General features: G+C 62.9%; 42 protein-coding genes and 2 pseudogenes. 33 read left to right on the top strand and 11 right to left on the bottom strand.

Features of this window, described 5'->3' with window-relative positions:
- Positions 1–153: 153 nt before the first annotated feature.
- Both ABH924_RS20320 and ABH924_RS20315 read right to left on the bottom strand, forming a co-directional pair.
- Positions 154–1,245, bottom strand: coding sequence for a polyprenyl synthetase family protein (locus ABH924_RS20320; RefSeq protein ID WP_404501735.1), 1,092 nt, complete (start codon positions 1,243–1,245; stop codon positions 154–156).
- A complete protein-coding gene (locus tag ABH924_RS20315) occupies positions 1,242–1,514 on the bottom strand; it encodes a hypothetical protein (RefSeq protein WP_332603343.1) in 273 nt (90 codons plus the stop codon). Before ABH924_RS20315 ends, ABH924_RS20320 begins: the two co-directional genes overlap by 4 nt.
- Between ABH924_RS20315 and ABH924_RS20310 the strand changes: the two genes are divergently transcribed.
- From ABH924_RS20310 to dnaE, 24 genes and pseudogenes are all read left to right on the top strand, one after another.
- The gene (locus tag ABH924_RS20310; protein ID WP_404501733.1) at positions 1,492–1,755 is read left to right on the top strand and encodes a hypothetical protein; all 264 of its coding nucleotides are present in this window, start codon (positions 1,492–1,494) and stop codon (positions 1,753–1,755) included. The genes ABH924_RS20315 and ABH924_RS20310 overlap by 23 nt on opposite strands.
- A gap of 182 nt (positions 1,756–1,937) precedes the next feature.
- A complete protein-coding gene (gene dinB / locus ABH924_RS20305) occupies positions 1,938–3,140 on the top strand; it encodes a DNA polymerase IV (RefSeq protein ID WP_404501737.1) in 1,203 nt (400 codons plus the stop codon).
- 235 nt (positions 3,141–3,375) lie between these two features.
- Positions 3,376–3,741: a DUF3040 domain-containing protein gene (locus tag ABH924_RS20300; RefSeq protein ID WP_234753815.1), complete on the top strand. Its 366-nt coding sequence runs from the start codon at positions 3,376–3,378 to the stop codon at positions 3,739–3,741.
- Positions 3,742–4,120: 379 nt separating this feature from the next.
- Positions 4,121–4,552 carry a division/cell wall cluster transcriptional repressor MraZ gene (gene mraZ / locus ABH924_RS20295; protein ID WP_059389147.1) on the top strand — a complete coding sequence of 144 codons (432 nt, stop codon included), beginning with the start codon at positions 4,121–4,123 and terminating at the stop codon, positions 4,550–4,552.
- 179 nt (positions 4,553–4,731) lie between these two features.
- Positions 4,732–5,730 (top strand): 16S rRNA (cytosine(1402)-N(4))-methyltransferase RsmH, encoded by a 999-nt coding sequence (rsmH, locus tag ABH924_RS20290; protein WP_404501730.1) that lies wholly within the window; start codon positions 4,732–4,734, stop codon positions 5,728–5,730.
- Positions 5,727–6,392, top strand: a complete 666-nt coding sequence (locus ABH924_RS20285) for a hypothetical protein (RefSeq protein WP_404501729.1) — start codon at positions 5,727–5,729, stop codon at positions 6,390–6,392. The genes rsmH and ABH924_RS20285 overlap by 4 nt, the downstream gene beginning before the upstream one ends.
- A 54-nt stretch (positions 6,393–6,446) precedes the next feature.
- The gene (locus ABH924_RS20280) at positions 6,447–8,243 is read left to right on the top strand and encodes a peptidoglycan D,D-transpeptidase FtsI family protein (protein WP_404501727.1); all 1,797 of its coding nucleotides are present in this window, start codon (positions 6,447–6,449) and stop codon (positions 8,241–8,243) included.
- 178 nt (positions 8,244–8,421) lie between these two features.
- On the top strand, positions 8,422–10,059 hold the full coding sequence (locus ABH924_RS20275; protein ID WP_404501725.1) for a UDP-N-acetylmuramoyl-L-alanyl-D-glutamate--2,6-diaminopimelate ligase: 1,638 nt from the start codon (positions 8,422–8,424) through the stop codon (positions 10,057–10,059).
- 6 nt (positions 10,060–10,065) lie between these two features.
- The gene (gene murF / locus ABH924_RS20270; protein ID WP_404501723.1) at positions 10,066–11,556 is read left to right on the top strand and encodes a UDP-N-acetylmuramoyl-tripeptide--D-alanyl-D-alanine ligase; all 1,491 of its coding nucleotides are present in this window, start codon (positions 10,066–10,068) and stop codon (positions 11,554–11,556) included.
- Positions 11,553–12,662: a phospho-N-acetylmuramoyl-pentapeptide-transferase gene (gene mraY / locus ABH924_RS20265; RefSeq protein ID WP_234753829.1), complete on the top strand. Its 1,110-nt coding sequence runs from the start codon at positions 11,553–11,555 to the stop codon at positions 12,660–12,662. Before murF ends, mraY begins: the two co-directional genes overlap by 4 nt.
- Positions 12,644–14,245 carry a UDP-N-acetylmuramoyl-L-alanine--D-glutamate ligase gene (murD, locus tag ABH924_RS20260; protein WP_404501720.1) on the top strand — a complete coding sequence of 534 codons (1,602 nt, stop codon included), beginning with the start codon at positions 12,644–12,646 and terminating at the stop codon, positions 14,243–14,245. The genes mraY and murD overlap by 19 nt, the downstream gene beginning before the upstream one ends.
- Before the next feature lie 2 nt (positions 14,246–14,247).
- Positions 14,248–15,552, top strand: a complete 1,305-nt coding sequence (gene ftsW / locus ABH924_RS20255; protein ID WP_404501718.1) for a putative lipid II flippase FtsW — start codon at positions 14,248–14,250, stop codon at positions 15,550–15,552.
- 6 nt (positions 15,553–15,558) lie between these two features.
- Positions 15,559–16,665: an undecaprenyldiphospho-muramoylpentapeptide beta-N-acetylglucosaminyltransferase gene (gene murG, locus ABH924_RS20250; protein WP_404501716.1), complete on the top strand. Its 1,107-nt coding sequence runs from the start codon at positions 15,559–15,561 to the stop codon at positions 16,663–16,665.
- A 95-nt stretch (positions 16,666–16,760) separates the two neighbouring features.
- A pseudogene (gene murC, locus ABH924_RS20245) lies at positions 16,761–18,035 on the top strand (UDP-N-acetylmuramate--L-alanine ligase); the annotation flags it as partial.
- The gene (locus ABH924_RS20240) at positions 18,028–18,867 is read left to right on the top strand and encodes a cell division protein FtsQ/DivIB (RefSeq protein ID WP_404501714.1); all 840 of its coding nucleotides are present in this window, start codon (positions 18,028–18,030) and stop codon (positions 18,865–18,867) included. The pseudogene murC and the gene ABH924_RS20240, both read left to right, overlap by 8 nt.
- Positions 18,868–19,082: 215 nt before the next feature.
- Positions 19,083–20,315 (top strand): cell division protein FtsZ, encoded by a 1,233-nt coding sequence (gene ftsZ / locus ABH924_RS20235; RefSeq protein ID WP_234753839.1) that lies wholly within the window; start codon positions 19,083–19,085, stop codon positions 20,313–20,315.
- Positions 20,316–20,353: 38 nt separating this feature from the next.
- Positions 20,354–21,049 (top strand): polyphenol oxidase family protein, encoded by a 696-nt coding sequence (locus ABH924_RS20230; protein ID WP_404501712.1) that lies wholly within the window; start codon positions 20,354–20,356, stop codon positions 21,047–21,049.
- Complete coding sequence (locus ABH924_RS20225) at positions 21,042–21,791, top strand: YggS family pyridoxal phosphate-dependent enzyme (RefSeq protein ID WP_404501710.1); 750 nt, start codon at positions 21,042–21,044, stop codon at positions 21,789–21,791. The genes ABH924_RS20230 and ABH924_RS20225 overlap by 8 nt, the downstream gene beginning before the upstream one ends.
- 88 nt (positions 21,792–21,879) lie before the next feature.
- On the top strand, positions 21,880–22,410 hold the full coding sequence (locus ABH924_RS20220) for a cell division protein SepF (RefSeq protein ID WP_078105563.1): 531 nt from the start codon (positions 21,880–21,882) through the stop codon (positions 22,408–22,410).
- Positions 22,411–22,514: 104 nt separating this feature from the next.
- Positions 22,515–22,802, top strand: a complete 288-nt coding sequence (locus ABH924_RS20215; RefSeq protein WP_234753845.1) for a YggT family protein — start codon at positions 22,515–22,517, stop codon at positions 22,800–22,802.
- A 166-nt stretch (positions 22,803–22,968) separates the two neighbouring features.
- Positions 22,969–23,652, top strand: coding sequence for a DivIVA domain-containing protein (locus ABH924_RS20210; RefSeq protein ID WP_404501708.1), 684 nt, complete (start codon positions 22,969–22,971; stop codon positions 23,650–23,652).
- 93 nt (positions 23,653–23,745) lie between these two features.
- The gene (gene lspA, locus ABH924_RS20205; RefSeq protein WP_404501706.1) at positions 23,746–24,348 is read left to right on the top strand and encodes a signal peptidase II; all 603 of its coding nucleotides are present in this window, start codon (positions 23,746–23,748) and stop codon (positions 24,346–24,348) included.
- Entirely contained in the window at positions 24,341–25,267 is a 927-nt protein-coding gene (locus ABH924_RS20200; RefSeq protein WP_404501704.1) for an RluA family pseudouridine synthase, read from the top strand. The genes lspA and ABH924_RS20200 overlap by 8 nt, the downstream gene beginning before the upstream one ends.
- Before the next feature lie 59 nt (positions 25,268–25,326).
- Entirely contained in the window at positions 25,327–28,884 is a 3,558-nt protein-coding gene (gene dnaE, locus ABH924_RS20195; protein ID WP_404501702.1) for a DNA polymerase III subunit alpha, read from the top strand.
- Between the two features lie 52 nt (positions 28,885–28,936).
- On the opposite strand, the gene ABH924_RS20190 is transcribed toward dnaE, so the two are convergent.
- Complete coding sequence (locus ABH924_RS20190) at positions 28,937–29,395, bottom strand: flavin reductase family protein (protein WP_113990687.1); 459 nt, start codon at positions 29,393–29,395, stop codon at positions 28,937–28,939.
- A gap of 158 nt (positions 29,396–29,553) precedes the next feature.
- Here ABH924_RS20190 and ABH924_RS20185 point away from each other — a divergent pair, with 158 nt between their 5' ends.
- The 3 genes from ABH924_RS20185 (at position 29,554) to nrdR (ending at position 32,164) form a co-directional block, all read left to right on the top strand.
- On the top strand, positions 29,554–30,099 hold the full coding sequence (locus ABH924_RS20185; protein ID WP_404501700.1) for a hypothetical protein: 546 nt from the start codon (positions 29,554–29,556) through the stop codon (positions 30,097–30,099).
- Positions 30,100–30,108: 9 nt separating this feature from the next.
- Positions 30,109–31,482 carry a histidinol dehydrogenase gene (gene hisD, locus ABH924_RS20180; protein WP_404501698.1) on the top strand — a complete coding sequence of 458 codons (1,374 nt, stop codon included), beginning with the start codon at positions 30,109–30,111 and terminating at the stop codon, positions 31,480–31,482.
- Positions 31,483–31,651: 169 nt separating this feature from the next.
- Positions 31,652–32,164 carry a transcriptional regulator NrdR gene (gene nrdR, locus ABH924_RS20175; RefSeq protein ID WP_404501696.1) on the top strand — a complete coding sequence of 171 codons (513 nt, stop codon included), beginning with the start codon at positions 31,652–31,654 and terminating at the stop codon, positions 32,162–32,164.
- Positions 32,165–32,214: 50 nt separating this feature from the next.
- Here nrdR and ppgK read toward each other — a convergent pair whose 3' ends face one another.
- Together ppgK and map are read right to left on the bottom strand one after the other, a co-directional pair.
- Positions 32,215–33,018: a polyphosphate--glucose phosphotransferase gene (gene ppgK / locus ABH924_RS20170; protein ID WP_308193894.1), complete on the bottom strand. Its 804-nt coding sequence runs from the start codon at positions 33,016–33,018 to the stop codon at positions 32,215–32,217.
- A 72-nt stretch (positions 33,019–33,090) separates the two neighbouring features.
- Positions 33,091–33,969, bottom strand: a complete 879-nt coding sequence (gene map / locus ABH924_RS20165; RefSeq protein WP_234753865.1) for a type I methionyl aminopeptidase — start codon at positions 33,967–33,969, stop codon at positions 33,091–33,093.
- 115 nt (positions 33,970–34,084) lie between these two features.
- On the opposite strand from map, the gene ABH924_RS20160 reads away from it, so the two are divergent.
- Positions 34,085–34,249 (top strand): SPOR domain-containing protein, encoded by a 165-nt coding sequence (locus ABH924_RS20160; protein WP_234753867.1) that lies wholly within the window; start codon positions 34,085–34,087, stop codon positions 34,247–34,249.
- A 12-nt stretch (positions 34,250–34,261) separates the two neighbouring features.
- On the opposite strand, the gene panB is transcribed toward ABH924_RS20160, so the two are convergent.
- Entirely contained in the window at positions 34,262–35,173 is a 912-nt protein-coding gene (gene panB / locus ABH924_RS20155) for a 3-methyl-2-oxobutanoate hydroxymethyltransferase (RefSeq protein WP_234753869.1), read from the bottom strand.
- A 190-nt stretch (positions 35,174–35,363) separates the two neighbouring features.
- Here panB and ABH924_RS20150 point away from each other — a divergent pair, with 190 nt between their 5' ends.
- Genes ABH924_RS20150 through ABH924_RS20140 form a run of 3 tightly spaced genes read left to right on the top strand, consistent with a single transcriptional unit; the run spans position 35,364 to position 40,296 of the window.
- Complete coding sequence (locus ABH924_RS20150) at positions 35,364–36,704, top strand: glutamine synthetase family protein (RefSeq protein WP_234753871.1); 1,341 nt, start codon at positions 35,364–35,366, stop codon at positions 36,702–36,704.
- A 9-nt stretch (positions 36,705–36,713) separates the two neighbouring features.
- Positions 36,714–39,725, top strand: coding sequence for a bifunctional [glutamine synthetase] adenylyltransferase/[glutamine synthetase]-adenylyl-L-tyrosine phosphorylase (locus tag ABH924_RS20145; RefSeq protein WP_404501693.1), 3,012 nt, complete (start codon positions 36,714–36,716; stop codon positions 39,723–39,725).
- 49 nt (positions 39,726–39,774) lie between these two features.
- Positions 39,775–40,296, top strand: coding sequence for a GNAT family N-acetyltransferase (locus tag ABH924_RS20140; RefSeq protein WP_404501691.1), 522 nt, complete (start codon positions 39,775–39,777; stop codon positions 40,294–40,296).
- Between the two features lie 7 nt (positions 40,297–40,303).
- On the opposite strand, the gene ABH924_RS20135 is transcribed toward ABH924_RS20140, so the two are convergent.
- Entirely contained in the window at positions 40,304–40,564 is a 261-nt protein-coding gene (locus ABH924_RS20135; RefSeq protein ID WP_234753875.1) for a hypothetical protein, read from the bottom strand.
- A 220-nt stretch (positions 40,565–40,784) separates the two neighbouring features.
- Here ABH924_RS20135 and ABH924_RS20130 point away from each other — a divergent pair, with 220 nt between their 5' ends.
- Entirely contained in the window at positions 40,785–40,949 is a 165-nt protein-coding gene (locus ABH924_RS20130; RefSeq protein WP_148667595.1) for a DUF2207 domain-containing protein, read from the top strand.
- Positions 40,950–41,306: 357 nt separating this feature from the next.
- Here the strand turns inward: ABH924_RS20130 and ABH924_RS20125 are convergent, their stop codons facing one another.
- Both ABH924_RS20125 and glnA read right to left on the bottom strand, forming a co-directional pair.
- On the bottom strand, positions 41,307–41,690 hold the full coding sequence (locus ABH924_RS20125; protein ID WP_404501688.1) for a type II toxin-antitoxin system HicB family antitoxin: 384 nt from the start codon (positions 41,688–41,690) through the stop codon (positions 41,307–41,309).
- A 496-nt stretch (positions 41,691–42,186) separates the two neighbouring features.
- Entirely contained in the window at positions 42,187–43,611 is a 1,425-nt protein-coding gene (glnA, locus tag ABH924_RS20120) for a type I glutamate--ammonia ligase (RefSeq protein ID WP_234753877.1), read from the bottom strand.
- Positions 43,612–43,930: 319 nt separating this feature from the next.
- Between glnA and ABH924_RS20115 the strand changes: the two genes are divergently transcribed.
- Positions 43,931–44,368: an RDD family protein gene (locus tag ABH924_RS20115; protein WP_234753878.1), complete on the top strand. Its 438-nt coding sequence runs from the start codon at positions 43,931–43,933 to the stop codon at positions 44,366–44,368.
- A 65-nt stretch (positions 44,369–44,433) separates the two neighbouring features.
- On the opposite strand, the gene ABH924_RS20110 is transcribed toward ABH924_RS20115, so the two are convergent.
- Entirely contained in the window at positions 44,434–45,198 is a 765-nt protein-coding gene (locus ABH924_RS20110) for a DUF4191 domain-containing protein (protein WP_234753880.1), read from the bottom strand.
- Positions 45,199–45,287: 89 nt separating this feature from the next.
- A pseudogene (locus tag ABH924_RS20105) lies at positions 45,288–45,479 on the bottom strand (lipoyl synthase); the annotation flags it as partial.

Raw genomic sequence — 45,479 nt, 5'->3', positions numbered from 1 at the left:
CGACAAAATACATCTCTCCCCCGCCGGCACCTACTTTTTTGCTGTTTCGTTACCCTTCAATAATCTTGTGTGGGGTCATTGATTTCGCCCCCCCCCACCACTGTATTTAAGGCAGGAATTTAGACTGCCCTTAACGTGGATTTCTCCAAGAGTTCACGCGGCCCGGCTGACGGCAGCTTCGGCCAACTGCCTGAGCGCGGTAAGCGGGAGCTCAGCCAAGGGGAGGCGTTCCAAGGCCTCGAAAGCCTCGTTGCTGAGTTCCTCGATCATCGATTCCGTGGCTTCGAGCGCACCGCAATCCACGATGATCCGCCGGATCTCGGCAACCTCGGCCTCGCCAAGGTCCTGTCTTCCGAGCATGGTATCGATGTAGCTCGAATCAGCAGCCCCGGCCTGGTTGATAGCGAAGCCCACCAGCACGGTCCGTTTGCCTTCGCGGAGGTCATCCCCCGCGGGCTTTCCTGTCGTCCCGGGGTCCCCGAATACTCCCAGGACGTCGTCGCGGAGCTGGAATGCTTCACCAAGCGGCAACGCGAACGCGGAATAGCCTTGCAGGAGCTCTTCGCTCGCACCGGCCAAGGCGCCCCCAAGGGCCAAGGGGTGTTCCGTTGAGTACTTCGCCGACTTGAAACGGATGATGGATCGGGCACGGTGGACGGCACCCGCGCGGTCCCGCACCGGGCCTGCAACTTCCTCCAATATGTCCAGGTATTGGCCGGCCATGACCTCGGCGCGCATCAGGTTGAAGATCCGCCGCGCAGGCGTGCCGGAAGCAGCCCTGCTACCAATCTCTGTGAACGCCTCCTCGCTGAAGGACAAGCAAAGGTCTCCGGTGAGAATCGCAGCCGCATGCCCGAAGCGTTCGCTGTCGAGGGCCCAGCCTTCGCCCTCATGGAGCTGGCTGAACCGCTTGTGGACGCTTGGACCGCCGCGCCGTGTATCAGAGCGGTCGATGATGTCATCGTGAATCAGGGCTGCAGCCTGGAAGAGTTCCAAAGCGCAGCCGGCAGTGATGATGTCGGGATGTGCGGACTCGCCTCCGGCACCTCGCCACCCCCAGTAGCACATCAAGGCCCGGAGCCGTTTGCCACCTGTCACGAGGCTTGTGATTGAGCCCATGAGCGGAGCGACATCGGGGGAGATGGTGGCCATGGTTTCTTGTTGCACCCCAAGGAAACCGTTAAGTCTGGCGGCGACATCGGCCACAAAACGGCTCTGTTCCGAACCCAGGCTCGCCGTGGTCACTTGATTGACCCGGCGGCCACGTTGGCACCGATGGTGAACGTGGATTTGCCTGCGGTTTCCACTACCGAGATATTCACCGTTTCATTGTCGCCACGGAGGAAATCCTTTGATTTGATACTTCCGACAGTGCTGCCGGGAACTTCCTTAAAGCCCTGCGCCGTGAGCGCAGAGGTATAAAAGGCCACTACTGCGTCCGACGGGGACGCAATGGTGCCGACCAGGGCCACGGACGCCGGGGAGGAGTTCTTGTCGAAACTGCTGGATTCCACAGCCGCCTTGGGCATCAATGGAATCAGTTGCTGCGGGAATCCCGGGACCAGGGCGCCGACCGCGGCCGAAGCTCCCGCGCCCGCCGTTGAAGTGGTGGACGGCCCCGGACTTGCCGAGGCAGTGGCTGCCCCGGACGATGTTGGCGCAGCCCCTTGGGATGCCGTGCTTGCCGGGGACGACCCGCAAGCCGAGACGGTCAACGCGACGCCCGTGGCCAACAAGGCCAGGCTGACGGGTTGAGGCTTTCCAAAGAGCTTCACAGGGATTTCCTCCTGGGGACGACGCCGGATGCTGCCTCCAGTTTAGGGCGCCGGATGCAGCCACCAGTAACCAGTGCCGCGGCATAGGATTTCCTTGTGAGACCACACGCAGAGAACAACGGGCGGGGCCCCGGACAAGAATTCGCCACGGATCCCGCTGCTCTGCGGGAACTGAGGCGCACCAGCATCCTCCACGTGGACATGGATGCCTTCTTTGTCTCGGTGGAATTGCGCACCCGGCCTGAACTCAAGGGAAAACCCGTCATTGTGGGCTTCCCGGTGGATCGCTCGGTTGTCCTCTCCGCCTCGTACGAAGCGCGCGCTCTGGGCGTGAAGTCTGCCATGCCCATGGCTAACGCCATGCGGATGTGCCCCAACGCGGTCATCATCGAGCCCCGCCACAGCCTCTACTACGAGGTGTCCCGGCAGTTGATGGGCATATTCGAATCGATTACGGACCTCGTGGAGCCCTTGAGCGTCGACGAGGCTTTCCTGGATGTCGGTGGCGCGATCAGGAGGCTTGGTCCGCCTCTCCAGATCGGTCATTTGATCCGGCGCCGGGTTGCGTCCGAGCTGGGAATCACTGCGTCCGTGGGAATAGCCGCCAACAAGTTCGTTGCCAAGATTGCTTCTACGCGCTGCAAACCCGACGGATTGCTGCTCATTGAGGAAGGGCAGACCGTAGCTTATTTGCACAGCCTGCCTGTGAACGCCCTGTGGGGAGTCGGGGCCAAGACCGCCGACGTCCTCGCCAGGCTGGGGATCCGTACCGTGGCTGATGTTGCGGCCACGCCGCTTTCTTCCTTGAAAAAGGTCCTTGGAGCTTCGGGTGAGCACGTCCACCGATTGTCGATGGGCTTGGATCCCCGGCCGGTCACGCCTACGCGCCTCGAAAAGAGCATTGGTTCCGAGGAAACGTTCGCTGTTGACACCCCGGATGACGCGCTCCTGCACCGCGAGTTGCTACGGCTCTCCCACCGAACCGCTTCACGGCTGCGGACAGCCGGAATGCTGGCCCGGACGATAGCGCTGAAGCTGCGCTATGCGGATTTTTCGACAATCAGCCGCAGCAAGACAATGCATACGCCGGTGGACAGCGCCCAGTTGATCTATCAGGTGGCGAGCCAGTTGCTGGCGTCCTTGGGGGAGCGCCCCATGAGCGTGCGCCTTGTAGGTGTGCGGGCTGAGCAGCTCGAACCGGCGGAACACACCTCGCTGCAGTTGAGCTTCGATCGCCGGGACGACAACTGGCGGGCGGCTGAACAGGCGCTTGACCGTGTCACCGAGCGATTCGGCAGCAAGACTGTCCTTCCGGCGACGCTTCTGGAGCCGCATGCGGAGCCGGACGGGCCGGGCTCCCCCTAGGCTTCGAAGAGCCCTCGGGTGCCCTCCGGTGTGTCTTTCAGAACAGCGGCCAACAAACTATCCTAGAGATACACAGATTTAGACCGTCTGGATAAATTGCCATGTTGCGTCTGTTCCGTGAGACCGTGTTCACAAGGCCCGGTCTTCGGGAACCCTTTTATGGGTTCGTCCGTTCAAGGGAACAGAGGCAACGGCCGCGGCGTATCCAGACGCTGGCCGACTAAAGGAGGTCGCGATGCCCCTCTCGGAGCACGAACAGAAGCTCCTCGAGCAACTCGAGAAGCAACTGCATGAGGACGATCCAAAGTTTGCCAATTCAATGGGCTCTGACCCCATTCGTTCATGGTCGACCAGGCACATCGTTATTGGCGTTCTAGGCACTATCGCCGGGATTCTCTTGTTGTTGGTAGGTGTGTCCTTGCAGAACATCTTCCTTGGGGTGCTGGGCTTCATCGTGATGGGCGCCGGCGTTTACTTTGCCACCCTGAGAAGGGCAGCCGGCGGGAAGTCGAAGAGTGGCAAGCCGGGCAAGGCAAGGAACTCATTCATGAGCAACCTCGAGGAACGCTGGGACGAGCGCCGCCGCGGCGAGGAGAGCTGAGCGCTCCACAAAGGGGCTTGTCCTCCAGACGGATGCCGAGTCCTCCACATTGCACCACCAGGTTCTGACCTGATTGCGAAAAGACCCGAATATCGGGTCTTTTCGCATTTAACGCCACGTTCGCCACACCTCGCGAGCCTGCAGGCGCGACTGGCGAAGCCGCCGTCGTGCGCCTCCGTGGAGCGCTGCCACAAAGTCTCCTCCACCACCAACCACCCCTGAGATCCTCATGTTTTCAGGCTCCCGCATTCGAAAGTGGGGCAGAAACACGCCGGATTGCGTTGACTGTGGGGGCTTGTGGAGTAAAGTGGAGCGAGTAAGAGGGTAGTGGCGGCGTGGGGCAGGTACGGGCACCTTTACGGATGGGGGCGGTGGGCCAGTGTTTCTTGGCACGCATTCTCCTCGTCTGGACGAAAAGGGCCGGATCATCCTTCCCGCCAAGTTCCGCGAGGAACTTGCTGACGGCTTGGTGCTCACAAGGGGCCAGGAACGTTGCATCTACGTCTTCAGCCAGCGGGAATTCGAACGTATTCACGAGTCCATGCGGGAGGCCCCCATCTCCTCCAAGCAGTCACGTGACTACATCAGGGTTTTCCTGTCCGGAGCCTCTGACGAGGTACCTGACAAGCAGGGGCGCGTGACGATTCCGCCGGCGCTCCGGAGCTACGCAGGTCTTGAGCGGGAATTGGCGGTCATCGGCGCCGGAACCCGTGCAGAGATCTGGGATGCCCAGGCTTGGGATGAGTACCTGGCCGAGAAGGAAGCCGCCTTCTCGGAGACCGACGACGACAACCTTCCCGGGTTCATTTAGAAACCGGGACAGGAAGCAGCAATGCTTCTTGGACGGGATCTCCAGCCGCCCATCACATTGTTTTCCTGGCTCACCTTCCCCGGAGCCAGGCAGACGCTGCGATAGGCGCGGATGGGGATCCGGCTCAAGAAGTGACCCGCCCGACTGACAGACGAACGATTCAGCTCTGAGGAGGCCGCATGGAGCAGCAAGACGCGCCAAAACCAACCTCGGAGCGACATGTACCGGTCCTGAAGGACCGGTGCATCAATTTGTTGGCACCAGGTTTTGAGGCCGCCCGCAGCCGTGGCGAAACGCCCGTCGTCATCGACGCCACGTTGGGAATGGGTGGCCACTCCGAAGCGATGCTGCAGCGGTTCCCCGATCTGCACCTTGTTGGCATAGACCGGGACGAAGAGGCCCTGGCCCTCGCCGGAGAGCGACTGCAACCGTTCGCGGCCCGCACTGACCTAGTACATGCCGTCTATGACGAAATCGAAGACGTGCTCGCGGACCTTGGTGTCCCGGAGGTGCACGGCATCCTCATGGATCTGGGCGTGTCTTCCCTCCAACTGGACGAGCGGGAGCGCGGCTTTGCCTACTCCTACGACGCGCCGCTGGATATGCGGATGGACACCAGCCGCGGCCAGACTGCCGCCGACGTAGTCAACAACTATTCCGAAGAAGACCTCGTGCGGATTATCCGCAAGTGGGGCGAAGAGAAGTTTGCCGGCAGGATCGCGAACCGCATCGTCACGGCGAGGGCCACCAAGCCATTCGCCACCACAGGGGAACTCGTCGAGCAGATCCGCGGCGTTGTTCCTGCGGCGGCTGCAAAGTCCGGCGGGCATCCGGCAAAGCGGACTTTCCAGGCCCTGCGGATTGAAGTCAACGAGGAACTCGACGTCCTGGAGAGGGCAGTGCCTGCCGCTCTCGCAGCCTCGGCAATGGGCGGACGAGTAGTGGTGATGTCGTACCACTCACTCGAAGACAAGATCGTCAAGTCGGTCTTCCAGTCCCGGTCCAAGTCATCGGCCCCGCTCGGCTTCCCTGTGGAGCTGGAAGAACATAAGCCGGAATTCAAGACCCTGACCAAGGGCACGGAAGTGCCTACCCCTGAAGAAATCGCCGAAAACCCGCGTGCGGCATCTGCCCGCCTGCGGGCCGTGGAACGCATCAAAGCGAGGAGAACAGCATGAGCACAGCTGCCGCGAAGATCCTGCCGACCACGGTGGGGAACACCGCGCGTGCCCTGCCTGCCCGGGGACCGGAGCGCGACACGACCCGCAAGGCGCGGACGCCGCTCTCGCTCGTACAGAGTGTTCCCGGACGACGGCGGACTCCGTTCGTCGTCTTTTGCTTCGGCGTGCTGGCGGCCGCCTTGTTGACCGTCCTGGTGCTCAACATCTCCGTTTCCACGGCCCAATACGACCTTGTGAAGCTCAGGAACGACGCTGCGTCCTTGAACAAGCAGAACCAGGATCTGACACAACAGGTCCAGAACTACCAGGCTCCCCAGAATCTTGCCGCCAAGGCCGCAGAATTGGGAATGGTAGCTTCCACCACCACGGGCCAGATCGATCTGGACAACCTGACGGTCACAGGAAAAGCCACGCCGGCAACCAAGGGACAGAATCCCGGTGCCGTCATCGCTGCTCCCGCGGTTGCAGGCCAGTCCAGCGTCGCTCCTTCTGCACCCGCCAAGAATGATGCACTGGACAGCCGTAAGCCCAACGGGGCCGCAGACTCGACGCCGGCCAAACCGCAGGCGCCCCCGGTTCCTGCGGCACCCAAGCCGCCGGTTGTGGATCTTCACGGTGGTTCGGTCCCGGCTCCACAGCAGAAGGTACCAGGGCAGTAGCGTCCAGCCGACCTGATTTCAGGTAACCAGCAAGGCAAGCAGCGAGGAATCGACGTGGTGCAGAAAACCGGCAAATCGAAGAACAAGAGAACGCCGGCGGCGAAGAAGCGCCTGCGCCTCGGCCTCGGAATCATGCTGACGCTGTTGCTGGTGGTCGGGGGCAAGTTGTTCCTCGTCCAAGGGCTGGACGTCGGCGGCCTGGCCGAGGCGGCCTACAACAACAGGCTGACAACCACGATCCTGCCAGCCGAACGCGGCAAGATCCTTGACGCCAACGGCACCGTGCTCGCCAGCAGCGTGATCCGCTACAACATCGTGGTGGACCAAACGGTCAACACCAACACTGATCAGTTTCCCCGTTTCAACTCCCAGACCCAAGCCATCGATACGATCTCCAGGTCCCAGGGGATAGCAGAACTTGCCAGCGCCCTGGGGATGGACGTCGGGCAGGTCACACAGGCCGTGACCGGCGTGAAGAAGTACAACATCGTGGCCAAGGAAGTGAAGCCGGACGTCGAGGACCGGATATCCCAACTGCACATCCCGGGTATCGTCTCGGAGGGCATCAGCAAGCGCGTCTATCCAAACGGCAGCGTCGCCGGTGGGATAGTCGGCTTCCTCAAGGACGGCACCACGGGCCAAGCAGGCCTCGAGCAGACCCAGGACGAGCTGCTGCGCGGCAAAGACGGCAAGCGCGTCTTCGAGATCGGCGCCGACGGTCTCCGTATCCCCGTGGCAACCGACCTGCTGACCCCGGCGGTCAACGGCAAAGACGTCAAGCTGACGCTGAACACGGACATCCAGTACTTTGCGCAGCAGGCCATCCAGACCCAGGTCAACCAGCTCAATGCGGAGTGGGGATCAATCGTCGTCGAGGACATCAAAACCGGGAACCTCATTGCGATGGCGGACACCAATGCACCGGATCCCAACGACCCCGGCAAGGTAGCGGCTGCGGACCGCGGCGTACGGTCCGTGACTGCTGCCTACGAGCCCGGTTCGGTGGAGAAGATGATCACGGCGTCCGCTGCGATCAATGAAGGAAAGTCCAGCCCATTGGACACCGTCACCATTCCACCGGCTTTGACCATCGACGGTCAGACTTTCACCGATGCGTTCGACCATGGAACCGAGCAGAGGACCCTTGCCGGCATCCTTGGCTATTCGATGAACACGGGTACCGTGATGATCGGCAGCCGCCTGAGCAAGCAACAGCGCTACGACTACCTCACGCGCTTCGGTATCGGCCAAGCCCCGGACATTGGTCTTCCCGCCGAAACCTCAGGCATCCTGGCCAAGCCCGATCAATGGGATGACCGCCAGCAGTACACCGTGCTGTTCGGCCAGGGTGTTTCCCAGTCCACGCTGCAGACCGTCCGGGCCTACCAAAGCGTGGCCAACGACGGCGTGATGCTGCAACCGCGGCTGATTGACGGCTATGTCGGAGCTGACGGGGTCGAGGAGAAAGTGCCTGCCAAGGACTCCCGGCAAGTCGTTACCAAGGACACCGCGCAGCAAATGCGGGACATCCTGGAGAGCAACGTGACCATGGGCGAAGTGAAAGATGCCGCCATCGACGGATACCGGGTGGGCGCCAAGACGGGTACGTCCCAGGCGCCCCGCGAAGATGGCCTGCCTGGCTTCGATGGCTACACCGCGTCCATTGTGGGCATGGCGCCCATGGACAATCCGCGCTTCATCGTTGAGGTTGTCCTCCAGCGGCCCAAGGGCAGCATTTACGGCATCACCCAGGGGCCGATTTTCCGCTCGGTCATGGGCCAGGTCCTGCGCACCTACAACGTCCCGCCGTCCACCGGCATTCCGGCGAAGTTCCCCCAATACGCCAAGTAGGGCCAAGTACCGCGAATAGGGCCCAATACGCCAAATAGAGCCAGTACGGCAAGTAGTTCAGTTTCGCCAAGTAAGCTTGTTGGGCATCTGTCCGGCCACATTACGATCCACCCATGCCGATTGCGGGAGCCCCCGGGTTCCCGCGCGGCCAGTTTTACGAGTACCAACGGAGACCACCTTGTCAGAGCAGAATGATGCCGTATCGATCCCTACAGGGAACCCGTCGGCTACGGACAAACCCGGCTTCCGTCCAGCCGTCGTGGCGCCTGTTCCCCTTGAGGCCATCGCAGCTTCCCTCGGAATCGTGCTGCCCCCGGACTCCGGCGGTACGTCGGTGACTGGAGTGTCCCTCAACTCGCGCACCGTCGAGCCGGGAGACTTGTACCTGGCCCTGCCCGGTGCCACACGCCACGGGGCCGACTTTGTCACCCAAGCGGTGGCAGCCGGCGCTGTGGCCGTCTTGACCGATGAAGATGGCGCCCGTCAATTGGCACTCAAGGACCTTGCCGTTCCCGTGCTGATCGTTGGCAATCCCCGTGCCGCCGTCGGCACCCTCGCCGCCCTCATTTATCGAAGCCGGCCCCTCGACGGCGTTTCGCCCACGCTTTTCGGTGTCACCGGTACGAACGGCAAAACCACGACGACGTATTTCATCAACTCCCTCCTCCGCGCCCTGGGCATGAATCCCGGCCTGATCGGGACGATTGAAATTCTTGCGGGGGGCGAAGCCATCTCGAGCCTGCTGACCACGCCGGAGTCGACGGATGTGCATGCCTTGCTCGCCCTCATGCGTGAACGTGGGCTCGAGGCGGCTTCCATGGAGGTCTCCTCCCATGCCCTGTCGTTCCACAGGGTCGACTCGGTGACGTTCGACGTTGCCGGCTTCACCAACCTGACACAGGACCACCTCGATCTCCACGGAAGCATGGACGAGTACTTCCGTACCAAGGCGGAACTATTCACCAGCGCGCGCGCACGGCGGGCTGTAGTGACGGTGGACGACCCCTGGGGGCGCTTGCTGGCCGATGAGGCGGGAATTCCCGTGACCACGCTGTCGGCCACGCCGGGGAGCGACGCTGACTGGACGGTGGAGTCAACCAAGCCACGCGGGCTTGGAACGGACTTCGAATTGCGCCATCGCGATGGAACGGCCCTGCGCGTCCATACCGGATTGCCGGGGGACTTCAACGTCGCCAACGCGGCGCTGGCCACCATTATGGTGCTTGACTCCGGCATCGACCCGTCGGTACTTCAAGCGGCGCTGGACAGCCACGATCCCTTCACCGTTTCCGTACCCGGCCGGATGCAGCTGATCTCGGATGCCCCTGCCTCAGTTGTCGATTTCGCGCACAACCCGGACGCGCTGGCGAGGGCCCTGAAGGCCGTACGCCCGCAATCACCCGGATCCCGCGTGATCGTTGTTTTCGGCGCCACAGGTCAGCGCGACCAGGGCAAGCGGCCGACCATGGGGGCCATCGCCGCCCGGCTCGCCGACGTCGTGATTGTCAGCGACGACGATCCCCATGACGAAGACGCTGCGGCGATCCGTTCGGAAGTCATCGCCGGCGCCCGTGCCGCCCGCGAGTCAGAGGACCTGGACTGCGAGATCGTGGAAGCGTACCCCCGGGACGTCGCCATCCGCCAAGCCGTGGAACTGGCCACTGAGAGGGACACCATCCTGATCGCCGGCCGGGGCCATGAGGTCTGGCAGGAAGTGAAGGGCGTCAACCTTGCCCTCGACGACCGGGTGGAACTGCGGGCGGCCTTGACAGCCAGGGGATTCAAAGTTTCCACGGACGAGCGGATAGAGTCCTAGACCGAGATGATTGCACTTACTGCGGCGGAGATCGCCGATATTACCAATGGCCGATTGGCAGCGGACCCGGGCATAGTCCCGGCGTCCGTCGTTACCGACTCCCGTGAGGCGGCCGCTGGATCGTTGTACGTGGCCAAGCCAGGTGAAAACGCTGACGGCCATGCCTATGTAGGCGCCGCTTTTGAGCGCGGGGCTGTCTTGGCGCTGACCGAGCGCGACGTTTCCGACGACGACGGCCGGCCGTACCCCGCCGTCGTCGTCGATGACGCCGTGATCGCCATGGGTGCCCTTGCTGCAGAGTCCGTGCGCCGCATCCGCGCCGCACGTGCGGCACAGGGGGAGCCCTTCACCGTCATCGGCATCACAGGCTCGGCTGGCAAGACCACCACCAAGGACTTGCTCGCGGGCATTCTTTCCCGGGCCGGCGCCACAGTGGCGCCGCAGGGTTCGTACAACGGTGAAGTCGGCGTGCCGCTCACCGTGTTCGGAGCCGATGCGGGTACCCGTTACCTCGTGATCGAAATGGGCGCCACCGGCATCGGCCACATCAAATACCTCGCCGAGATGGTCCAACCGGACATCGGCGTCGTTCTTTGCGTCGGCACCGCCCATGCCGGCGAGTTCGGTGGCGTGGAGAACATAGCCAAGGCCAAGGGCGAACTGGTCGAGGCGTTGGGGCAGGACGGAACCGCCATCATCAACCTCGACGACGCGCGCGTCGCGGCGATGGTCTCCCGCACGCGGGCCAAAGTGCTCGGAACCACCGCTACCGGCGTTTCCGGCTCCGCAGTCGAAGCCAGGAACGCAGATATCGACGAAGACGGCCACCCGGAATTCGAACTCGTCCTCCCCGACGGCGGGGTCCCCCATCCCGTCCACAGCAAGCTCATCGGTGCGCACCACATCACCAACCTGCTGGCCGCCGCGGCCGCCGCGTTCGCGGCAGGCCTCCCTGCCGCCGGTATCGCCGACTCGCTGAGCGAGCAGTCGCCGGCCAGCCGGTGGCGCATGGAACGCACTGAGCGGGCAGACGGCGTCACCATCATCAACGACGCATACAACGCGAATCCGGAATCCATGCGTGCAGCCTTGCGCACCCTCGCCGACCTCGGCCAGGGACGCCGCACCTGGGCGGTGCTGGGCGCGATGCTGGAACTTGGCGAAGATTCCATCCGCGAACACACCGCAGTGGGGACGCAAGTGGTTCGCTTGAACATTTCCCGGCTCGTCGTGGTTGGCCGCGAAGCCCGTGCGCTGTACATTTCCGCGATCCAGGAAGGCTCCTGGGGCGACGAGTGCAGTTTCGCCGAAACGGCCGACGAGGCCTACGAACTGCTGCAGGCTGAGCTCAAACCAGGCGACTTGGTGCTTTTCAAGTCCTCCAACGGGGTCGGGCTAAGGCATTTGGGGGATCGGATAGCATTACCCCCACAGGCCCGAACGAGTGCGAACACCGCGGATGCAACTGCCGCCAATGAAGGGAACGAGCTGCTGTGATTGCACTGTTGATCGGCGCGGGCGTCGCCCTCCTGGTGGCTTTGGTTGGAACGCCACTCTTCATCCGGTTCCTCGTCACCAAGGGATACGGCCAGTTCATCCGCGACGACGGACCCACCTCCCACCACACCAAGCGTGGTACTCCAACCATGGGCGGGACAGTCGTGGTGGCCGCCGTGCTCATCAGCTATGGGTTGACCCACTTGATCATGTGGATGATGAACCCGCGATCACCGGGCCCGTCAGCTTCGGGCCTGCTCTTGTTGTTCCTCATGGTCGGCATGGGATTCGTTGGCTTCCTCGACGATTTCATCAAGATTTCCAAGCAACGCAGCCTCGGACTCAATGCCAAAGCCAAGCTGATCCTTCAAGCGTTCGTCGGCATTGTCTTCGCAGTGCTCGTCCTGAACTTCCCCGACGCGCAGGGGATCACGCCGGCCTCCACCCATATTTCCCTTGTACGGGACATTCCCTGGCTGAACCTGGCCTTCGGTGGCACCGTCCTCGGGGCCATCCTGTTTGTCATCTGGTCGAACCTGATCGTCACCGCGGCAACCAACGGCGTCAACCTCACGGATGGCCTGGACGGCCTTGCCGCCGGCGCCTCCATCATGGTCTTCGGGGCTTACACCCTCATGGGAATCTGGCAGAACAACCAGGCTTGCGGTTCACCCCGCGAGGCGGGCAGCGGCTGCTATTCAGTCCGTGACCCGCTCGATCTGGCGCTTCTGGCGGCTATTTGCAGCGCCGCGCTGGTGGGCTTCCTCTGGTGGAACACGTCTCCGGCGAAGATCTTCATGGGAGACACCGGCTCGCTGGCCATCGGCGGCGCGGTAGCCGGCTTTGCGATCCTCTCCCGCACCGAACTTCTTTTGGGCATCATCGGCGGGCTCTTCGTCCTCATCACGCTGTCGGTCATCATCCAGGTGGGCTACTTCAAGGTCACCAAGGGTAAGCGGGTCTTCAAGATGGCCCCCCTTCAGCATCATTTCGAACTCAAGGGCTGGGCCGAGATCACGGTGGTTGTCCGATTCTGGATTCTCTGTGGCCTGTTCGTGGCCGCAGGCCTTGGGATTTTCTATGCTGAATGGGTGGTGCTGCTGTGAGCGCAAGTCCTCAAACCAAGCCTTCTGCCAACGACCGGCTCGAGAACCTCGTCAGTTGGGATTCCGACTGGAAGGGCCTGCGCGTCGTCGTGACGGGCATCGGCGTCTCCGGTTTCGCGGCCGCCGATACCTTGATCGAGCTGGGCGCACGGGTGGTGGTTGTTGACGCTGCCACCAGTGCCAAAGCCCTCGCACAGGCGGACACCTTGAAGATCGTCGGCGCAGCCGACGTTCTCCTTGGCCAGGACGCCGTCAAAACACTGCCCCGCGTGGACGGCGAAAAAGCCGAACTCGTCGTGACGTCGCCGGGCTGGCGGCCGGACCAGTCCCTTCTGGCAGCTGCCAAACGGGCCCACGTACCGGTGTGGGGCGACGTCGAACTCGCCTGGCGGGTACGCGAACGCAAGGGCCGCAAGACGGCGGACTGGCTGACGATCACGGGTACCAACGGCAAAACCACCACGGTGGGCATGACCGAAGCCATGCTGCAGGCAGCGGGGCTCAAAGCAATCGCCGTGGGCAATGTAGGCACTCCCATCCTGGACGCACTCCGTGACCCTGTGGAGTACGACGCCTTCGCGGTTGAGCTTTCCAGCTTCCAATTGCACTGGATCGAATCGCTCTCCCCAGTGGCCAGCGTCTGCCTCAACGTCGCCGAGGACCACGTCGACTGGCACGGCTCCTACGAGTCCTACCTCGCGGACAAAGCAAAAATCTTCGAGAACACCCAGAAGGCGTGCATCTACAACGCCGAGCAGATCGAGACCGAACGCATGGTGGAAAACGCCGACGTGGTCGAGGGTTGCCGGGCTATCGGCTTCACCACCTTGACTCCGGCTATCAGCATGCTCGGCGTCGTCGAGGGGCTGCTCGTGGACCGTGCGTTCATCGAAGAACGCAAGAGCTCAGCTGAGGAACTCGCGTCCCTGGCGGATCTGGGCACGGCTGCGCCGCGACACATGGTTGCCAATGCGCTGGCTGCTGCCGCACTGGTGCGCGCCTACGGCGTCGAACCGGCCGCAGTGCATGAGGGGCTCAGGAACTATCTCCCGGGAGACCACCGCATCCAGCCTGTGGCCAAGCTGAACGGCGTGCTCTGGGTCAACGACTCCAAGGCGACCAATCCGCACGCAGCTTCTGCGGCCCTGTCGGCGTTCGATAAGGTCGTCTGGATTGCCGGCGGTTTGTCCAAGGGCGTCAACTATGACGACTTGGTCAAAAGCAACGCGCACAGGCTCAAGGCGGTGGTGCTGATCGGCTCCGATACCGCTGACCTGGAGGCCTCCCTCAAGCGACACGCAGCGGATGTGCCCGTTATCGGGCAGCCCAAGGGCGACACTGAAATGGTGCAGTCCGCCGATTCAGCTGGTACCGCCGCGGAACCGTCTCCGATCTTCGGCGACACCGTGATGGCCCTTGCTGTCGAGTCGGCAGCAAGTATCGCCGAACCCGGCGATACCGTGCTGATGGCCCCGGCGGCTGCCTCCATGGACCAGTTCTCTTCCTACGCTCACCGTGGCGATGCTTTCATCCGGGCAGTGCGCGAGCTTGTGGAAGGCCAGGCACAGACCACCGAGGAGTAGCAATGGTCAGCACGCCCACGCGCAGCGGGCCCGGGCGGACCCGGACCGGCAAGTCAGACCCCGCTGGACGCGCGGCAAGCGTTGCCCGAGCCTCGCTGCCGTCCCGCATTCGTTCGGGGATTTCCGGGTTTTGGTCAACTCTCGAGGGAAGCGGCAAATCGAGCGGCGGGTCAACCTACTACTTGATTCTTGGCGCTTCGCTGGCGCTCACCGCTATCGGGATCATCATGGTCCTGTCGGCGTCCAGCGTCGAAGCGATTGCGGCCGGCGAATCCCCGTACTCCATCGCCACCAAGCAAGGCATGTTCGCAGGCATCGGCATCGTTGCGATGCTGGTGCTTTCACGGGTCAACGTCGTTTGGCTGAAGAGATTCGCGTGGCCATCGATCATTCTTGCCGGCGCCTTGCTGGTGCTGGTCCTGGTCATCGGCAAGCGTGTACTGGGCAACCAGAACTGGATCGAGATCGGTGGCTTCACCTTCCAGCCATCGGAGTACGCCAAGTTCGCCCTGGTGCTCTGGATGGCCACGGTTCTTTCCGTCAAGGCAAAACTTCTCGACAAGTGGACCCACGCGCTGATCCCGATCGTCCCGGTCTCCGGCGCCATCATTACCCTCATTGTCCTGGGGCATGACCTCGGCACCTCGCTGGTAGTCATGCTCATCATGGCTGCGGGCTTGTTTTTCGGCGGCGTCAACCTGAAGCTCTTCGCTGCGGCCGGTAGTGTTGCCGCCGCTGCCGCGCTGATTCTGGCGGTCACGAGCGGAAACCGGATGTGCCGGATCACCTCGTGGATGGGGCAGAGCTGCGCAGGGGCAAGCGACATCGGCTTCCAGAGCGAACAGGGGCTCAGCGCCCTTGCTTCGGGAGGTTGGCTTGGTGTCGGACTTGGCCAGAGCCGGCAGAAATACCAGTGGATTCCCGAAGCCCACAATGACTTCATCTTCGCTGTCATCGGTGAGGAACTCGGGCTTGTGGGGACCATCGTGGTCCTGGTGCTTTTTGCGCTGCTCGCCGTTGCCATCTACCGGGTTGTCAGCCACCAGGAAGACTTGTTCGCACGGGTGCTCGGCGGCTCGATCATGGCATGGATGCTTGGACAGGCCGCGATCAACATGGCCATGGTGGCCGGCCTGCTGCCCGTGATCGGCGTTCCGCTGCCTTTCATTTCCTACGGCGGTTCAGCGTTGGTGATGTCGCTATGCGGCGTGGGCGTAGTGTTGTCTTTGGCCCGCGCCCAAATGGCTCCTGCCGGCCGTTCCAAGCCGCGCTGGCGACTTGCGAAAACTGCACGAAAGCGTACATAGCACTCCATGAATTCCCAGCCCAAGCCCCTCTCCGTGGTCCTCGCCGGCGGCGGGACCGCCGGACACATCAGCCCGTTGCTCGCCATTGCCGATGCCATCAAGTCGCTGCGGCCGGATGCCAGGATCCTTGCCGTCGGCACACCCAACGGCATGGAAACGCGTCTCGTTCCGGCTGCCGGCTACGAGCTGGCCACCATCGACCGGGTTCCCTTTCCCCGGAAGCCTTCCGCTGATCTGCTCAAACTGCCCGGCAGGCTCGCTGCGGCCGTCAAACAAGCCGGGCGCATTCTGGACGACGCGCAGGCCGACGTCCTCCTCGGCGTCGGCGGCTATGTCTGCACTCCCATGTACCTCGCGGCGTGGCGTCGCAGGATCCCCATCGTCATCCACGAGGCCAACACGCGCGCCGGGCTTGCCAACCGGGTGGGTGCGATGTTCACCAAGCATGTGGGGGTGGCCTTCCCCGAGACCCGGCTACGGCACGCCCGCCACGTGGGGATGCCCATGCGCAAGGCCATCGCCGGTTTGGACCGGGCGGCTTGGCGCGCGGATGCCAGGCGGTCGCTCGGCCTGGACGCTGGACAACCCGCACTCATCGTGACGGGCGGTTCTTCCGGAGCCCAGAGCATCAACCGCACCATTGCCGGTGCTGTCGCCGCTCTGGCTGAAGCCGGTATCCAGACACTGCACATCACCGGCCGTGGCAAGGCAGTGACGAACGACGACGGCGCCCCCCTGGCTGCCGACGGCTACCACCAGGTGGAATACGTGGACGGCATGGAAAACGTGTACGCGGCAGCAGACGTTCTCCTTGCCCGGTCCGGCGCGGCAACCGTCAGCGAGGTGGCCGCCGTCGGGCTCCCTGCGGTCTTCGTCCCGCTGCCGATCGGGAACGGCGAGCAGGCAATGAACGCGTCCGCCCTGGTCAAGGCCGGGGCAGCGCTTTTGGTCGACGACCGGGCATTGACCGCGGAATGGCTCAAAGCCGAGTTGATTCCTTTGCTCACGGATCAAGCCCGCCTTGAGGATATGGCCAGCAAGGCAAAGGAACTTGGCATCAGAAATGCTGATCAGCGGATGGCTGATCTCGTCTTGGAAGCGGTAACCGAATGACCCAGCCCCTCGCAGACATCGATTCCCTCGGCCGGGTCCACTTCATCGGCATCGGCGGCGTGGGCATGTCTGCCGTCGCACGCATCATGGTGGCCAGGGGCGTTCCGGTGAGCGGTTCGGATGCCAAGGACCTGCCCGTCATGCAGGACCTCCAGTCCGCCGGGGCACGGATCGCCGTTGGCTACGCCGCGGAAAATCTTCGTGACGCGCAGACCGTCGTCGCGGGCTCGGCCATCAGGGCGGACAATCCGGAGCTGGAAGCGGCCCGGGCGGCCGGCCTTCCGGTGCTCCACCGCTCAGAGGCCCTCGCCGCAACCATGGGCACAGACCGTGTGGTGACCGTGGCCGGCACGCATGGCAAGTCCACCACCACCTCAATGGTTGCCGTGTTGCTCAAGGAAGCGGGACTCGACCCGTCGTTCGCCATCGGCGCCAACGTACCCGCTCTCGGTGTCAACGCGGCGCACGGCACCTCGGACATCTTCGTTGCCGAAGCCGATGAATCCGACGGTTCCTTCCTCAACTACCGGCCGCTCATTGCCGTCGTCACGAACGTCGAGGCCGACCACCTGGACTACTACGGCACGCCTGAGGCTGTCTACGCCTCCTTCGACAGTTTCGCGGCACTGCTGCCCGCCAACGGCGTGCTTTTCGCCTGCGCGGACGACGACGGCGCCCGGGCCCTCGCGGAACGCACCCGCGCCGCGGGCAATACCCGGGTGCTGGGCTACGGGACCGCGGAGGACGCCGATATCCGCCTGCACGATGGGGGACCCGGCGACGTCCGGGTGTCCATCGACGGACAGGGATACCAGCTTGACCTCCAAGTACCCGGACGGCACAACGCCTTGAACGCGGCGGCCGCGTTCGGCGTCGCAGTCGAGCTCGGCGTGGCGCCCGAGGCTGCCGCGGCTGCCCTCGGCCATTTCACCGGCGCATCGCGGCGGTTCGAGTTCAAGGGGCAGGGGAGGGGCGTGCGTGTCTACGACGACTACGCCCACCACCCCACGGAGGTCCGGGCCGCCTTGTCCGCTGCCCGCTCCGTGGCAGGCGGCAACAAGGTGCATGTGCTCTTCCAGCCGCACCTGTTTTCGCGCACCCGCGAATTCGCGGAGCAGTTTGCAGAGGCGCTTGGCGAGGCGGACACCGCCTTCGTCCTGGATATCTACCCTGCCCGCGAGGATCCCATCCCCGGGGTCACGAGTACCTTGATCACGGGGCGCCTCAAAGGCGGCAGGCTCGTGGCCGGCGGCCAGGAAGCGCTGGACGCGGTTCTCTCCGCGGCCGGCGAGGGCGACATCGTGCTGACCGTCGGAGCCGGCGACGTGACCGCCTACGGGCCCCGGATCGTGGAGCTGTTGGGTGGCTGATACCCGGAAGCCCACTTTCAAGCCGCAGGCCGGCACCCGGCCCGGAGTCGTCAGTGCTGAACGCAGCCTCGACGATCCCGTCGGGGACCCTTCAGGGGCCGCCAACGGCAAGGACAGCAATGTGCTGGCCTTTCCGGAGCCCAAGGGACGCAAGCGGCGGAGGACGGTACTCACGGCGTTGGCCATCGTCGTCGCCCTGGTCGCCGGAATTATCGTTGCGGCGATCTACTCGCCGGTGTTCGCTGTGCGCACGGTGACGGTCGACGGCACCAAGCTACTCCAAGCGGGGAGCGTCCAGAAGGCCCTCGAACCGGTGAAGGGAAAACCCCTTCCACAAATCAACGACGCAGAGATCGCCCGGCTGCTCAAGCCCCTCGTCCAGGTGCGTTCCGTCAGTACCGAAGCCCGCCCGCCGTCGGAACTTTTGGTCCACGTCGTGGAGCGGGTGCCCGTGGCGCTGGTCAAGAGCGGTGACAACTATTCACTGGTTGACGTCGACGGCGTCCAGCTTGGATCAACCGCCGATCCCGCATCTGTTGCCTTGCCCCTCATCGATGGGCTAGGAGCCAACCAGAATCTCTTCAGGGCGATCACGGCCGTTCTTGCGACGCTGCCGGCGGATGTCCTGGCGAAGATGGCCAGCGCGTCGGCCTCGTCGCCGGACGCCGTCGAGCTCAAGCTCACGGACGGCAAGATCGTTGTGTGGGGGAATGCGGACGAGAAGGAGCTGAAGGCGCGCGTCCTCGAGGCGTTGCTTAAGGCTCCCGCCAATCCAAAAGTTCCGGTGAATGTCTACGATGTCAGCGCACCAAGGCACCCGTTTACCAAATAGGCCATTCCACGAAGTAACGTCGCCGACGTATGGGGCTATTTTTCGGACTTTCACACGACACGCGGAGGCGGTCATTGAATGTCGGATTCATAGCCCATACCGTCACTTAAGAGTTACTTGACATAACTATAACCTTCAACTAGAGGGTTAAGGTCCAAGGATTCAAGTTGGACTCGATCTGTTTCGCTATAGGACACAAGCAAGGGGCACGAAACGTGGCAGCACCGCAGAATTACTTGGCCGTCATCAAGGTCGTCGGCATCGGCGGCGGTGGCGTGAATGCAGTTAACCGAATGATCGAAGTCGGCCTTCGCGGCGTCGAGTTCATCGCCATCAACACCGATGCCCAGGCTCTCCTCATGAGCGACGCGGACGTCAAGCTTGACGTTGGACGCGAGCTCACACGCGGTCTGGGAGCCGGCGCCAACCCCGACGTCGGACGCCAGGCCGCCGAGGACCACGCCGATGAGATCGAAGAGGTTATCCGCGGAGCCGACATGGTCTTCGTCACCGCAGGCGAAGGCGGCGGCACCGGAACCGGCGGCGCCCCCGTCGTGGCCCGGATCGCACGCTCGCTCGGCGCCCTGACCATCGGCGTCGTCACGCGGCCCTTCACCTTCGAAGGCCGCCGGCGCGCCGGTTCGGCCGAGGCCGGAATCGACGCCCTGCGCGATGAAGTCGATACCCTCATCGTCATTCCCAACGACCGCCTCCTGTCGATCAGCGACCGTAACGTCTCCGTCCTGGACGCTTTCCGTTCCGCTGACCAAGTACTCCTGTCCGGTGTCCAGGGCATCACTGACCTCATTACCACCCCCGGCTTGATCAACCTCGACTTCGCCGACGTCAAGTCGGTCATGCAGGGCGCAGGCTCCGCGCTCATGGGTATCGGTTCGGCGCGCGGCGAGGACCGCGCCGTCAAGGCCGCAGAGCTCGCCATCGCGTCGCCGCTGCTGGAAGCGTCGATCGATGGCGCCCACGGCGTCCTGCTCTCCATCCAGGGCGGTTCGGACCTGGGTCTGTTCGAAATCAACGAAGCTGCAAGGCTCGTGCAGGAAGTGGCCCACCCCGAGGCCAACATCATCTTCGGTGCCGTCATTGACGACGCCTTGGGTGACGAGGCACGCGTCACGGTCATCGCCGCTGGTTTTGACGACGTCAAGGCCACGTCACCGTCGATGAACCAGTCGGTTTCCCAGCAGCCAGGTCAGCACCAGGCCCCTGCGGCTCCGGACCGTCCCGCCGCGCCTTCGGCTGCCCCGGCCTATTCGGCGCCGCAGCACGTTTCCGCCGGCGTCGGCGCTTCCGGCTTGAGCAACTGGGGCCAGCAGCGCCCGTCGGCCTTGCCGGCCGACTCCGGCTTCGACGTCGACCTTCCCGCCGTCGTCGAACCGGACCTTTCGGGAAGCCGCACTGACGACCTCGATGTTCCGGACTTCTTGAAGTAACCGTTCCGTCCAGACCCACCCAGGAGAGTCAGCCAGTAGTGTTTTGGTGGCAAAAAGAAGTGCGGCCCGGAATTTCGGTAGCCTTCTCCGATGACGATGCGGGCAACCTGGCTCTGCACGTGGCGGACAATCCTGACGACGTGATGGCGCGCCGGGCCCGGCTGGAAGCAGCAGTGGGGCTCGGCGAACGGCATTTCCAATACATGAACCAGGTCCACGGAAAAGCCGTCGAATTCATCACCGCGCATGGCGACGGGCCGACGGCCGACGCCATGGTGTCGAGGGGCCAGCCTCTCGCGGTCATGGTGGCCGACTGTGTCCCCGTCGTGCTGTTGGGCGAAGTGCCGGAAGAAATCGATCCGGTCCTTGCCGTGGTCCACGCCGGCCGGCCCGGGGTTGCTGCGGACATCGTTTCAGCCACCGTGGCGGATATGCGAAACCGCGGTGCGGCGAGCATCAGCGCCTGGGTAGGCCCTTCCATCTGCGGAGAATGCTACGAAGTTCCCGAACAGTTGCGGACGGACGTAGCTGCCGCGGTCCCGGAAACCTGGTCCACAACCTCATGGGGTACGCCCGCACTGGATCTGCCCGCCGGTGTGCGCGCCCAGCTGAACGCACTCGACGTCACGGTCGAGTACTCGGGGGAGTGCACGCTGGAGACCGCCCGGCTCTACTCGTACAGGCGCAATCAGCAAACAGGCCGCTTTGCAGGTTTGGTGTGGACGCATGAGTGAGTATTTGCCAACAGCCGAAAGCGCCGCGGGCGATCCACGGACAGCCGAGCTGCGCGAACGGCTCGCCGCGGTCCGCCGGCGGATTTCGGCGGCAACCGTGGCGGCCGGGCGAAGCGAAGAACCGCAACTGATAGTCGTCAGCAAGTTCCATCCGGCAGCGGATGTCGCCCGGCTGGCGGCACTTGGCGTGACGGACGTCGGTGAAAACCGCGACCAGGAAGCGGCCGCGAAGTCTGCCGAGCTCACCGGACTCCCGGTGCGTTGGCACTTCATCGGCCAACTGCAAAGCAACAAGGCCAAGTCCGTAGCGAAGTACGCGTTTTCCGTGCAATCGATCGACCGTCTGCAACTCGCCGAGGCCCTTGCGAAGGCTGTTGCGCGGCAACAGTCCGAGTCCGGCAGGCCGGACCTTGACTGCTACATCCAGGTCAGTCTTGAGGACGACGCCGGCGCCCACCGCGGCGGTGCCGCTCCGTCCGACGTCGAGCGCCTCGCCGAATCCATCGCTACCGCCGCCGGGCTGCGCCTGGCCGGAGTGATGGCCGTCGCGCCGCTCGGCGCACCCCCGGAGGAAGCATTCGAGAAACTCGCCGCCATTTCACGGGATCTGCGGGGACCGCATCCGGACGCCGTGGGGATATCCGCCGGGATGAGCCAGGACCTCGAAGCTGCCGTTCAATTTGGTGCGACACACCTGCGAATTGGCTCGGATATTCTCGGTTCGCGTCCGCGGGTGGGGTAGCGTCAAAGTATTGGAAGCGACGGGCCGGGATTTCAGCGATGTCAAGTCATGGGCGGCCCGCCTACTGCAGACACGATAGGAGTCCAGCATGGCTGGCGCACTGCGCAAGACAATGGTTTATCTTGGGCTCGCCGATGGCGATGAACACTACGAGTCTGAGCAGCACGTGCAGCACACGGACGAGGACCGGTCTGTCGACCACAATCGTGAAGAGCGCCGCGCCCCTGCACCTGTACGTGAAGTAGTTCGTGAAGTCCCCCCTGTCGCCGAAGAGGAATACCGCGCACCCGTGACACCTATCAAGCGTGCGGCATCGAGCCGCGAAGACGCCTCCGGCCTGAGGCAGATCACCACCGTCCATCCCCGCTCCTACAATGACGCCAAGATCATCGGCGAAAGTTTCCGGGACGGCATCCCCGTGATCATGAACGTCACCGACATGGGTGAGGGAGATGCCAAGCGCCTCGTCGATTTTTCCGCCGGGTTGGTCTTCGGACTCCACGGCAGCATTGAGCGCGTCACCAGCAAGGTTTTCCTGTTGTCGCCGTCGTACGTCGAAGTTCTTGGCGACGACAAGAAGGTCAGCGAAGCCCAAGCAACGTTCTTCAACCAGAGCTAGCATAGTCATCACAGAATGCCAGGCAGAGCGATCTGCCTGGCATCTGTGTTGCAATAGAGGGACTGACCGAGAAAAGTGGCGAACTAGGAGATCTGAGCTAACCCGTGGGCATAGTTTTCGGCCTTTTGTACATTGCATTGCTGCTGTTCCTGGTCACCCTCGTCATCAGGCTCGTCTTCGATCTGGTGCAGATGTTTGCGCGCCAGTGGCGCCCCCGTGGCGCTGCCCTGGTGGCCGCGCACGTGGTCTATTCTGTGACTGATCCGCCCTTGAAACGGATCCGCCGGCTGATTCCGCCGCTGCAGCTTGGTGGGGTGTCCCTTGACCTGGCATTTCTGATCGTGTTTATTGTCGTCAGCATCGCGATGGGATTCGTCTACACGCTGGCGTAGCTTTTCCGCAGGCCATTTGCCGTCGATCTGTTTTCTTCGGCCGGTGGACTGCAATCCTCCGCCCCAACACGATGGTGTTGAATTGGGGGAATCAGATGATATTTAGGTACCGTAGTTTTGAACGGCCGGAAGGCCTACTGACTAACTAGACCAACGAGGTGACCAGATGGCTTTGACGCCAGAAGACGTTGTCAACAAGCGCTTTCAGCCGACCAAGTTCCGCGAAGGCTACGACCAGGACGAGGTCGACGACTTTCTCGACGAAATCGTCGTCGAGCTGAGGCGCTTGAACCAAGAGAACGACGAGCTCCGCAAGAAGCTTGGCGAAGGCGGAAACCCGGTCCCTGCCAGCGCGGCATCGGCACCCGTGGTCGAGAAGGTGCCCGCTCCGGTGAAGGCCGACAAGGACGCACAGGCCAAGGCGGAAGCCGAAGCGAAGGCTGCCGAAGCCGAGAAGAAGAAGGAGCCGGCCGTTGCCGCCGCTCCGGCCCCGGCCTCACCTTCGGCTGGCTCTCCTTCCGCCGAGTCCGCCGCCGGCCTGCTGGCGATGGCTCAGCAGATGCACGATAAGCACGTCGCCGACGGTGAGCAGCAGAAGGAAAAGATCATTGCCGAGGCACAGATCGAAGCCTCCAGCCTCGTCAACGACGCGCAGGACAAGTCCCGCAAGATCCTCGGTGCCCTCGAGCAGCAGCGCAGCGTTCTCGAACGCAAGGTGGAGCAGCTCCGCGGCTTCGAGCGCGACTACCGCTCCCGCCTGAAGGCCTACATCGAAGGCCAGCTGCGTGACTTGGATGCCCGCGGCTCAGTTGCGGCTCCTGAGGTCGGCGAAGCCGCCGCAGAGGTCTAGCAAGTATTCTGAAAGCCGGTGGCTGGGGATTCCTCGGCCACCGGCTTTCGCCTGTTAAGGCGCCAGAAGCCACGCTTACCGAATGAAAGTACTATGAGCGACGAACAAACTGACGGCACCACGGAGCCGGTCCGCATCAAAGCCCACACGTGGCGTCCCGCATTGCTTTGGGTCTTTGCAGGCTTTGCCGTGTTCGCGTACGCCTTCGACCAACTGACCAAACTCTGGGTCACCAGCACCATGGTCGAAGGCGAGCGGATCCCCGTCCTTCCTCCGCTCCTGCACTGGTACTACATCCGAAACTCGGGCGCTGCGTTCTCCATCGGGGAAAACGTCACATGGGTCTTCACGATCGTCATGGCGGCCGTTTCAGTGGTGATCCTGTTCCAGGTGCGTCGACTGGGGTCAGTCTGGTGGTCGCTGGCACTCGGCCTGCTGCTGGGCGGCGCACTCGGAAACCTCACGGACCGCCTTTTCCGCGAGCCTTCCTTTGCCATGGGCCACGTGGTGGACTTCATCCAGTTGCCCAACTTCGCTATTTTCAACATCGCCGACTCGGCGGTAGTTTCCAGCGTCGTGATCATCTGCCTGCTGACCTTGCGGGGGATCGGCCTCGACGGCTCCCGCCATCACTCGGCCGGTTCCGCACCGGCCAAGGCCGGCGCGCCGGATGATGAGGATCCGGGCGATGTCTGAGCAATTCGTGGTGCCCGAAGAGCTGGGCGGGGCCAGGGCTGACGCGGGCTTGGCGAAACTGATGGACATCTCCCGCTCCGCGGCCGCCTTGCTGATCGCCGAGGGCAATGTCACGGTCGCTGCAAACACGGTGGGCAAATCGGCGAAACTCGTTGCCGGCTCCGTGCTGGAAGTCACCGTTCCCGAACGCCGGGATCCCTTGGAAGTCGTGGAGGAAGTCGTGGAAGGCCTGAATATCCTGTTGGACGATGACGACTTTGTCGTCATCGACAAGCCTGTCGGCGTGGCGGCACACCCGTCACCGGGTTGGGTCGGCCCTACCGTGGTGGGTGGCCTCGCCGGTGCGGGATACCGGATCTCAACGTCCGGCGCGCCTGAACGTGCCGGCATCGTCCACCGCCTCGACGTCGGAACGTCGGGCGTCATGGTCGTGGCCAAGAGCGAACAGGCTTACACGGTGCTCAAGCGGGCCTTCAAGGAACGCACGGTGGACAAGGTGTACCACGCGGTGGTCCAGGGCTTGCCGGATCCACTGGAGGGCACCATAGACGCGCCCATCGGGCGCCACCCGGGGCATGATTGGCGTTTCGCGGTGATCGAGGATGGCCGTCCCTCGGTGACGCACTACGAAGTCCTCGAGGCCTATGGCAAGGCGACCCTCGTGGAAATTCACCTCGAGACAGGCAGGACACACCAGATCCGGGTTCATTTCTCGGCCCTCAGGCACCCCTGCGCGGGCGATCTGACCTATGGGGCGGACCCGCGTTTGGCTGCCAACCTGGGACTCACCCGGCAGTGGCTGCACGCGCGGCGGCTTGGCTTCAACCACCCCCGGACCGGCGAATGGGTGGAAGTCACCAGCCAGTATCCGGCGGACCTGCAGTACGCGCTGGAGCTCCTTGAGAGCGGCAACGCGTAGCCGGATTTACGCTTCAGGTGCGCCACTCCAACAGCGGCCCCTGCCGGTAGACTGTCGTGGTGACTTCCAGCAATGACTCGTTCGTCCATCTGCACACCCACACCGAATACTCCATGCTGGATGGTGCGGCGCGTCTTACTGAGCTGTTCGATGAGACCGAGCGGCTGGGCATGCCTGCGCTGGCCACCACGGACCACGGATACCTGTTCGGTGCCTTCGATTTCTGGAAGAAGGCCACGGACAAAGGCATCAAGCCGATCATCGGCGTCGAAGCCTATGTCACGCCGGGCACGGCGCGCGGCGACAAGGAGCGCGTCCGCTGGGGCGACGAGGGCCAGCGCAAGGATGACGTTTCCGGTGGCGGTTCCTACACCCACATGACGTTGTTGAGCTACAACAACGTGGGCATGCGCAATCTGTTCCGGGCATCCTCGATTGCTTCCCTCGACTCGGTGTTCGGCAAATGGCCCCGCTTGGACCGGGAGTTGCTGAACACCTATTCCGAAGGCCTGATCGCCACCACGGGCTGCCCATCCGGAGAAGTCCAGACCCGTCTTCGGCTGGGGCAGTACCGGGAAGCCCTGGCTGCGGCGTCCGAGTTCCGCGACATCTTCGGCGCGGAAAACTACTTCTGCGAACTCATGGACCATGGCCTGGACATCGAGCGGCGGGTCACTGGCGATCTGCTGCGGTTGGCCAAGGAGCTGAAGCTTCCGCTCGTGGCCACCAATGACCTTCACTACACCCATGAGCATGACGCGAAGGCCCACGAGGCCCTGTTGGCGATCCAGTCAGGCTCCACGCTGCTTGAGCCCACCTATGACAACGGCGGCTCCCGATTCGCGTTCTCCGGCAGCGGCTACTACTTGAAGTCGCCGCAGGAGATGCGCGAGCTGTTCCGCGACCATCCCGAAGCCTGCGACAACACGTTGCTGATCGCAGAGCGCTGCGAAGTGTCCTTCAACACCGGTGCGAACTACATGCCGCGGTTCCCTTGCCCTCCCGGCGAGGACGAGACGTCCTGGCTCGTCAAGGAAGTAGCCACGGGACTCGATTACCGTTACCCGAACGGCGTCCCGGACAAGGTACGCAAGCAAGCCGACTATGAGCTTGAGGTCATCACCTCCATGGGCTTCCCGGGCTACTTCCTGGTGGTGGCCGACTTCATCAACTGGGCCAAGAACAACGGAATCCGGGTGGGCCCGGGCCGTGGTTCGGGTGCGGGCTCCATGGTGGCATATGCCATGCGCATCACCGACCTCGACCCGCTGGAACACGGCCTGATTTTCGAGCGCTTCCTTAACCCGGACCGCGTGTCCATGCCCGACTTCGACGTCGACTTCGATGATCGTCGCCGCTCCGAAGTCATCGACTACGTCACGCGGAAGTACGGCGACGAGCGCGTGGCGATGATTGTCACCTACGGCACCATCAAGACCAAGCAGGCGCTCAAGGACTCCTCCCGCGTGCTCGGCTACCCGTTCAGCATGGGTGAACAGCTCACCAAGGCCCTGCCGCCGGCCGTGATGGCCAAGGACATCCCGCTGGCGGACATCCAGAACCCGGAGGCCAAGCGCTACGGCGAGGCCGGAGACTTCCGCCAGCTGATCAGTACGGACCCGGAGGCCGCCAAGGTTTTCGAGACCGCGCTGGGCATTGAGGGGCTGAAGCGGCAGTGGGGCGTGCATGCCGCGGGTGTCATCATGTCTTCGGACCCCATCATCGACGTCATTCCTGTCATGCGCCGCATCCAGGACGGCCAGGTCATCACGCAGTTCGATTACCCGACGTCCGAAGGCCTTGGCCTGATCAAGATGGACTTCCTCGGCCTGAGGAACCTGACGATCATTTCCGACGCCCTGGAAAACATCAAGATGAACCGAGGCGTCGACCTCGATCTCGAGCACTTGGCGTTGGACGACCCGGCGTCGTACGAGTTGCTGGCGCGCGGCGACACTTTGGGCGTCTTCCAGCTCGATGGCGGGCCCATGCGATCGCTGCTCAAGCTCATGAAGCCCGACAACTTCGAAGACATCTCCGCCGTGTTGGCGCTGTACCGGCCAGGTCCCATGGGCGCCAACGCGCATACGGACTACGCCCTGCGCAAGAACAAAATCCAAGAGGTCATCCCGATCCATCCGGAGCTCGAGGAACCGCTCGCCGAAATCCTCGGCGGAACGTACGGCCTGATCGTGTACCAGGAGCAGGTCATGGCCGTGGCCCAGAAGCTGGCCGGCTACTCGCTCGGTCAAGCCGATATCCTCCGGCGCGCCATGGGCAAGAAGAAGAAATCAGAACTGGACAAGCAGTTCGCCGGCTTCTCCCAAGGCATGCAGGACAACGGCTACTCCATGGATGCCGTCAAGACCTTGTGGGACATCCTGCTCCCGTTCTCCGACTACGCCTTCAACAAGGCGCACTCCGCCGCGTACGGGGTCATCTCCTACTGGACTGCGTACCTGAAGGCCCACTACGCTCCCGAATACATGGCCGCACTGCTCACTTCCGTGGGCGACGACAAAGACAAGTCGGCCATCTACCTCAATGAATGCCGGCGCATGGGCATTATTGTCCTGCCGCCGGACGTCAACGAGTCAAGCCTCAACTTCACCCCTGTCGGAACCGACATCCGCTTCGGAATGGGGGCCATCCGCAACGTCGGCGTCAACGTGGTGGAAGCCATGGTGGCGGCCCGGGCAAGCGAGGGCGCCTACACCTCCTTCAAGGACTTCCTCATGAAGGTTCCGGCGGTCGTCTGCAACAAGCGCACCATCGAGTCCCTCATCAAGGCGGGCGCGTTCGACTCCCTCGGCCATCACCGCCGTGCGTTGGCCATGGTCCACGAAGAAGCGATCGACTCCGTCATCACGCTCAAACGCAATGAGGCGATCGGCCAGTTCGATCTCTTCGCCGGATTCGAGGACCAGGAGCCGCAGGCCTCCCTGAGTACGGAGATCCCTGACCTGCCGGAATGGGAGAAGAAAGACAAGCTCGCCTTCGAGCGGGACATGCTTGGACTGTATGTCTCGGACCACCCCCTGCAAGGGCGTGAGGGCGTGTTGAGCCAGCATGCTGAGCAGTCGATCACCTCGATCCTGGGAGAAGACGGACCGCACGACGGCGCCATCGTCACCATTGCGGGCATGATCACCTCGCTCAGCCGCAGGATCGCCAAGGCAAGCGGCAACGCCTACGCTCGGGCGGAGATCGAAGACCTGGGCGCTTCCATCGAGGTCATGTTCTTCGGCCAGGTTTACGGGCCTATCGCTTCGGTCCTCGCGGAGGACCTGATCGTGGTGGTCAAGGGCCGCCTGCAGCGGCGCGACGACGGTGCGGTCACCTTGAACTGCATGGAGCTCTCGGTTCCGGACCTGAGCGAAAGCACCAACGGTCCCCTCGTCATCACGATGCCCACCTACAAGGCAACCGAGGCGGTCGTCACTGATCTTCGCGATGTTTTGACCACCCACCGGGGAAACTCCGAGGTCAGGCTCCACTTGCAGGGTGACTCCAAGGTCGAGGTCATGGGCCTGCCTGTGCACATGCGCGTGAATCCCACTCCGTCACTTTTCGGTGACCTCAAGGTACTTCTTGGCCCGACCTGCCTGGACAGTTGAGCGGGCGGCTGCCTGATCGGCTCAGCCGGTGACGCTGGATTTCCTGCTTTAACTAGATTTCATAGTCGAGCGGAACCGGCTGGCCGTAGGAGCCCGAGTGGTACAGCAGCGGGGTGTCGTCCTCGCCGACCAGTCCGTCGACAACCTCCACCACCACGATCGCGTTGTTTTCGAAGGACAGGCGCATCTGGATCTTGCCGATCAACCAGCCGGCGACGTTCTTGAGGATGGGGACATCGAACGGGCCCGGTTCCCAGTGATCGCCCTCAAACCGCTCCTGGGTGCGGGCGAAGCGGTCTGCGAGAGCCTGGTTCTCAAGGCCGAGCATGTGCAGGCCGATATACGTCGAATTCGCCACCGCCGGCCAGGAACTGGAACTGCGGGACATGTTGAACGTGAAGCGTGGTGGCTCGGCCGACAGTGAAGCCACGGACGTCGCGGTGAAGCCGAAAGGCTTGCCGTTGAGGTCGGCAGTGATGATGGCCACACCGGCGGCATGCCGGCGGAACATTTGTTTGAATGTTGCTTCAAAAGCCGAATTGTCCGAAGCCACTTTGCCGATCTCCTGCACGAGCTATTGGTAATAACGCTGGTGGATTCAGCGTATTCCGCCGCCCGCCGGGACGCTTGCTTGTTGAGCGTCCAGAAACGTTTGTTAATGTTTGTGTCATGACCAAGCCAACATCGAACCTTCTCGACTCCGGTCCCACGGGAGACACGGACCCGGACACGGACACGCGAGACCGCAAATGGTGGCTGTGGCTCGCCGTGCCCGCCGCCTCGGGTATCGGGCTGGGCCTCGCATGGTGGTTGTTGGCTCCGGGCGGCCTCAACGTGATCTCCGGAAATCCTGCCCTCGCCGATCCCACAGCCTCGGCTGGGCGCCTTCCGAGGGACTTGGTCCTGGCCGGGCTTCTGCTGCTTTCCGGCTGCTTCACGGCGGTCCTGCTGGATAGCAAGGTCCGTAAGCCGGGACATGGCATCCGGACGTTCCTGGCAGTCCTAGGTGGTACGGCAGGGGCATTGGTGGCTTGGCAGGTGGGGTTGCTGGCCGCGCAGTGGTGGGGTCCCGCCTCAAACGGAAGTGAGGGCTTCACCTTGCGGGCGGCGACGGCACTCTTGCTGTGGCCGGGGGCGACGGCCCTTGTGACATTCCTCCTGACTCTTTTCAGCTTGATGGGAAAGCAGCCGGAGGCACCGCCGCTCGCCCCGTAAAATGATCTGGTGACCATTTCTCCGGAGAATCCTGCCGAAACCGCCGCCCAGTCCCTGGATTTCCGCCGCATTGACTTGCGCGGACGATCCCTGACCCTGGCGGAGCTGCGTGCCGTGGTGCCCCGGGCGAAGCATCAGACCATGGCGGACGCCGAGCAAAAAGTCCTGGACATCGTTGCGGCCGTCCGTTCCCGCGGCTTCGAGGCGCTGGGGGAGTTCGCGCTGGCGTTCGACGGCGTGGAACAGTCCCACCCGCGCGTGCCGGCCGCCGCCCTTGCTGAAGCCCTTGAGAACCTGGATCCGTCAGTCCGCGCGGCCCTGGAGGAATCCATCAGCCGTGCCCGGCGCTTTGCTGACGGCCAACGGCCCGCGAACGTCGATGTGGAAATGGGGGACGGCGCCGTCGTCAGCCAGAACTGGGTACCGGTGGGCCGCGTGGGGCTGTATGTTCCGGGCGGCCTGGCCGTCTACCCGTCCTCAGTGATCATGAACGTCGTTCCGGCGCTGGCTGCCGGGGTCGCCTCGATCGCTTTGGCTTCCCCGCCCCAGAAGGACTTCGGAGGCTTGCCCCACCCCACCATCCTGGCCGCGGCCGCTTTGCTCGGCATTGACGAGGTGTATGCCATCGGAGGGGCCCAGGCGATTGTTTCCTTGGCCTACGGTATCCCCGGGGCCGGCAATGATCAGCCCATCGAGCCCGTGGACGTCGTGACCGGCCCCGGAAACATCTTCGTCGCCACCGCCAAGCGGCTTGTGAAAGGCGTAGTGGGGATCGACTCCGAGGCCGGCACTACCGAGATCGCCATCCTGGCTGATGCTTCCGCCCGTCCGGCGCTCGTGGCCGCCGACCTCATCAGCCAGGCCGAGCACGACCCCAAGGCGGCGTCTGTCCTGATCACCGACTCCGAGGAACTCGCCTCTGCTGTTCAGCGGGAACTCGCGGTGCAGGCAGGAACCACGAAGCACGGCGAACGGGTCACCACGGCATTGTCCGGCCCGCAGTCAGGCGTGGTGCTGGTAGACGATATCGAGCAGGGCATCGCCGTCTGCGATGCGTATGCGGCAGAGCACTTGGAAATCATGACGGCGGACGCAGCCGCGGTCGCCGCAAGGATCCGCAACGCGGGCGCGATTTTCGTGGGGGACTACAGCCCGGTCAGCCTCGGCGACTACTGTGCAGGCTCCAACCACGTTTTGCCCACGAGCGGTACCGCAGCCTTCTCTTCCGGACTGAACGTGACAACATTCCTGCGCGCCGTCCAAGTGATCAACTATGACAAGGCTGCCTTGGAGCAGGTCAGCAGACATATCGTGAGCCTCGCCGATGCCGAAGACCTTCCCGGCCACGGCGACGCCGTCAAGATTCGTTTCGCGGGGGACTAAACCACTACATGTATGGGTAACAACCACTACATATAGTAATTACAGTCTTGTCATTAGGCCTTATGTAGCCGTAAACTGGTGCCGGAAGTCAAACTTCCGGCACCTTTTGCGTTCCCGGCCGATGCCGCCGCGAGGACAGGGGGCCGGAACCGAACAGGGGAGGCCCAGCGTGTATTGTCCGTTCTGCCGAAACCCCGACTCACGCGTTGTGGACAGTCGAATGGCCGACGACGGCTCGGCCATCCGCCGTCGGCGCCAGTGCCCCGAGTGCGGACGCCGTTTCACCACCGTGGAGACCACCAGCCTTTCCGTCATCAAACGTTCAGGCGTGGGCGAACCCTTCAGCCGGATCAAGATCATCAATGGCGTTCGCAAGGCCTGCCAAGGGCGACCCGTGACCGAGGACGACCTTGCGATGCTGGCCCAGGAAGTCGAGGAAAATATCCGCTCTTCAGGTGCGGCGGAAATCGACGCCCCCGAGGTCGGCCTGGCCATTCTTGGACCACTCCAGAAACTGGACGAAGTCGCCTACCTTCGCTTTGCCAGTGTTTACCAGGCCTTCGAATCGCTTGAGGACTTCGAGTCGGCCATTTCGCTGCTTCGCCACGAGGCTGAAAGCGCAGCGGCCGAGAATGCGGCGAAGATCGCCAAGGGCAAGAGCTCCGAGAAAAGCCCCATCTAGCTCCGGTGGTGGCAGCGGAGGGGAAGCCGCAGCCACCACCGGCACCACTGCTACTTGGCCAGGTTGTGGTGGAGGGCGACGTCCAGTGCGGCCCCCACGATTCCGGCGTCGTTCTTCAGTTCCGCGGTGACGATGCGGGTCCGCAGATTCAAATGGGGGAAGTACTCGTCCGAACGCTTCGAAATGCCGCCACCGATGATGAAGAGTTCGGGGGAGAACAGAAACTCGACGTGGGAGAGATAGCGCTGCAGCAGCACGCTGTATTCTTCCCAGCTCAAGCCGTCGCGTTCGCGCGCGACGGCGGATGCCTTCGTTTCGGCGTCGTGGCCGTCCACTTCGAGGTGGCCTAGCTCGGCGTTGGGCACGAGGTGCCCGTTGAAGATGAAGGCCGAGCCGATGCCCGTGCCGAGTGTGATGACCAGGACCGTGCCGTCGACCCCTTCGCCTGCGCCGTAGCGGGCTTCGGCGAGACCGGCTGCGTCGGCATCGTTGATGACCTCGACGGGACGGTCCAGGCGCTTGGTGAGCAGCGAATCAATGTCGGTGTCGAGCCAGGACTTGTCCACGTTGGCGGCAGAGCGGACCACGCCGTGCTGGATGATTCCGGGGAAGGTGACTCCCACGGGCGAACCCTTGGCCGGAGCATCCTCGCGGGCCGACAATTCTTCGACGATCTGTGCGATCACTTCGGCGACGGCTTCGGGAGTGGCGGGCTGCGGCGTCGGGATGCGGAGGCGGTCCCCGAGCAGCTTGCCCTTCTTGAGATCGACGATGCCGCCCTTGATGCCGGTGCCACCGACGTCGATGCCGATCAGCGGGCCGTTCTTGTGGATCTTCTCATCCTTCTTGGTCAATGCGTTTCCGTTCATGGCAGGAGGGGTGGGCATGTCGCAGCACGAACGGCTGCAGGTGACCTTCCGGCGAGCTTAAGGAAGAGTCAGGATTTCGGCGCCGGTCTCGGTGACCAACAGGGTGTGTTCGAATTGCGCGGTCCGTTTGTGGTCGCGGGTGACTACGGTCCATTCATCGGGCCACATGTCCCACTCGACCGTTCCGAGGGTGAGCATGGGTTCAATCGTGAAGACCATGCCTGCTTCGATCACGGTGTTGTAGGCCGGCGCGGCGTCGTAGTGGGGGATGATCAGGCCCGTGTGGAAGGCCTCGCCGACGCCGTGGCCTGTGAAGTCGCGGACCACGCCGTAGCCGAAGCGTTTCGCGTAGGACTGGATGGCCCGGCCGATCACGTTGATTTCGCGGCCCGGCGCTACGGCCTTGATGGCCCGGTTAAGCGACTCCCGGGTACGTTCAACCAGGAGCCGGGACTCTTCGTCGACGTCTCCCACCAAGAAGGTGTAGTTGGTGTCACCGTGGACGCCGTTGATGTAGGCCGTGATGTCGATGTTCAGGATGTCGCCATCCTGCACGACAGTGCTGTCCGGAATGCCGTGGCAGATGACCTCGTTGAGCGAGGAGCACAGGGACTTGGGGAAGCCGCGGTAGCCAAGCGTCGACGGGTAGGCGTGGTGGTCCAGAATGAACTCGTGGCCGATCCGGTCCAACTGGTCCGTCGTGACGCCAGGCTCGATGTGCTTGCCGACTTCGACGATCGCCCGGGCAGCAATTTTGCTGGCGATGCGGATCTTCTCGATGGTTTCCGCCGATTTGACCTCTGAACCGGTGAACTTCGCGGGTCCCGGCTTGCCAACGTACTCCGGGCGCGGGATGGACCCCGGTACAGGCAGCTGCGGGCTGACGGTTCCACGGGTGAGCGTGCCGATGGGTGCGGTCAGAGCGGGAGAAGGCATAGATTGATCATATAAGGGACGCACGAGACGCAAGTAACTAAGTAGCTAAATATCGGCCCGCACGAAGGGCAACCGGCCCCGCCGAGCTTACGGCGGCATTCGCAAAGGAGAAACCGTGGCGGAGTTCTGGTACAACGTTCAGACACACCAAATCGAAGAGGACGCGTTGTCCGACTGGTCCCAGCTGATCGGTCCTTACAAGACCCGCGAGGAAGCCGAGCATGCCCTCGAAAAGGTCAAGGCCCGCAACGAAGCCTGGGACAAGGACGACGAGGACTGAAGCTGTGTCCTCCTAGAAGGAGTGTTCCGGGCCTGGGAACTGGCCGGACCTGACGTCGTCGGCGTACGCCCTCGCTGCCTCGCTCAGGGTGGTGCGCAGATCCGCATACTGCTTCACGAACTTTGCCATCTTGCCGCCGCGCAGTCCGGCCATGTCCTGCCACACCAGAACCTGTCCCGTGGTTGCGTTGCCTGCGCCGATACCGATAGTCGGCACCTCAATGGCTGCGTCGACGGCGGCTGCGGTTTCAGCGGGAACCATCTCCATGAGCACACAGAACGCCCCGGCATTTGCGAGGGCAACGGCGTCTTCGACCAGGCGCGCGGCGTCATCGCCCCGGCCCTGGACGCGATAGCCGCCCAGTGAGTGTTCGCTCTGGGGCGTGAAGCCGATGTGCGCCATGACGGGAATGCCTGCCTGGACCATGGCCCGCACAGTTCCGGCATAGAACGCGCCGCCTTCGATCTTGACGGCGTGTGCCAGGCCTTCCTTCAGGAAGCGAACGCCCGTTGCCACTGCCTGCTCCGGCGACACTTCGTAGCTCCCAAAGGGAAGATCTGCCACTACCAAGGCACGCTTGGCGGATCGGGCCACCGCGCGGCACAAGGGAAGGAGTTCGTCGACGGTCACGGGGAGGCTGGTTTCGTTCCCGAAGACGTTGTTGGAAGCCGAATCGCCTATCAGCAGGACCTCGATGCCGGCCTGGTCGAAAATTTCAGCCGTGTATTGCTCGTAGGCGGTCAACATTGCAAAGCGCTCACCCTTGGCCTTGGCCTGCTGCAGGTGATGGGTGCGGATCCTGGTGGCGGGCTTCGGCGTTGAAGCATCCGCTGAAGCTCCGGAACCTGCAGCGGCAGGTCCGGTTCCGTAGGGCGCAGGAACTTCGGCGGGCATGCTGGAATCGGAACTGTTGCTTGGGGCCATGAATAGAGCGTATGCGGTACCGGCCGTGCTAGCCACCGGCGCATGAGGAGCCTCACATTTGTAAACGCTGTGTTACGCGAACCGGGGGTGCAGCCATTCCGGGCCAATGCTTAGTAGAGTGAATGCTGAGTTGTCGTCGGCTTCGAACTTCGAACCCGCGGCATGGACGTTGACCCGGAAATGAGGCCCCATGGACCGCCAGCAAGAGTTCGTTCTGCGGACTATCGAAGAGCGTGATGTGCGCTTCGTACGCTTGTGGTTTACCGACGTCGTCGGTTCCCTGAAGTCGGTGGCACTTGCGCCGGCGGAAGTGGAAGGCGCCTTCGAGGAGGGCCTGGGTTTCGACGGCTCGGCGATCGAGGGCCTCGCGAGGGTGTTCGAATCCGACATGCTGGCCCAGCCGGACCCCTCCACGTTCCAGATCCTTCCGTGGCGTGGGGAAACCGAGCAGACCTCCCGGATGTTCTGCGACATCCTGACCCCCGACGGCGAGCCGTCGGCTGCCGACCCCCGGAACGTGCTCAAGCGCACCCTCGCCAAGGCCGCGGACATGGGCTTCACGTGCTACACGCATCCTGAGATCGAGTTCTACCTCCTCAAGTCCCAGGACCTCGACGCCAACGGCGTTCCTGTTCCCGTTGACGAGGGCGGCTACTTCGACCACGTGCCCGGCGGCGTGGCACAGGACTTCCGCCGCACGGCCGTCACCATGCTTGAATCCGTGGGTATCTCCGTGGAGTTCAGCCACCACGAAGGCGGACCCGGCCAGAACGAGATCGATCTCCGCTACGCGGATGCCCTCCAGACGGCGGACAACATCATGACCTTCCGCACGGTCATCAAGGAAGTGGCCCTGCAGCAGGGTACCTACGCCACGTTCATGCCCAAGCCGTTCACCGACCACCCGGGTTCGGGCATGCACACGCATTTCTCGCTGTTCGAGGGTGACACCAATGCCTTCTACGAGGCCGGCGCGGAATTCCAGTTGTCCAAGACCGCACGCCAGTTCATTGCAGGCATCCTGCACCACGCGCCGGAATTCACCGCCGTCACCAACCAGTTCGTCAATTCGTACAAGCGTCTCTGGGGCGGCGGCGAGGCGCCGAGCTACCTGAGTTGGGGCCACAACAACCGTTCCGCCCTGGTTCGGGTGCCGCTCTACAAGCCGGGCAAGGGCCAGTCCGCGCGGATCGAATACCGCGGGATTGACTCCGCCACCAACCCGTACCTCGCCTACGCCGTGTTGCTGGGTGCCGGGCTCAAGGGCATCGAGGAAGGATACGACCTTCCGGCCGCGGCGGAAGACGACGTTTGGTCGCTGACCACGGCCGAGCGCAAGGCGATGGGTCACACTCCGCTGCCGGCCAGCCTCCACGATGCCATCCGCGCCATGGAAGATTCGGAACTCGTAGCGGACATCCTCGGCGAACAGGTCTTTGACCACTTCCTGCGCAACAAGCGTGCGGAATGGCAGGATTACCGGCTCCAGGTCACACCCTACGAGCTCAAGCGCAATCTCGGCATTCTCTAGGCTGTGAGTGTGAGCCTGGCCCGCCGGCTCATCTCAGCCGGTTTCAGCGATCTTGAAAAGGGTGAACGGTTCCTTGCCGCGCGTGAACTCGAGGGCATCGACCAGGACACGATCTTTGCCGGCCTGCACCTGAGCGCCAACCCGGACACCGCGCTCCAGTCGCTCGTCCGTTTGATTGAGAAGCATCCCTCACTCAGGCAGCTCGCGGGGGAGCACCCGGATCGCAGCGAGCCGCTTTACCGATTGCTGGGGGCATCCGAGGCCTTGGGGGAGTTCCTGATCAGGCATCCGGAACATCTGGACGTCTTCGATGTCCGCGTCAGCCCGGAACCCTTGTCCGCCGACGCCGGTGAGCTGCGGAGGAAGCTGCTCCGATCGGTCAAAGCAGACCCCAATTCTCCCCGGCCCGTTGCCGCGATGACGGGAGCCCGCGCCTACACCGCTCTGCGGACTGCTTACCGGCGCGGGCTCACCGAACTGGCCATCAAGGACCTCTGCGCCGCGAGTCCCCAGGACTTCATGCCCGCCGTCGGCGCCGAACTGGCTGACCTCGCCGGTGCGGCGATAGAAGCGGCCCTGGCGGTTGCCAGGGCAGAAGCCGCGGCGACTTTCGATCCCGCCGATATTGCCGGCGTCGGGCTGGCCGTCATCGGCATGGGCAAATGCGGTGCCCGCGAGCTCAACTACATTTCCGACGTCGACGTCATCTACGTGATCGAGGCGCCGAACCTGGAGGACGCCGAGGCCGCAACCATCGGCACGGCACTGGCCGCCGGGATCTCCCGTGCCATTTCGTCCACGGGATCCGAACCCGGGCTGTGGGAGGTCGACGCGAATCTTCGGCCCGAGGGGAAATCGGGACCCCTCGTCAGGACGTTGCCCTCGCACTTGAGCTACTACGCGAAGTGGGCTGAAAGCTGGGAGTTCCAAGCGCTCCTCAAGGCCCGGACGATCGCAGGGGACAGGGATCTGGGCTCGCGTTACGAGCAGGCCGTCCAACCGCTCGTGTGGGCTTCGGCCGGCCGGGAAGGATTCGTGGAATCGGTGCAGGCGATGCGCCGGAGGGTGACGAACAACATCGCTCCGGCGGAAGAACAGCGCCAGATCAAACTCGGTCCCGGCGGCTTGCGCGATGTCGAGTTCACGGTGCAGCTCCTGCAACTCGTCCACGGAAAGTCCGATGAAACGCTCCGTTGCCGGGATACGACGTCGGCGATATCCGCGCTGTCCGCGGGCGGCTACATCGGCCGGGTGGACGCCGCTGCCTTCGACGCCGCCTACCGCTATCTGCGGGTTCTTGAGCACCGCATCCAGTTGTTCCAGATGCGCCGTACCCACCTCATGCCTACGAGCCAGGAGTCCTTGCGTTTCCTCGCGAAGGCAGTCCTGGGACCTTTTTCCACGGGGAGGCCGCATCCGGACGCCCTGATCGAAACCTGGCAGAAGACCAAACGGTCCGTTCGAGAACTGCACGATCGGATCTTCTACCGGCCGCTGCTCAACACTGCCGCGAAGCTGAGCACCGAAGACGCCCGGCTCACTCCGGAGGCCGCCCAAGGCCGCCTTGCAGCGCTCGGCTACCGCGACCCGCAAGGGGCCATGCGCCACATCGAGGCCCTCACGGCGGGTGTCAGCCGCCGCGCCGCCTTGCAGCGGCAACTGCTCCCCATCCTTCTCGGCTGGCTCGCCGAAGGTGTCGACCCCGACGCCGGACTGCTCGCCTTCCGCCGCGTCAGCGAAGCCCTCGGAACCACCCATTGGTATCTCGGGATGCTCCGGGACTCCCAAGCGGCGGCCGAGCGGCTTTGCCACGTGCTCTCCAACTCGCGGTTGATCGCCGATCTCCTGGAGGTTTCCCCGGAATCCGTTGCGTGGCTTGGTGCCGACAAAGAACTCATGCCGCTGAGCTTCGAAGCGCAGTGGCAGGAAATCCAGTCCAAGATGTCGCGCCATGCCGATCCTGCGAACGCGATGCGGCTCATCCGGCTCATCAGGCGCCGGGAAATCCTCCGGATCGCCATCGCGGACAGTTCCGGCCTCCTGGAACAAGACGCAGTGGGCGCGGCATTGGCCGATGCCGACCGGGCCGCGGTTCTGGGCGCCTTGCACGTCGCCGAGGCCGTCGTGGTTTCCGATGGGCTCCTCAAGACGCAGGTGTTGGTGGTTGCCATGGGCAGGCAAGGCGGACGCGAGATCGGCTACGGCTCGGACGCCGACGTCATGTACGTCCATCGCGCTCTTCCCGACGCGAGTGAATCCGAAGCCCAGCAACAAGCCCTTGCCATCGTGGGGCACATTTCCACCTTGCTGACCCAACCCCTCAAACCGGCCATCCTGGCGGAGCGGGTCCTCAGAGTCGACGCCGATCTTCGCCCCGAGGGGAAGAGCGGGGCCATGGTCCGTTCCCTCGAGTCATACGCGGAGTATTACCGGCGGTGGTCCCTCATCTGGGAAGCCCAGGCGCTGTTGCGGGCCCAGCCAATGGCCGGCAACGACGATTTGGCCGCGGAGTTCCTCCGGCTCATCAACCCGATCCGCTACCCGGAATCGCTCGCAGAGACAGATGTGCGCGAGATCCGACGCGTCAAGGCACGGGTTGAGTCGGAACGGCTCCCGAGAAACGCCGATCCGGCCAGGCATGTAAAGCTCGGCAGGGGCGGACTCACCGACGTCGAATGGCTTGTCCAGCTGCTGCAGCTCCAACACGCAGGGAAGCATCCGCAACTCCGGACGACTTCCACACTGCAGGCCCTCGACGCGATCGAGTCGTTGGGCTTGATCGACAAGAGTGACATCGTGTTGCTACGCGAAGCCTGGCGGCTCGCGAGCCGTATCCGCTCGGCGAATGTGATCTGCACCGGGCGTGCCTCCGATCTCCTCCCTGCCTCCCGCAGGGATCTCGAGGCCGTTGCCAGGTGGTGTGGCTACGCTCCTGGGCAAGCCGCGGTGTTCGAGGAAGATTATCTGCGCCTGAGCCGGCGGACCCGGGCCGTGTTTGAGAAGGACTTCTACGGCCAGTGAGCTCCAGCCAGGCCGCTTCGCGGAGTGCGGAGACGGCTAAGCTCGAAGGATGCTGGAAACCGTGTGGCTCATTCCTTTGAAGGATCTCGACGACGATGCCCGCGCCATCAAGCTCGGCGACGTCGCGGCGATGGAATTGGCCGCAGGGCAGCAAGACTTCGTCGGGGACCCGTTCAAGATGATGCTTATGGGCCTCGAAGACGAAAGCCGCCTGCCGTACGTGATCGAAGCGGCCGGTGCCGCCGTCGGAGTCTTCACCTTGCAGGCCGGCGCCGCGACCTTGGCGGGATGGCCCGACGACGATTCCGCCTGGCTCCTGCGTGGATTCCTGATCGACCAGACGCGCCAAGGGCGGGGCCTGGGCTCCTTGTCGGCTGTAGCTGCGGCCCGGGAAGCGCAGAAGCTGACAGCGAGGCTGGGTGGCGGGCAGGACGGCGTCGTGCTCTCCGTCAACGAACGCAATCCCGCAGCCAAGGCCGCTTACGCAAACGCGGGTTTTCTCCAGACGGGCAGGTACTTGGGTGGTTCCGCCGGTCCGCAATGGACCATGTACCGGGGTTTCGGCGACTAGGCCGTATCTAGGACTCGACGAGCGTCAAGATTGTTTCCGGGCGCACGCCGTCGAATTTCATCGCTTCGGCCGCAGTTTCGGACTCCATCATTCGCTGGAACGTTTCCATGTCCGGGACTTCGACTATCAGTCCGACACGGTTGGTTTTCGCCGGGTCTGCGAACGTTCGAACCGTAATGCCCATGGGTCCGAAGATTTCTTCCCGTTTTGGTGAGCTGAGCCAGTGCTCAACGTCGTCGACCTCATGGAAGATCATCAAGGTTGTCATCGTATGCCTCCGCTTTCAGAAGTTGCGTCAGGAGTCGGAAGGGATGAGGACTCTCTTGAGCATCCTGATCACGCTGAACGTACCACGACGTCCACGTCGGCGACAGGCTTTCCGTGAGCGCGGATTGGAATAATAAGCATGCTTACAGTAAGGTTGCTGAGGTTTGCACAGCGATAAAGGCAATCATCAGAATGTTTACGACTGAAACGGAAGGTACATCATGAATGTCATCCTCGGAATCGTCGCGGTCATCGCGATCCTTTTCTTTATCATTGGCGGAACTGTCAAGGCCCTGGGATTCCTTCTCTGGATCGCCCCGATACTGATCGTCTTGGCGATTATCGTCTTCCTCTTCAGGTTGATTAGCGGGCGCCGGCGGGTGTAGGAAAAATTGGGGGTCCCGGCCCCGGCGATCCGGGGCCTTTACAAGAGAACGGCTGTGTCTTGACGGACACAGCCGTTCTTTTTTGGGGGCTTGCGCCTGTCGACGCTTTTAGCGTCTGTGGACGCTAAAAGGAAAAGGGCCACAGTTCACAAAATGAACTGTGGCCCTTCATCTGCCTCTTGTGGGGTTACTAGACGCCGTAGCCAACTCCGGAACTGTGAAGTACTCGTCGTTTCGTTCATGGCTTAGATGCTAACCGCTTATCCGTGCCATCATCGTTGGGGACGCTTCGGGGTCTTGCTTCACCATGTTGGGACTGCAGCCGCTCCGCGTGACGGGGCCTCCGAGTGAACCCATCTATTCCGCCAAGCCACGAAGCTTCTGCCCTGACCGCGCAGCATCCATCAAGATCCGCTCAACCAAGAAGCGGTTCAGGGAGACACCTTGTTCTTGGGCGCTCGCTACTAAGAATCGGTGGGTTTCAGGCGATACGCGGATCTTTAGGTTGCCACTATATTCGCGCTCGGCTAGCGGAACAGGCACGGTTTCTCCTTGGCTGAGCATGTCTTCCACGACTTCGCCAACGAGCCGTTCCAGCCCCTTGATGGCCCCCTCGATGCTTTCATCGAGCCAAGATAGAGATGGGAACTCTGCCACCTGCGCAACGTGCTCTTCATCTTCCGGTGACCAAGCAACTGTGTAGCGATAGTGCTCAATCGCCGGTCGTTCACGGGTCTGCATTGCCTGCCTCCTTTAGCTTGTCGATTGCACAAAGGACTTGCCTGACCTGGTACGGCTTAGCCATTCCCCGGCCACGGCGTTTTGAAGACGCTATGACTTCCTCCCTGTCGAGTTCGAGGTTTCCCAAAGTAGTGTTCGCACAGCCGTTCTAAATCATCGAACCGGATGTTCTGCGGAGCGCTCCTCGCGCACGCTTCGATCTTGTCAACACCGGCCATGCGTTAATGGTTCCACTATTGGAACCACACGCGCGATATATGTGAGGTAAATCACACTAGAATCACGCGTGTGGTGCCTTTGCTCCAGGACTCCCGGGGTCCGTTGCTACTTCGGGTGCTGGGGGAGCGGCCGGTCGCGGATGGAGAAGGACGCTTAGGCGCATCCGGGCACAACAAAAGGCCGGCCTCAGGTGGTGAAACCCGAGGCCGGCCTTTCTGTATCTGGAGATTCTTGCGGACTGTCTGCGGACCAGGCCCGATTTCGCCGCGTGATCTAGCTAGACGCCGTAGTAGAGCTCGAACTCGTACGGGTTCGGGCGCAGCGACAGCGGACGGATCTCGTACTCGTACTTGTACTCGATCCAGGTGTCGATCAGGTCCTGGGTGAAGACGCCGCCAGCCTGCAGGAACTCGTTGTCCTCGCGCAGGGCCTCGAGTGCTTCCTCGAGGGAACCCGGAGCCTTGGGGATGTCCTTGGCTTCCTCGGCAGGCAGCTCGTACAGGTCCTTGTCGATCGGAGCCGGGGGCTCGATGCGGTTGCGGATGCCGTCGATACCGGCCATGAGCTGGGCGGAGAACGCCAGGTACGGGTTGGAGGCGGCGTCCGGAGCGCGGAACTCGATGCGCTTGGCCTTAGGGTTGGAGCCCGTGATCGGGATGCGGATGCCGGCGGAGCGGTTACCCTGCGAGTAGACCATGTTGACCGGAGCTTCGAAGCCCTTGACCAGTCGACGGTAGGAGTTGACCGTCGGGTTGGTGAAGGCGAGCACAGCAGAGGAGTGCTTCAGCAGGCCGCCGATGTACCAGCGTGCAGTGTCGGACAGGCCGGCGTAGCCCTTCTCGTCGTAGAACAGCGGGTCACCGTTGCTCCAGAGCGACTGGTGGCAGTGCATACCCGAGCCGTTGTCACCGAAAATCGGCTTCGGCATGAAGGTTACGGACTTGCCGTACTCCCACGCGGTGTTTTTGATGACGTACTTGAACTTCTGCAGGTCGTCGGCAGCGTGCACCAGCGTGGTGAACTTGTAGTTGATCTCAGCCTGGCCTGCGGCGCCGACTTCGTGGTGCGAGCGCTCGACTTCGAGGCCTGCTTCGTCCAGGGCGAGGCACATGGCGTCGCGGAGGTCAGCCTGGTGGTCAACTGGGGATACCGGAAAGTAACCGCCCTTGAAGGGGGTCTTGTAACCGAGGTTTCCGCCTTCTTCTTCGCGGCTCGTGTTCCAAGGGGCTTCAATCGAGTCGACCTTGTAGAAGGAACCCTGCGGGGAGGATTCGAACTGGACGTTGTCGAAGACGTAGAACTCAGCTTCGGGGGCAAAGAATGCCGTGTCCGCAATACCAGTGGAGGCCAGGTAAGCTTCGGCCTTTTCGGCAACGCCGCGCGGGTCGCGGTGGTACGGGTCTCCCGTGCGGGGGTTCACGATGGAGAAGTTCAGTGCGAGGGTCTTCTCGATGCGGAAGGCATCGATGAAGGCCGTGGTTACGTCCGGAATGAGCTGCATGTCGGACTCGGCGATGCCCTGGAAACCGCGAATGGAAGATCCGTCAAAGAGCTGGCCGTTGACAAAGAAGTCAGCGTCAACGCTCTTTGCCGGCACATTGAAGTGCTGCTGGACGCCCGGAAGATCGGTGAAGCGGATATCGACGAATTTAACATCTTCGTCTTTGATGAACTTGAGGACTTCGTCCGCAGTCTTGAACATCTATGCTCCTAACGCATAACAGGTAACAGGCCCCTCGGGCCGTCTGGTCCAGCGCAAACCGAAAGCAGGGAAACAAAAAAGTATCCCTGATGCGGCGGCTAGCAACTTCTCCAACCATAGGGAAATGGGATTTCCCCGGAGTGTCAGTATTGTTTCGAGCAGGTTACAGAACTGCCTGCCGTGTAAACGCTACTGGTCTACTGCAGTGCCAGTCTATGTCTTACGTCTGTGTGTCTGTTTCCTTGCGGACACTGTGAACGATCCACCACCCGCGACCACCGCCGCAAACCATCCGATGGTGAAGCCGTAAGCTTGAAGCGTGGTTGATCGTAAAGATATTGGTTCATGGCTCACAGGGCCGGACACGTCCGGAATCTCCAAGTACCCGGGAGCGCGGCTCGGCCTGCCCGAGTCCGGCCCCGGCTCCATGGCACGGGCCGGCCGTCGCATCCTGGCAATCTGCATCGACTGGGTCATTGCCCTGGTGATCAGCAACTTTGCCTTCGGCGGCAACCAGTGGGCGACACTTGCCGTCTTTGCGGTGGAGCAGATCCTTCTCATCGGCACGCTGGGCTACAGCATCGGACACCGGGTTGCGGGCATCCACGTGGTACGGCTCGGAGGAACGCAGGCAGGACCCTTGGCTGCCTTCGTCAGGACGATCCTCCTGTGCCTGGTGATTCCCGCGGTTGTTTTCGATCCTGACCAGCGTGGCCTCCACGACAGGGCCATGAACACAATCCTCATTCGTATGTAATTATTTCGCGGACAAAAAAGCCGCCCGTTCCTGGAGATTCCAGGAACGGGCGGCTTTTGTTTTGGTTAGCGTCCGCGTGCTGCCTTGCGGTCAGGGCGTGCCTTGTAAGGGTCGATACCCTTGGGGATCGGCAGCCGGTTGCCGAGCGAAGAGATCCGCTTGCTGACAGCGCCGACCTCAACCTTGGTGAGCTCGTTCTTGTATTTGTTCATGGTCTTTGCGATCTGGCTGATGGGCACTTGGCCTTCGCCACGACCGCTTTCGATCACGTGAATGGTGACGTTCGGCAAGATGCGGGCGAGCTTCTTGCGCTCGGCGTCAACCAGCGGCTTGACGCGGTGCGACGGTCCTTCGCTGACCAGCACGACGCCGGGACGGCCAATGGCGCGGAAGACGGCATCCTGGGTACGCGGGTTGACGGCGACCGGCTGGTCCTCAGTGATCCAGCCGCGGCGCAGGGTCCCCAAAGCCGCACCGGAAGCTCCGGGCTGGTTCTCGATCTGCGCGAAGGCCGCACGTTCCGCGCGGCGCGAGAGGATGAAGACTGCTGCCAACAGGCCCAAGGGGATGCCGATGATCAGGCCTGTGACCCAGTTGTTCAGGAGGAGCCCGACGACGAGGCTGACAGCAATGACGCCAAGGAACGCGAGCAGCATGAGCCACACGACGATGGGGTCATTACGGCGGGTCATCTTGAAGACCTCGCCGATCTGCTTCAGCTGGCTCGGCTTCTTGGCCTTGGCTTCCTTGGGCTTGCGGGAAAACAAGCCGCGCTTGGGAGCGTCGGCAGCCGATGTTGTCGAGTTGCTGGAATCAGGGGATTTCGCCATAGTGCCTTAATTCTACGTGATTTATGCCAAAGGACCGGACGCCGGATTTGTCCGGGGTCCGGTCCTTTGACCGTGCTTTAGCCGACGTGCTATGCGGGGTTTGCGAGGAGGGTGCGGGCTTCCTGGCGGGTGGTGCCGGAGTCCTGGATGCCTTCGGCGATGTGGGCCAGGTGGGCGGGGATTTCGCGGCCTTTCTTGCGCATCGCGGTGGCCCAGAGGCGTCCGGCGCGGTAGGAGGAGCGGACCAGGGGGCCGGACATGACGCCGAGGAAGCCGGTTTC

This window comes from Arthrobacter sp. GAS37, assembly GCF_044908325.1.
Lineage (GTDB): Bacteria > Actinomycetota > Actinomycetes > Actinomycetales > Micrococcaceae > Arthrobacter > Arthrobacter ramosus.
Note: the sequence above shows the minus strand (reverse complement) of the source record. Positions and strands in the feature narration are given on the sequence as shown.

Bases quoted from the DNA above. Each gene is read 5' to 3' on its own strand.
- ABH924_RS20300 (WP_234753815.1), top strand. From the start codon at position 3,376: ATGCCCCTCTCGGAGCACGAACAGAAGCTCCTCGAGCAACTCGAGAAG.
- rsmH (WP_404501730.1), top strand. From the start codon at position 4,732: ATGGAGCAGCAAGACGCGCCAAAACCAACCTCGGAGCGACATGTACCG.
- ABH924_RS20285 (WP_404501729.1), top strand. From the start codon at position 5,727: ATGAGCACAGCTGCCGCGAAGATCCTGCCGACCACGGTGGGGAACACC.
- murF (WP_404501723.1), top strand. From the start codon at position 10,066: ATGATTGCACTTACTGCGGCGGAGATCGCCGATATTACCAATGGCCGA.
- murD (WP_404501720.1), top strand. From the start codon at position 12,644: ATGGGTGGTGCTGCTGTGAGCGCAAGTCCTCAAACCAAGCCTTCTGCC.
- ftsW (WP_404501718.1), top strand. From the start codon at position 14,248: ATGGTCAGCACGCCCACGCGCAGCGGGCCCGGGCGGACCCGGACCGGC.
- murG (WP_404501716.1), top strand. From the start codon at position 15,559: ATGAATTCCCAGCCCAAGCCCCTCTCCGTGGTCCTCGCCGGCGGCGGG.
- ABH924_RS20225 (WP_404501710.1), top strand. From the start codon at position 21,042: ATGAGTGAGTATTTGCCAACAGCCGAAAGCGCCGCGGGCGATCCACGG.
- ABH924_RS20220 (WP_078105563.1), top strand. From the start codon at position 21,880: ATGGCTGGCGCACTGCGCAAGACAATGGTTTATCTTGGGCTCGCCGAT.
- ABH924_RS20210 (WP_404501708.1), top strand. From the start codon at position 22,969: ATGGCTTTGACGCCAGAAGACGTTGTCAACAAGCGCTTTCAGCCGACC.
- lspA (WP_404501706.1), top strand. From the start codon at position 23,746: ATGAGCGACGAACAAACTGACGGCACCACGGAGCCGGTCCGCATCAAA.
- ABH924_RS20200 (WP_404501704.1), top strand. From the start codon at position 24,341: ATGTCTGAGCAATTCGTGGTGCCCGAAGAGCTGGGCGGGGCCAGGGCT.
- ABH924_RS20190 (WP_113990687.1), bottom strand. From the start codon at position 29,395: ATGTTCCGCCGGCATGCCGCCGGTGTGGCCATCATCACTGCCGACCTC.
- ABH924_RS20185 (WP_404501700.1), top strand. From the start codon at position 29,554: ATGACCAAGCCAACATCGAACCTTCTCGACTCCGGTCCCACGGGAGAC.
- map (WP_234753865.1), bottom strand. From the start codon at position 33,969: ATGCCTTCTCCCGCTCTGACCGCACCCATCGGCACGCTCACCCGTGGA.
- panB (WP_234753869.1), bottom strand. From the start codon at position 35,173: ATGGCCCCAAGCAACAGTTCCGATTCCAGCATGCCCGCCGAAGTTCCT.
- ABH924_RS20150 (WP_234753871.1), top strand. From the start codon at position 35,364: ATGGACCGCCAGCAAGAGTTCGTTCTGCGGACTATCGAAGAGCGTGAT.
- ABH924_RS20140 (WP_404501691.1), top strand. From the start codon at position 39,775: ATGCTGGAAACCGTGTGGCTCATTCCTTTGAAGGATCTCGACGACGAT.
- ABH924_RS20135 (WP_234753875.1), bottom strand. From the start codon at position 40,564: ATGACAACCTTGATGATCTTCCATGAGGTCGACGACGTTGAGCACTGG.
- ABH924_RS20130 (WP_148667595.1), top strand. From the start codon at position 40,785: ATGAATGTCATCCTCGGAATCGTCGCGGTCATCGCGATCCTTTTCTTT.
- ABH924_RS20125 (WP_404501688.1), bottom strand. From the start codon at position 41,690: ATGCAGACCCGTGAACGACCGGCGATTGAGCACTATCGCTACACAGTT.
- glnA (WP_234753877.1), bottom strand. From the start codon at position 43,611: ATGTTCAAGACTGCGGACGAAGTCCTCAAGTTCATCAAAGACGAAGAT.
- ABH924_RS20110 (WP_234753880.1), bottom strand. From the start codon at position 45,198: ATGGCGAAATCCCCTGATTCCAGCAACTCGACAACATCGGCTGCCGAC.